Here is a 54674-nt window from a genome sequence, read left to right as displayed (position 1 = left end):
CGCCCTGGCTCCAGATGGGCACCACCTACGCCCAACATGGCGACGAGTCGTTTGCGCGCGTCACTCAAGCCTGCGGCATCTGACTGCGCTGTCCGCCACTGGTCGATTTTTGCCAGCAATTCGTCGGATTCCCTGCCCAGCGAGATTTGCCGCCGTTGCCCGTCGACCTGGGGTGTCTGGTAGTACCAGTAGATCCCTCCGTTGACCGTTTTCTTGGTGAACGCGCCGCCCGGTGGCAGTCGGCCCGAATCTCCGCAGGCCCGGTCCTTGAGGTCGGCATACAAGGTGGCGCAGGTTTCGGAAAGTCGCTTCATGGTGGGATTATATGCACGTTATTTATAAGTGAGTATAAATGCCTGCGCTACCCGATTTCAATTTTGGCCATTTTTTCCGGTTGACCGTGGCAAGCGGGATGCTCCGCTATGGCGGCGGCTGATCCAGCACTTCCCAGATCCGCCAATGCCCGCAGGCCGAGCGTGCGCGGCGTTCGGAGTTGTCCCAGCCGCCGCCCTGGCAGAGGCCTTCCGAGGTTTCGGCTTCGATGATGACGGTTCCCGGCTCTTCGCCGGGTTGGCGCCAACCGCTCCAGTGCTCGCAACTGGCGCAGCGTTTGCGGTCGACGGCGTGGTTCAGCAAGTTTTCGCGGCCTTGCACGAGGCGATGGTTTGGGTTGCCGGGACGACCGGGCCGCCGGCGCCTATCCAGCCTTTGATGCCGGCCTTGACGTTGTAGACCGTGGCGTAGCCGGCTTGTTGCGAGAGGAACTGGCTGACGGCCTTGGTCCGGTTGCCGGTGCGGCAGATGACGATGACCGGCTCGTTTGGCTTGGCGAAGGGTTTGACCTTTTCGAGCCAGCCGGTGGGGTCGGCGCGGCCTTTTTCGTCGAAGAAGGTGAGCAGTTTGCTGCCGCCGACGATGCCGGTTTCTTCCCATTCCGATTGCAGGCGAATGTCGACGACGGGGACGCCGCTTTGGCGCAGCTTGTCGAGTTGGGCGTTGTCGATGTCGATGACTTCGGCGTGGGCGATGCTGGTGGCGGCGATCAGGCAGGCTAGGAACAGGTGGCGCATGGCAATCTCGTGTATTAGAAAACGCTGATTATATGGGGCGCTTTACTGCTTTTGCTGGCGCTTCATCATTTCGCGTACTTGCGGGTCGTTCATCATTTCCTGCATGTTGAATTTCTGCATGCCGGGCATGATGACGTCGCCCGGTTTTTGGCCGGCCTTGCAGGGGCCGAGCCAGCGGGCGTCCTGAACCATTTTCATCTCTTTCATGCCGTGCTGCGGCGGTTCGTAGCGGATCACCATGTCGTTGCGGTAGGCCGAGTCGAAGTCGCCGGTGATGACGGAGTCGCTGGTGGTGGTCACGCCTTCGTGTTTGCAGACGGCGTGGATGGTGATCTTGCCGCTGCCGCGGTTGACGTCCATGACGGGGCAATTGACCTTTTCCTTGGCGCGTTCCTGAATGACGTTATCGCTGGCCTGATCGACGCACATCTGCATCGGGCCTTGTGAGGGCATGCCGGGCATCTGGGTTTTCATTTCCCACAGCCCGGATTTGCGGCGCGGGGCATCGGCGGCGTCGGCCTGAACGGCGAAGAGGCTGGCGAGCAACAGGGGAAGGATGCGCAGTGGGCTCATGGCGGAATCTCCTGATGTGTGGGGTAGTGATAATCGTAGTCTGCTTTGGGCAAGGCGTCATGGGATAATCCGCGCTTTTTACGGGAACCGGCATGGCGCTCAAATCCACCATTTTCAAGGCCGAATTGCAGCTTGCCGACCTCGACCGCTCGCATTTTGGCGATTACGCGCTGACCATCGCCCGACACCCTTCGGAAACGGATGAGCGAATGATGGTTCGCCTGCTGGCCTTTGCGCTGAATGCGTCGGAGACGCTGACTTTCGGGCGCGGCCTGTCGGCGACAGAGGATGAGGCGGACCTGCAGGATCTGGACGCGACCGGGAGCATCGAGCGCTGGATCGACGTCGGTCTGCCCGATGAAAAGCTCATTCGCCGGGCATGCAACCGCTCGCGGCATGTGATGGTGATCAGTTATGGCGGGCGGACCGCCGAAATCTGGTGGCAACAGACCCAGGGCAAGGTGTCGGGGCAGAAGAACCTGCGCGTGCTGTCCTTGAGCGTGGAGGAGGGCAAGGCGCTGGCTTCGCTGGCGGCACGCGGCATGCGCCTGCAATGCACGATTCAGGATGGGGTGATCTGGCTGGGCGGCGATCAGGAACACGTCGAGCTGGCACCGAGAGTTCTCTTCGATAGCGATTCGGCATAGAATCCGAAGACGTTTTTGTGGCTCCGAGCAACTTTCTTGAGAGGTGACTATGGCTGCTAATGATGAAGACGAATCAACCGCGGTAATCGTCGGGGTATTGGCCGGGATCGTGTTGGCCATTGTGGCTGTGGTTTTTGGTGCCAGTGCCGGCAAGAACGTTCAGGCGACAACGAAGCCGGTTGCCGAACAGGGCGAGATCGCCCCGGTTGGCGAGGCGCTGGCCAAGGTTTATTTCGCCCTTGGCGCTGCGGTGCTCGACGAGGCGGACAAGGGCGTCGTCGCCAAGACGCAGGAGGCGCTGGCGGCCAACCCCAACGCCATCGTGCTGCTTTCCGGGTTCCACGATACTTCCGGCGATCCGGCCCAAAATGCCCAGTTGGCCAAGCACCGCGCGCAGTCGGTGCGCGATGCGCTGGTGGCAGGCGGCGTTGCTGCCGAGCGGATCAAGTTCCGCAAGCCGGAATCGACGCTGGGTACGGGTAGCCCGGAAGAGGGCCGGCGGGTCGAAATCCGCGTCCAGTAAGGGTTTTGTGTCTGGCGCAGGGCGAGCCTGAATGGCTCGCCTTTTTCGTTTACAGAATGACGGTGATTTCTTCGCGCCGGACGAGATCCTGTTCCATCTGCAGGCCGTCCAAATCGAGCGCGTCGTGCGCTGCCAGCAAGCCGACCGGGTGGCCGGCCTCATCAATGACGGGAATGTGCCGGAAGCCGCCTTCGTACATGAGGTGCAGAGCATGGCCGAAAGGCTTGTCGAGGCCGACGGTCTGGAGGTTTCGGGTCATGATGGTGCTGACTGCGGTATTGGCCGGGTCACAGTTATTGGCGACCGCACGAAAAACGATGTCGCGTTCGGTGCAGATGCCGGCGAGAACGCCTTTGTCTACGATGAGAATTGCCGATGAATGCCATTCTTTCATGATGATCGCGGCTTCACGCACGGTGGTACCGGTGACTGTGGTGGGGAATGGCCGTCCTTTAATGACTTCACTAACCAGGCGGTTTGGCATGTTGGATCCTTTCGCTTCGGGTTGAGTAAATTTGCAGCATCAACCTAGGACATGGGGTAGCTACCTAAGTTCGCCGGCGGCGATGCTCAATGCGAAATGGATGGGGGCAGTCGGCAGGAGAAGGCCGACAGCCTTCGGCTTAGCGCTTGATCAACGTCCAGACAAATTCGGCGCCGGCGGCCAGGAGGTCGATGGCGTCGATGATTCCAGCGTTTTCCGGTTCCTGTTTCAGGCGTTTCTGGCGCGATTTTTCACGTTCGCGCATGACGATGGCGTCGCCGAGCGCTTCGACGTCGCGTGTCGTGCGGCGTACCTCGGCATGCTGGTAGCGGCTGAGCGCCTGTTCGACGGCGGACGGGTCGAGGATGGTGATCGGCGCCCGGCAGTGACCGCAGGCGTGGTCGCGGCGGATATCGACCGGGGCGCCGCAGCCCATGCAGCGGATGATGCCGACCCTGGCCGACAGTTCATCGATTTCGGCCGGGTTGAGCTGGCGGACGAAGCCCTTTTCGATCATGAACTGGGCGAAGGTGGTGAAACGGCCGTGTTTTTGCAGGCAGCGGTGGTAGTTGAACTTGCCGCCGTGTTTGGCTACGTCGAGGCCATGCAGGAGCTTTTCGCTGCAACGCGGACATTTCAGCGGGTCACGCAGGGGCGTGCGTTGGTCGTCATGGTGTTCATGCAGCAGCTCGAACAGTTTGATGGTGCCGCCCGGGGTGATCTGCACGCTTTCAAACTCGTCGAACCAGATGCCCTGGCAGTTGAAACAGAGGTCAAGGACGACAGTGCCATGCAACAGGCGCTCGAAGGTCTTCTTGACCATCGGCTGTTGGCAGGAGGGGCAGGGCGTGGGTTTCATGGCGATCGGGTACCGGGCAACAGGCGAGACTATAGCCGGGCTTTGGGCGACCTGGCGCGCCTTCCTGCATCAGCATCCGCTAAAATTCGGGCTCGACCCTATTTTCGGATGTGCCATGAAGATCGCTGATCCCGCGCAGACTGCGCTGTGCAATGAAATCAAACTATTGCTCGACACATTGCCGCTGGATGGCGCGCGTGTCCTCGAACTCGGCTGCGGCAAGGCTGAAAAGACGCGGCTTCTGGCGGAGACTGGCCGCCCGCGTGAAATCATCGCCCTCGAAGTCGACACCATCCAGCATGCGCGCAATCTGGACATCACTGATTTGCCGACCGTGCGCTTCAGCCATGGCGGTGCCGAGGCGATCCCGGTCGACGACGCCAGCGTCGACATCGTGCTGATGTTCAAGTCGCTGCACCATGTGCCGGTGGCCGACATGGACCGCGCCCTGGCCGAGATTGCCCGGGTGCTGAAACCGGGCGGCCTGGCGTGGATTTCAGAACCGGTTTTTGCTGGCGATCTGAACGAGGTTTTTCGTTTGTTCCACAACGAGCAACTGGTCCGCGAGGCGGCTTTTGCCGCGATCTGCAAAGCGGTGGATTCACGCAGCCTGAATCTCGAAAAACAGATGTTCTTCAACACCCGCAGCTATTTCGAGAGTTTTGCCCAGTTCGATAGCCGGATGATCCAGGTTACGCACACCAATCACCGGCTGGCCCCGGAACTCTACCGGCAGGTGCAGGAAAAGTTCGAGTCCTTCATGGGGCCGGACGGCGCCACCTTCCTCAATCCGCAGCGCGTCGATCTGCTCCGCAAGCCGGCCTGATCAGGTAGCCGGGCGGATGCTGCCGAGGTTGAGCGTCACGCCCTTTTTCATCTTGCCGACGACGTGCATTTCGCAGGCTTTGCAGTCGAATTTGAGGATCAGTTTTTCGTTGCCGTTGATCAGCGTCATCGGGTCCGGCTTGAGGTGTTTCACTTCCTTCGGGCACAGGTTGAAGCTGTAGCGCAGGCAGTGGCGGGTGATCATGAGCGAGACCATGCCCTTTTCGTTGCCGGCCTCGTAGGCTTCCTCGATCAGCTTGACGCCGTGTTTTTCGTAGAACTGGCGGGCCTTGGCGTTGAAGACGTTGCCGAGATAGGTCAGTTCTTCCTGCGGGTAGGGCACCGGGTTGGCGGCCGGGGCGGCGCGCGGCGGGCGCGGGTGGGTTGTGATGCGGGCGGCTTCGAGCTGTTCGGTGGCCTCGCGGCGCAGGGCGTTGATGGCGCTGACCGGCATGAACCATGGCTGGCTCAGCTTTAATTCAACCGGTTCGGCGACAAACATCGTGTTGCCGAATTTGCCGAGGTTTTCGGTGAGCTTGGCCATCGCCGCTTCGGGGTTTTGGGCCAGTTGCCATTCTGATTTTGGCCCGTTTTCCCGGTTGACCGTGGCAGTCACGCCATCTTCATCGGTCAGGGTCAGCGCGAAGCCGCCTTCGGTTTCCGTTAGCACCGGCTTGACTGAAATGCGACGGTCGGCCGATTCCTTTTCTAGAGAGCGTTCGAATTCCTGGTCACGGTTGCGGAAGAGGGTGGCGCCGGCGGTCAGTTCTTCGGGCATTTCGGCCGGGAACAGGGTTTTGCCATCGGCGCGGTTGATGCGCATGCCGACGACTTCACCGTGGGCGTCGTAGAAACAGACGCCGTCGCCATTGTTGAAGGGCTTTTCGGCATTGACGGTGAAACAGCCGTCGCCGATTTCGACGACTTCGCCGATCAGCTCACCGACAAAAGCCGGTGAATCGAAAGCGCCGATATCGTCCTGCCGGTCGTTGGCGAAATAATCGGTGTAGCCCCGGTTGAACGTCTTGTCCGGCTGCGGCGTGAAGGTGTACGTGCTGCGACCGCTCGAGGCGCGGGCGAATCCGGGGTTGTTGGCGATGATCTCGTCGAGCAGGCCGCGGTAGTGCGCGGTGATGTTCTTGACGTAGCTAAGGTCCTTGAGCCGGCCCTCGATCTTGAAGGAGCAGACGCCGGCGCGGGCCAGATCGAGCATGTTGGCGGTCTGGTTGTTGTCCTTCATCGAGAGCAGATGCTGGTTCTCGGTGATGGTTTTACCCTTGTCGTCGACCAGCGTGTAGGGCAGGCGGCAGGCCTGCGAACACTCGCCGCGATTGGCGCTGCGGCCGGTGTGGGCCTGGCTGATGTAGCACTGGCCACTGAACGCAACGCATAGCGCGCCGTGAACAAAATATTCCAATGAAACATTGGTTTGCGACGCAATCTTGATAATTTCGTTTAAGCTGCATTCGCGCGCCAGAACGACCTGCGAGAAGCCGACATCTTCGAGAAACTTCACCTTGTCGGCGTTGCGATTGTCGGTCTGCGTGCTGGCGTGAAGCTGGATGGGCGGCAGGTCGAGTTCGAGCAGGCCCATGTCCTGGATGATCAGTGCGTCGGCGCCGGCTTCGTAAAGTTGCCAGGCCAGTTGGCGACTGTCTTCAAGCTCGTCGTCGCGCAGGATGGTGTTGAGCGCGACGAAGACCCTGGCCCGGTAGCGGTGGGCGAAATCGCACAGGCGTCGTATTTCCGCGACGTCGTTGCCGGCACCGTAACGGGCGCCAAAAGCCGGGCCGCCGATGTAGACGGCGTCAGCGCCGTGCTTGATGGCTTCGATGCCGAAATCGGCGTTCTTGGCCGGGGCCAGGAGTTCGAGAGGGTGTTGAATTCGGGTCATGGCGACTTAGTACGTGAAACGCGGGGCAAGTTCTTCGATATTGAATTCACGCAGGATGGCTTCGGCGCGCTCGCGGGCGTTTTTGCGTGGATTGCCGCGCTTTGAGGCGATGATCAGCTCGTTCTTCATCGAGTGTTCCCAACCGACCAGCTCGGTGACGGTGACGTCGTAGCCGTGCGATTCGAGCAGCAGGCAGCGCAGGACGTTAGTCAGGTGGCTGCCGAGCTCGCGGGTGTGGATCGGGTGTCGCCAAAGTTCGGATAGCGGTTTTTGCGATAGCGATTCGTTCTTCCGGGCCCGCATGGTGGCGGCTACTTCGGCCTGACAGCAAGGGACGAGGACGATATGGCGGGTGTTCTTGGTCAGGGCAAAACGAATGGCGTCGTCGGTCGCCGTGTTGCAGGCGTGTAGCGCTGTCACGACATCGACGCTGGCTGGCAGCTCGCTCGCAGTCAGCGAATCCTCGACCGTGCAGGCGAGGAAGCGCATGCGCTCAAAGCCAAGCCTGGTGGCCAGTTCGCGCGATTTTTCGACGAGTTCCTGGCGCGTTTCGATGCCGATGATCTCGCCGGTGGCGCGATTCTTGATACAGAGATCGTAGAGGATGAAACCGAGATAGGACTTGCCGGCCCCATGGTCGACCAGCGTCTCGGCGCCATCCAGCAGCGGTTCGATGAACTGGTAGAGGTGATAGACCTGTTTGAGTTTGCGCCGGGTGTCCTGATTGAGCTTGCCGTCACGGGTCAGGATGTGGAGTTCCTTGAGCAGTTCGATGGACTGCCCGGGGCGGATTTCAGGGATATCGGTAGTGGTATTTAGCTTCTTCATGGGGCGACATTATCGCATTCAAATTTCTATCACTTTCGTGTCAACCGAATCAAAGTCGAGTCGTTATACGGCTCATGGTGATCAAACACCGCATAACTACGGAGATATAAATGGGTAGTCTGAGCAACGAATCCTTCGATCAATTCCTGGATTCCCTGAAGAAAGCCGGTATTACCATTTCCAACGAAGCCGAACTGCGCGAGCGGCTGGCTGAAGCACAACGCTGGCGTTTCGCCTTCCAGACCCTGGCCGCTAACGGCAAGGTCATCGGCATTAGCTTCGAGGATCAATCCGAAGGCCGCAACGAAGCCGAAATTGCTCGCGCTTTCAACGAATTCCAGTTTTCCGAAAAGTCCAAGGCGGTTTTCTCCGCCAGTCTCAAGCACTAAGACTTCAAGTTTCGGCCTTCCGCGTCGGCGGGGGGAAGAAGAAAAAACGGGCGCCGGATGGCGCCCGTTTTGCGTTGTGCTTCCGGTGGAGCGGGGTTTCCACGGTCAACCGGGAAAAATGGCCGAAATTGAAATTCCGGCCATTCGTTTTTAGCGGGTGATCGGCTTGTAGCGAATCCGCTTCGGCTTGGCACCTTCTTCGCCGAGGCGGCGTTTCTTGTCTTCCTCGTATTCCTGGAAGTTGCCGGTGAAGAAATTCCACTGTGAATCGCCCTCGGCGGCCAGGATGTGCGTACAAATCCGGTCGAGGAACCAGCGGTCGTGGGAAATGACCATGGCGCAGCCGGGGAACTCAAGCAGCGCATCTTCCAGTGCGCGCAGGGTTTCGACGTCGAGGTCGTTCGACGGTTCGTCGAGCAGCAGGACGTTGCCACCGGTCATCAGGGTCTTGGCCAAATGCAGACGACCGCGTTCGCCGCCGGACAGATTGCCGACCTGCTTGCCCTGGTCGGCGCCCTTGAAGTTGAAGCGGCCGATATAGGCGCGCGACGGCATTTCGAACTTGCCGATCTGCAGGATGTCGCTGCCTTGAGCCAGTTCTTCGAAAACCGTCTTCGAGCCGTCCAGGCAATCGCGTGACTGGTCGACGTAGGCCATCTTGACCGTCGGGCCGACGACGACTTCGCCGGAATCCGGCTGTTGCTGGCCGGTGATCATCTTGAACAGCGTCGATTTACCGGCGCCGTTCGGGCCGATGATGCCGACGATGGCGCCGGGCGGGATATTGAAGCTGACGTTGTCCATGAGCAGCTTGTCGCCAAACGACTTGGTGACGCCGTTGAACTCGATGACCTTGTCGCCCAGGCGCTCGCCGACCGGAATGAAGATTTCCTGGGTTTCGTTGCGCTTCTGGTATTCCTGGCTGGACAGCTCCTCGAAGCGGGCCAGGCGGGACTTGGACTTGGCCTGACGGGCCTTCGGGTTGCTGCGCACCCATTCCAGTTCCTGCTTCATCGCCTTCATGTGGGCGTCGATCTGCTTGTTTTCCGTTTCCAGGCGGGCTTCCTTCTGTTCCAGCCAGGACGAGTAGTTGCCCTTGTACGGAATGCCGTGGCCACGGTCGAGTTCGAGAATCCACTCGGCCGCGTTGTCGAGGAAGTAGCGGTCGTGAGTGACGGCGACGACGGTGCCCGGGAAGCGGACAAGGAACTGCTCGAGCCATTCGACGGATTCAGCATCGAGGTGGTTGGTTGGTTCATCGAGCAGCAGCATGTCTGGCTTGGCGAGCAGCAGCTTGCACAGCGCTACGCGGCGCTTTTCACCGCCGGAGAGATTGCCGATCACGGCCTCCCAGGGCGGCAGGCGCAGGGCGTCGGCGGCCAGTTCCATCTGCGCTTCGGTGTCGGAACCAGCGGTGGAGATGATCGCTTCAAGGCGGGCCTGTTCTTCGGCCAGTTTGTCGAAATCGGCTTCCGGATCGGCGTAGGCGGCATAGACCTCGTCGAGCTTGGCCTGGGCCTGCATGACTTCACCGAGCGCCGACTCGACTTCTTCCTTGACCGTCTTGGCCGGGTCGAGCTGCGGTTCCTGCGGCAGGTAGCCGATCGAGACGCCGGCCAGGTGCTGGACTTCGCCGTCGTATTCCTTGTCCACACCGGCCATGATCTTGAGCACGGTCGATTTGCCCGAGCCGTTCAGGCCGAGCAGGCCGATCTTGGCGCCGGGGAAGAAGGAGAGGGAAATATCCTTGATGATCTGACGCTTGGGCGGGACGATCTTGCTGACGCGCAGCATGGACATTACGTATTGAGCCATTGAGCCTACCTGTAGTCGTAAATATTAATGATGCGCGAGTCTACGGCCCTTCAACGCAAATGGCCAGCCTCCCGAAGCTCGGGGGCTGGCCATTTGGGTTGGGGAAGGCGGAAACTAGATGTGAAGATTGCCGAGCGGACGATGCAGCAGCACGGCCGGCGCATCAACCCGGGGGCAGGTACGTACCGTGCCGATCTGCGAGAACCCGAACTCCCGGCGGTAATACGAAGCATGGCGCGGATTGACTTCGATCACCACGTCGGTCACCCCGAAAATCGCCCGGGCATATTGGTAACTTGACCGGAAAAGCGACTTCAGAATTTCCGGGTCGTGGCAGTCCGTATCGACAGCCAGTCGGGTGACTTCGCTGATGACACGGGAGGGCTTGCGCAGGGCGGCCAACTCTTCGGCGTAGAGATTGTCGGCGAGCAGTCCGGTCGTGGAATCCCGGGAGGCGGTCAGTGTCGCTACCAGTTCGCCATCCATCCAGGCACCCAGCGTGGCGTGATTCGGGTCTTCGATCAGTTGCCGCGGTGGCGAAACCCGGTAGCCGCGCCAGGCGTACATGCGGCGTACCAGAGCGCTGCAGGCACGATGCTGATGGTAAGTGACAGCCGGGGCAACCTTGATCTCCGGCGGTTCAAAAGCCTCGCCAGAGCCCAGCGACGTGCCAAGCTGGTCTGGCAGCATTGACGCTGACATGAAACCGGGAAGGAGCCTCGAGCTCGAAGGTATGACGTTCTGCATAGATGACATTCTATGATCAATAAATAATGGAATCAACCGCCAATGGCGCTAAGCGCTTTGACCGGTTCGTCACGGAGGTGAAACGGTGTCGGCTTTTCGGCCGACAGGGCGTTGATGTCGCCGCACAACTCGCCGCCTTCGTCGATGACCAGCTTGCCGTAGCGGATCTTGCCGGTGACCTTGCCGGTGGCGTGGATGATCAGTTGCGAGCGGGCCGTCAGCTCGCCTTCAAAGCTGCCGTGAATTTCGGCGATATCGATGCTGACCTTGCCGGCGAACGAACCATTTTCGGCAATGCGGATAACCCGGCTATCCATCGTGGCCTCGACGCGCCCTTCGACGACCAGCGTGTCGCAATCGAGAATTTCTGCGCCTTTCAGTTTGACGTCGGGGCCGACGATCAGGCGGGCGCCCATGACGTTTTCAGCCATCGATTCGGTTTTTTCCGGCTGGGCGACCGGCGCGGCAGCGGCTGAAGTTGGCGCTGCGCTGGTTTCCGTTGCCGGAGACTTGAGGGGGGCGCTGGTGCTGCCCAGAATGTTATTGACCTCCTTGCGGGTGATGGCGTCATTTCGGTTGTTGAGGATCGGTTTGTTGAACATGGTGACTCCCGTTCTGAGGTTGCGATGAGTGCTTGACCGGAACTCCATTGCGATAAGCGTGCCATGTAATTAAATGTTAGTTAAATCAGTGTATTGCGAATAATTTTTAAAGTTGGATCGTGATTGGGAATCGCAATCTGTCGTGAAATTGCGACAGGTATTTTTGGTTTTGCCGCGAAAGGCAGTTAATCTAGTTGATATGCGTGTCGTGAAATTGCGACAAATTTATAAGTTATTGATATTAATAAAATAAAATGTGTATTTCGGGTGCTGTGAAGCGCGTTTTTGAGCAGGGTCTTCGTTCTTGCTCGCTGACATGGCGGTTTAAACTTCAGTTTTTAGACATAGGGCGCCGATGAATCGAATTTCCTTTCGCCAGGGGATGTTGCTTGGCTTTGCCCTGATCGTTTTGCTGCTCGGCGGCGCGGCGGTGCAAAGCTGGCTGGTTGTCGAGCGGCTGGTCGATCAGAGCCGGCGGAGCAGCGAGCAAGCCATTCAATTGACGGCGTCGATTCAGGAGCTTGGCGAGCGCACAGTCGATATCGAACGCAGCGCGCGGCAATATCTGGTGCTCGACAATCCGGTTTTTCGCCAGCGCTTTGACGAACACCTCAGCCAGTCGCTGGCCGTTGTCGATCGGCTCGATACGCTGGCCGCCGAACCGCTCCTGCCTCTGCTTGGCGGCTGGCGGATGGTGGCCGAGGCGTTGCGCAGCGGTCTTGATCAGAATATTCCGCAAGCCGAGATCATTCCCCTGCTGGCTCGCATGGCCGAGCTCGACGGGCTGTTGAAGCTGGCCGGGCAACGCTGGGTCGAAGCGCAGAATCGCAAGTCGCTGGAAGATCTTGAGACCAACCGGCTGCGCCTTGGCGGGCGCATCGCCCTGGCCCTCTGTGGCGCACTGCTCGTCGCCCTGGCCATGGGCTGGTGGCTGGTCCGGCCGGTGCGCCATCTGGAGCAGGCGATCATCCGGCTCGGAGCCAGCCGCTTCGACGAAGCCATCACGGTCGGCGGCCCGGCCGACTTGCGCCAGCTTGGCAAGCGCCTGGACTGGTTGCGCCAGCGGCTGGGTGAGCTGGAGGCGGACCGCGAGCGGGCCTTGCGCCATGTTTCGCACGAACTCAAAACCCCGCTGACGGCGCTGAAGGAGGGCGTTTCGCTATTGCGCGAGGAAGTTCCCGGGCCGCTCGCGGCAGGGCAGCGCGAGGTGGTCGATATCCTTCAGCACAACGTGATCAGCCTGCAGCAGCAGATCGAGAGCCTGCTGACGCTCAATGCCGCCGCTTTCGAGGCGCGCCGCCTGCAAATTGCCCCGACCCGGCTGCGTAAACTGCTGAGCAACGTCGCTCAGCGCCGCGAACTGCATAGCCAGTCGCGGCAGTTGAAGATCGTCATCGAGTCCTCCCAGGAAACGGCCATGCTCGATGCCGAGAAAATGACGGTGGTGCTCGACAACCTGTTGTCCAATGCCATCGATTTCAGCCCGGAGAACGGCGAAATCCGCCTCTCGGTCAGCCACGTTGAAGGGCTCTGGCGCTTTGAGTGTATCGATCAGGGGCCGGGCATCGCCGAAGAGGATCGGCAACGCATCTTCGAGCCCTTTGTCCAGGGCCAGCGCTCGCCACCGGCGCCACGCCAGGGCAGCGGTGTCGGTCTCTCCATCGTGCGCGAGCTGGTGCGGGCGATGGGCGGCGCGGTGTATCTCCTCCCGCAAGCTGCGGGCGCCCATTTTTGTGTGGAAATACCTGATGAGCAGTAGATTCCCGACGTTTTCCCGCCGCCTGGCGGTTTTCATTTTTGGCCTTTTTTTCGGGGTGACCGTGGCAGGCTGCGCCTCCGGCCCGTTGGCCAGGAAAATGCACCTTGAGGAGACCACGCCGGAAGCTGCGCTGCTCTATAACCAGAGCCTGTCGCGCATGACGCCGGCCGAGCTTGGACGCGAACGCTCGGTGCTGGCTGCCGTGCCGCAGACGACCTTCACGCAGGTCAGGATGGCTTTGCTGCTCGGCCATCCGCGCGTCCAGCAAGATCTGGGCAAGGGGCTGGCTCTACTCGAAGGCGTGCTCAAGTCGACAGAACCGGCGGCGGTTTCTTTCCACCCTCTGGCCCGGCAGCTCGCCGACAACTATCAGGAACGCATGAAGCTCGAAAGCCAGCTGGAAAAACAGGGCTTGTTATTGAACCAACAACTGAAAGATAGCCAGCGCAAGACCGCCGAGCTGCAGGAAAAACTCGACAGCCTGGCCAATATCGAACAAACGCTGATTCCGCGGCCGCGCGTGATCAGCCCGAATGGAGGCAAACGGTGATGGCCGGCGCACACGTACTGGTGGTCGATGACGACGAAGATATCCTCAAGCTGCTGACCATGCGCCTGCGCGCCAAGGGATTCCGCATTACCGCCGTCGGCTCGGCCGAGCAGGCGCTGGGCCAGATTGCCGTCGATCCGCCACGCGTTGTCGTCAGCGATGTTCGCCTGCCCGGGCTGGACGGCCTGGCCTTGTTCGAAGAAATCCGCCGGACCAGGCCAACGCTGCCGGTCATCCTGCTTACCGCCCACGGCAATATTCCCGATGCCGTCGCCGCCACCTCGCGCGGCGTTTTCGGCTACCTGACCAAGCCGTTCGACAGCCAGATCCTGCTCGAAAAGATCGACCGCGCCCTGCAACTCTCGGCGCCCACCTCGCACCCGGGTGACGAACCGCGCGCCGCGGGGAAGGGCGACGACGCCTGGATGGAGGGCGTGGTTTTTCGCAGCAGCAAGATGGCCGAACTGATGGCCGAAGCGCGCATGGTCGCCGCCTCCGACGCCAGCGTGCTGATCCGTGGCGAAAGCGGCACCGGCAAGGAGGTCCTGGCTCGCGCCATTCACCGCGCCAGTCCGCGCGCCAAGGGGCCGTTCGTCGCCATCAACTGCGGTGCCATACCTGAACAACTGCTTGAATCCGAGCTCTTCGGCCACGCCAAGGGCGCCTTCACCGGTGCCGGCGCCAGTCGCGTCGGCCTGTTCCAGACCGCCAACGGCGGCACGCTGTTCCTCGACGAAATCGGCGACATGCCGCTCGCCCTCCAGGTCAAGCTGCTGCGCGTGCTGCAGGAACGTGTCGTCCGGCCGGTCGGCACGACCAAGGCCGAGGCGGTCGACGTCCGTCTGCTCTCGGCGACCCATCGTGACCTCGATCTTGCCATGGCTCAGGGCCAGTTCCGCGAAGACCTTTATTACCGCCTCGACGTTGTGTCGCTCAACCTGCCGCGTCTCGACGAGCGGCGGGAGGACATTCCGCTGCTCGCCCTGCATTTTGTCCAGCTCCTCGCCGGCAAATACGGCAAGCCGGTCAATGGTTTCGCCCCCGAAGCACTTGAGGCGCTGGCCACGGCTGCCTGGCCGGGCAATGTGCGGCAACTGTTCAACGTCGTCGAACAAAGCTGCGCGCTGACCTCGACGCCGCTTATCCCGCTCACCCTCGTCCAGCGCGCCCTGCGCGTGCCGGTCATGGATGCCCTCAACTACGCCGAAGCCAAGCAGCGTTTCGAGCGCAACTATCTCGTCCAGCTCCTCAAGCTGACCGACGGCAACGTCGCCGACGCAGCCCGCCTGGCCGAACGCAACCGGACCGAGTTCTACCGCCTGTTGCAGAAACACGATCTGACGCCAGCCATGTTCCGCAGCGAAGGGGATGGCCCGCTGTCAGGTGGAGAAAAGGCAGTAGCCCCCTAGAAAATAGCGCTGACATTCCTGGTGATTGCAGCACGAGTCAAAAATACTGTCGTTCCCGCACGACGGAGTGCCAGTCGCCACCAACGCAAATAAATCGTAAGCAATTGATTAAAATAAACAATAATTTATTGGCACGGACTTCGCATTAGGCTAATGGCAATCAACAATAAAAGGGAATAGCCATGTTCAAACGTCACCTTATGGTCGCCTGCCTGACCGCCGCCGCTACCTTTGCCGGCCTTGGCCTTTCTGCCTTTGCCACCGATGATCCGCAAGTGCTGGCCGCCATGCTCGCCAATACCGAAGCACAGGATGCGGCGCTCGTGGACAAGGTCGAAACCCTATTGCGCACTGATATCGGCCTGGCCGGCTCGCAGTTCCGCATCCTCGCCAAATCCGCCGTCGTTACCATCGGCGGCTCCGTGCCCGACGAACATGCGCTGCGCCGGGCCCTGGACCTCGCCAGCGGGGTGCGCGGCGTGCGCGAAGTACGCAACGCCATGGAGGTCGATCTCCCAAAGTAAGGGGAGGGGGCGATTCCAGCTTCCCGAGGGCGCTGCTCAAACTGATTCCAGAGTTACCAGTAGGGCCCCTTCGGCGACTGTATCGCCCTCTATGACGTGAATTTGAACCACCCGGCCGGCGTGCGGGCTGGGTATGTCGAGCGCCACCTTGCCGGTTTCCAGCGTCAGAATATTGTCGTCACGTTCGACCATGTCGCCAATCTTGACCAGCAACTCCAGAATGAAGATGTCACCGCTCGCGCACGAGCCGCAACTCGACCAGCACTCGGGGTATTTCGGCATACGAACGAAGGAAAAAGACATCAGCTTTTTTCGGCGGAAACCTTGCATTCTACGCCAGCCTCCGTATAATGCGCCGCTCTGACAGTGCGCCCGTAGCTCAGCTGGATAGAGTACTTGGCTACGAACCAAGGGGTCGGGCGTTCGAATCGCTCCGGGCGCACCAGCAGAACAACCCGCCGAAGGTTGAAAATTTCGGCAGCAGTAGACGCAAAAGCAGTTTAGGTGTGCGCCCGTAGCTCAGCTGGATAGAGTACTTGGCTACGAACCAAGGGGTCGGGCGTTCGAATCGCTCCGGGCGCACCAAAAAACTCGCAATATCTAGCGTTTAGGCCAATCTTTGATTGGCCTTTTTGCTTTCTGGCGCCACCGTAGCTAATTCGTAGCCACAACCCCCACCGTTTTTGCTGCCTTCAAACTGGATCTTCGGTCCCCGTACCGCGCAAGATCTCCTCCTGAAAGACAAGTATGTGGTGTGGGCCATGGCTGTTTCTGGCGGGCTTGAACCCCTGCAAGCAGTAGCCCCGTCGCTTGACTAGACCCGGGCGCCGCCGCATAGTCGTGACCCCATGAAGAAGTTGGATGCCACCCCTCTGCAGGACGAAGACCTTGATCTGGCTGTGCGCGTCCGGGCGGATCAGTTGCATCTGCTTTATCAGCAATCGTTTCCGGCTATTTTCCTGAGTGTCGTTGTGGCCGTGGTGCTGTGCCAGATGCTTTGGGATGGTGTTCGGCACGAGTTGCTGATTGGCTGGCTGGCAGTAGTCTGCGCTGGTGGGGTTATGCGCTGGACCCTGTTCTGGCTGCATCGTCGCCGTCGGCCGGAAGGGCTGCAGATTCTGGGGTGGGAGCACGGATACGCAGTCACGCTGTTCATCACCACATCGTTGTGGGGGCTTGGTGTCATGTGGATCAGCAGCGAAAGCGCTCTGGTTCATCAGCTCATCGAGTTCATGTTTCTGCTCGGTATGGCGGCGGGGGCTTTCTCGCATTATTCGGCCCGGCGCTACATGGTGGTCGGGGCGATGGCCACGATTTTGCTGCCGACGATAGGCTTGTTCCTGCTCAGCGGGCAGCCGATGAAGCTCAGTCTGGGCTTCGCGGCCTTGCTGTACATGGGCCTGCTGGTGCGGGCAAGTACGGTTTGGTCGCGGGCGCAGGGTGAAAATTTCGCCTTGACCCACCGGTTGTCGGCGGCCAAGCAGAAAGCCGAGTTGATGGCGCATACGGATGATCTGACGGGGCTGGACAACCGCCGTGCTTTCTTTGATCGTGGGCAGACGCTGGCCAACTATTGCGAGCGCAACAAGTTGCCGTTGAGCATTGCGATGATCGACGCCGATTATTTCAAGCAGATCAACGACCAGTATGGCCATGCGGTGGGTGACGCAGTGTTGTGCGCGCTGGCCGATCAGTTGCGGCGCAGCCTGCGCAAGTCGGATGTATGCGGGCGGATGGGCGGCGAGGAATTCGCCATACTCTTGCCGGATACCTCGCTGGCCGAAGCCTCGGAGTTGGCTGAACGCTTGTGCAAGGCCTATGCGGCGACACCGATACGCAGTGGTGGTGTCGAGGTTGGCAACACGGTGAGTATCGGCGTGGCGAGCGATGGCTACGACATCGAACACTTGCTGCAATGCGCTGACGAGGCGCTTTATCTGGCCAAGGCGGCGGGGCGCAACCGGGTGGTTTCCGAGCTAAACGTGGAAGCGGCCCTGAGTTGATGGCGTATGGGCGGGGAGTTGGTTGAACATCAAAATGGCGCTTCTGTTGGAGCGCCATTTTTCATTTCAGCCCGGGATTTCTGATGCAGGGGCCGGCAAAGCCATTTCATTTTTGGGCATTTTTTCTGGTTGACCGTGGAATCGCTTCTGGGCGGACTGGATTCAAGGCGCAGATTGCCTGGAAAACGCCTATCGGTCATTAGCAACTGCTAATATTTTGCGCATGCTGGTCGTCAAGCAGTGGCGCCAGCCTGGCCATGTCGCTTTCGCTGTCCTGAAAGAGGGAATCGAGTTGAAAAAATCTTACTGGGTTATCGTTGTTCTGGTGTTGCTGGCCGGGCTTGACTGGTACATCCAGGCGCCGGATTCACGGTCGCGCGAATTGACCCGCGCCATCGAGGCGCAGGCCAGCCCCAAGCTGAAGAGTTATCCGTACAAGTTCTGGGTCATCAAGGTCAATGGCGCGACGGCGCTGGTCAGCACGCCGCGCAACTTTGACGTTCCGGCCTTCAAGGCGCTGGCCGTTCTCTATCCGGAGATCGACACCAAGAACCCGAACGATCCGGCTTTTATCGCGGCCGAGCAGTTGCTGGGTGAGGTGCAGTCCGAGGCACGGGCGATTGTGCTGGCCCAGCCCGGCATCAAGGATGTGAGCTGGGAACTCGACCGCGACTGGCTGAAAAAGCACTTCATCGAGGTGCCTGAAAAGCGTTGACCGGGAAGCTCCCCGGTTCCCGGTTTCTCTCTTAGCGGCCGCCGGAGCGATTCTGTTTTTGGCCGGTTTTTCCGGTTGACCGTGGAGCGCTGCCTGGACGGGCTGCTGGTCGCGCGCCGGGGCGTTTGGGGGCATCGTCGAAGCCGACCCAGTTGCTCGGCGTGCCTTTGCCGCCCCGGCCTCCCGGCATCTTTGGTTTTTTGATCTTCTTGGCGGCGATTGCGGCGGCGCCAGTCAGCGGAATCCGGTGGTCGGGTTCGAAGCCCGGCTCTTCTTCGCGGCTGAGCGTTTGCTTGAGCAGCGTTTCGATGGCAGCGAGCATCGGCGCTTCGTCGGCGCAGACCAGCGAGATGGCTTCGCCGGTGGCGCCGGCGCGGCCGGTTCGGCCGATGCGGTGGATGTAGTCTTCGGCGACGATCGGCAGGTCGAAATTGACCACGACCGGCAGGTCGTCGATGTCCAGCCCGCGGGCGGCGACGTCGGTGGCGACGAGGATCTGCACTTCGCCGGCCTTGAAGCTTTCCAGCGCACGAAGGCGGGCAGCTTGTGGTTTGTCACCGTGGATGGCGTCTGCCTTGATGCGCTTGGCGTGCAGGATGCCGACCAGTTCGTCGGCGCCGCGCTTGGTCTTGACGAAGACGAGCACCTGTCCCCATTTCCTGTCCTTGCGCATGAACAGGAAAAGCTCGGTCTTGCGCTTCTTGTCGACCGGCACCATCCACTGTTTGACGGCCTTGACGGTACTGTTGGGCGGGCTGATTTCAATGGTCAGCGGATTGCGCAGGCGGGCCTTGGCCAGGCTGCGGATAACTTCGGAGAAGGTGGCCGAGAAGAGCAGCGTTTGGCGCTTCTTGGGCAGGGCGGCGAAGACGGCATCGAGTTCGGTCGAGAAGCCGAGGTCGAGCATGCGGTCGGCTTCGTCGAGGACGAGCACCTGCACCTTGTTGAGCTTGAGGGCGTTCTGGCTGTACAGGTCGAGCAGGCGGCCGGGGGTGGCGACGAGGACATCGACGCCGCGACGCAGGCGCATCATCTGCGGGTTGATGCTGACGCCGCCGTAGGCCGCGTAGGTGCTGACGCCGCTGTGTTCGCCGTACTGGCGGAAACTGGCGTGAACCTGCTCGGCCAGTTCGCGCGTCGGCACGAGGACGAGGGCGCGCACGGAATTGCTGCCGACCTTGACGCCGTCGGTGGCCAGGCTGTGCAGGATGGGCAGCGCGAAGCCGGCAGTCTTGCCTGTGCCGGTCTGGGCTGCGGCCATCACGTCGCGCCCTTCGAGGATGGCGGGAATGGCCTGCTCCTGAATCGGCGTCGGCGTCTTGTAGCCGAGCGTTTCGAGGGATTGGAGCAGCGTGTCGGCAAGGCCGAGGGTAGCGAAGGTCATGGGCGGGGAGGAGGAAAGCAAATGGGCAATGAAGGGGCGAGTTTAACCCGCCCGTGTGGCCAGCGTTTAAACGCCAGCGGCGAGGCCTTTGCGCAGCAGGGTATCGACCACTTCGTTGAGGCCGCCTTCGCTGGTTTCCGCCAGCGTGCGCAGTTGTTCGGCCAATTCGGCATCGAGTTTGACGGCGAAGGGGATGAGGCCCTTGGCCTGGTCCAGCTTGCGCTGTTCCTTGCGGTCGAGGACGGTGCCCTGGCCAAAACGGTCGGGGGTTCCGGCCTGTTTCATGTTGCGGTCAATCTTGCTGGCCAGGCTTTTGTAGAGATCGGTTCTTTTCATGGAGAGGCTCGGGTGCGTGGCGGTGTTGGTCACCGCCACTGGGTAGCAGCCGGCCGGCGGCAGGCTGACAAGCGTGAAGCGTGATTACCGCCGCGTCAGCAGCAGGCCACACTCCAGGTGGTGCGTGTAGGGGAACTGGTCGAAGACGGCGGAAGCGGCGATCTGGTGCGTGTCTTGCAGCGCTGTCACGTTTTCGAGCAGGGTCTGCTGGTTGCAGGATATATACAGGATGCGGTCGAAGCCGCGGGCCAGTTCCAGCGTCACGGCATCCAGCCCGCTGCGCGGCGGGTCGACGAACAGCGTGGCGTGGCGGAAGGGTTCGAGGTCGATGTCCTTGAGGCGTGTGAATTCTTCGCGGCCGGCCAGGGCATCACTGAATTCCTCGCTCGACATACGGGCAATCGCGACATTCTCGACCTTATTGGCGGCCAGATTGTACTGGGCGGCATGGACGGATGACTTGCTGACTTCGGTGGCCAGCACCTGGTCGAAGAGCGGCGCCAGGGCGATGGTGAAATTGCCGTTGCCGCAGTACAACTCGACCAGATTGCCGCCAAATCCGGCCGCCTGCTGGCAGGCCCAGCCGAGCATTTGGCGATTGACGCCGCCGTTGGGCTGGGTGAAGCTGCCTTCGACCTGCTTGTAGCGCAACTGGCGGCCGTTGAGCTCGAACTCTTCGAGCACCCAGTCGCGGTCGAGCACGCGCTTTTGACCACGGCTGCGACCGATGATCCGGATGCCCAGTTCGGCCGCCATCTCTTGGGCGGCGGCTTCCCAGGCTTCATCGAGCGTGCGGTGATAAATCAGTGTGACCAGCATGTCGCCGCTCAAGGTGGCGAGAAAGTCGGCCTGGAACAGGCTGCGGCGCAGCGTCGGGCTGACGGCAAGGCGGTCGCGCAGGCGCGGCATTAGTGCGCAGATCGATTCGGCGGCCGGTGGGAAGGTGTCGAGCGTGATCGGCACCTTTGGGGCTTCCGGGTCGAACATCGCGTAGTCGAGGCGGTCGCCATCGTGCCAGATGCGGAACTCGGCGCGCAGGCGGTAATGCAGCGGCGTCGAGGCATGGGCAACGGTATTGGTCACGCCGAGCGACGCAAAGGTCTGCTCGAAATGGGCGAGTTTGCCGGCGAGTTGGGCCGGATAGGTGGCGGGGTCGTAAATGGGAAGAGGCATGATTTTGCGGGGTATTTTGGCGGTGCCAAGCCGAATATCGGGGTGGCGACCGTGAGCGAAGGGCGAAATATACGCTGGTCTGCCGGTGAGGGGGAGTATTGCGCCTGGCGGGCATTCGAAATGGTGATGGCCTGTCGTAGATCACCGTCATGGTGGCTTTTTTGGTTTTCAGCCGGTATAAAGTCCGGGTCTCCCGATGGGACATCAACCATCTTTAGGATTGTCATGAACGTTGCTCCCCGAATTGTGAATGCCCTTGTCGCGCCGCTGCTATTCGTTTTGGCGTTGCTTATGCCCTTGCCTTCGCTGGCCAGTGATCACGGCGGTGGTGGTGCCGCGCCGGAGCCCATGGTGTTCACGGTCAATCTCGGGACAGAAAATTATCTGCAGTTCGGGCTGATCCTGGAACCCGCCAAGCCCGAAGCCGCTGGTGCCATCGCCGCCTACAAGCCGAAAATCCAGCACGGGATCATCCTCCTGTTGTCGGGCAAGGAAGTGGACAAGCTGCGGACGCTCGAGGGCAAGAAAGAGCTGATCGAAGAAATCGTTGAACTGGCTAACCACGCTATCCATGAAGACGAGGAAACCGGGGTCAAGGAAGCCTTGTTTACCCGATTCCTGATCCAGTAAGCAGAAAGCTCTTTGGTAATGAAGTCGTATTCAGCCCCCGTCGAGGCTGCCCTGGATGCCGTGGCCGAACATCTTCGCCATGCCAGGAGCGCCTTGTTCATAACCGGTGCCGGCATTTCGGCGGATTCCGGTTTGCCGACCTATCGCGGCGTTGGTGGTCTGTACGACAGCGAGGCAACCGAAGAGGGCTTGCGGATTGAGGACGCGCTGTCCGGCGAGGTATTTTCCATGCGCCCGGACATTACATGGAAGTACCTGATCCAGATCGAAGAAAACTGCCGTGGCGCCAAACCAAACGCCGCGCATTTCGCCATTGCCAGCCTGGATGAGCATCTCGACCGGGTCATGGTATTCACGCAGAACGTCGATGGCCTGCACCGTCAGGCCGGTAGCCGCGAAATCGTCGAGATTCACGGCAACCTGCAGGAACTGGAATGTACCGAGTGCAGCCATGAAGAAGCGGCTGCCGACCTGAGCGGCCGGGAAGTGCCGCCCTTGTGCCCGCAGTGCGGCGGTGTCTTGCGGCCCAAGGTGGTGCTTTTCGGCGAAGCCTTGCCGGAGGAACCGCTGGACCGTTTTATCGACGCCTTTCAGCAAGGTTTTGACATCGTTTTTACCATCGGGACGTCGAGTATCTTTCCCTATATTACCCAGCCGGTCGTCCTGGCAGCCGGCAGTGGTATTCCGACCGTGGAAATCAATCCGGCGCGCACCATGCTCACCGATATCGTCGATTTTTACCTGCCGCTCGGCGCCGCCGAAGCGATGACTGCAATCCTTGAAAGAGTCGGCCTGGAGCCGCGCGCCGCCTAAACCGTTGGGAATTTCCAACACATTTTTTCAGGTAATTGGTGCAGTGCACAAAAAGCTGTTGACAAGTGTTTTCCTGTGATTAGAATGGAATCATGCTGCGGCGCAACATAACGGCCAAGGCGAATAATCACCCCAACCTCAGGAGATTCATCATGTTCACCAAACCCGAAGATTTCGCCAAGTCCAGCATCAATTCCGCTCTGTTCTTCGCCAACACCACCTTTGACGGCATCGAGCGTCTGGCCCTGTTGAATCTGGCCGCTGCCCGTTCCGTTTTCGAAGGCGCCATGTCCAACGTCAATGCTCTGCTTGGCGCCAAGGATGTCCAGTCTTTCGTCAGCATCCAGAAGGAACTGGCTTCGCCGTCCATCGACAAGGGCATGGAATACTCGCGTAATGTGATCGCCATCGCTACCGAAACCAAGGACAAGCTGGCCAAGGAAGTTGAAACCAAGGTTGCTGAAAACACCGCCAAGGTTTCCGGCCTGGTTGAAAAGGCTCTGGCTTCCGCTCCGGCTGGTTCCGAAGTGGCCGTCGCTGCCGTCAAGACCGCGATCAAGTCCGCCAACGAAGCCTACGAAGGCCTCAACAAGGCTGCCAAGCAGGCTGCTGAAGTTGCCGAAGCCAGCGTTGCTGCCGCTACCAGCGCCACGATGAAGGCTGCCAACGTCGTTGCCGCTCCGAAGGCTTCCAAGAAGGCTGCCTAAGCACCTTTTGCCTGGACATCAAAAACCGGAGCCAGCCTGCGGTTATTGATAAAAAAGCCCTTGGTCATCAAGGGCTTTTTTCTTTTCGACAATGGAAGGATTTCGCTGTGCCACATACCCACGCCCACACGAAGGCTGAAGCCATCCACGAGGCCCTTGAGGTTTTCGAGGAAGCGCACCACCATCAGCCGGACGCCCATGAAAAGGCTCGCCTTGTTTCGTATACGATCAAGGAATGGGAGCATGAAGAGGTTGAAGCCCTGCATTCGGGCGATACAGCAGCCTGATCGGGCTTGCTGAAAAGACAACCGGGCCGGCTCAATATCGAGTCCGCCCGGTTTTTTCTTATTTGCGCGGGGCTTTCATCGGCTTGCCCTTGCCGCCGCGGTTGCCACGACAGAATTCGAGGCGTTCGCCCTTGAGCTTGCCGGCAACGCCATCGACGACCGGAATGATTTCTTCCAGCGCCGTCTTGCCGGGGTCGGCATCGATCAGTTTGAGGCCACGGCCTTTCGGCAACTGGCGAACTTCGTCGATGTTGAAGACCAGCGCCCGGCCATCTTTGGTCACGCAGGCGATTTCGCCGAGCGGCGCCGGGGCGAAAACGACTGGCATTTCACCTTCGGATAGCGTCATGAAAGCCTTGCCAGCCTTGCCGCGTGACAGGAGATCGGCGCCCTGGCAGCGGAAACCGTAGCCGCCGCTGGCAGCAACCAGATAGAGCACTTCGTTCTTGATCGCCATGGCGAGGCAGGGTTTGCCGCCGTCCTGGAAATCGGCCAGCGAGGTGGCCGGAACGCCGTCGCCCTTGCCGCCGGGGATGTCCGAGGCGGGGATCGAGTAGGCGCGGCCCTTGGTGTCGAGCAGGATCAGGTTATCGACCGTCCGGCAGGGCAGGCAGGCCAGCAGTTCGTCGCCGGAGCGGAAGCTCAGTTGCGTCGGATCGATGTTGTGGCCGGTACGCGAGCGCAGCCAGCCGTGTCTGGAGACGATCAGCGTGGTTGGTTCGTCGACGATGGAGACGGTCTTGGCATCCGACATGGTGACTTTGTCGGCGGCTTCGATGAAGGTGCGGCGATCGTCGCCGTATTTCTTCGCATCTGCTTCGATTTCGGATGCGACGCAGGTGCGCAGGGCTTCTTCGGAATCGAGCAGCTTGTTGAGGCCGGCCGCTTCTTCGCGCAGCTTGGCCAGCTCTTCGCCGATCTTGATACCTTCCAGCCGCGCCAACTGGCGCAGGCGGATTTCGAGGATGTCTTCGGCCTGGATCTCGGACAGCTTGAAGTGCGCCATTAGATCGACCTTGGGGTCGTCCGATTCGCGGATGACCTTGATCACCTTGTCGATGTCGAGGAGTACGGCCAAGCGGCCTTCCAGGATGTGGATGCGCTTTTCGGCGGCGGTCAGGCGATGGCGCGTGCGCCGCTCCACGGTGGCCAGTCGGAAGCGGCACCACTCGGCGATAATGCTGTAGAGCGAAGCCTGACGCGGCGTGCCATTGACGCCGAGGACGGTCAGGTTGATCGAGGCATTGGTTTCGAGGCTGGTGTGGGCGAGCAGCATGCGCACCAAGTCATCCTGGCCTTGACGTGACGAAGCCGGTTCGATGACGAGACGGACGGCGTGTTCCTTGCCCGATTCGTCGCGCACGCCGCTTTCCGAAATCGACGACAGGAAGGCTGCCTTGAGGTTGAGCTGTTCCGGTGTGAACACCTTCTTGCCGGCTTTTTCCTTGGCAACCGGGTTTGAGCAGGCTTCGATTTCCGACAGCACGGTGGCGGTCGAGACGCCCGGCGGCAGTTCGGTGATGACCAGCTTCCACTGGCCGCGAGCCAGGTTTTCGATCTTCCACTTGGCGCGCACGCGCAGGCTGCCGCGGCCGCTGCGGTAGGTGGCGGCGATTTCCTCGGCGGTCGAAATGATCTGTGCACCGCCCGGGTAATCCGGGCCGGGGATCAGCGCCAGCACTTGGTCTTCTGTGAAATTCGGGTCTTTTATGAGGTTGACCGCAGCATTCGCCACTTCGCGCAGATTGTGGGCCGGGATTTCGGTGGCCATGCCGACCGCGATGCCGGAGGCACCGTTGAGCAGGCAGAAGGGCAGGCGGGCCGGGAGCAGGGCCGGTTCGTCGTTGGCGCCGTCATAGTTGGGCTTCCAGTCGACCGTGCCTTCGTCGAGTTCGGCCAGCAATAGCTCGGCAATCGGCGTCAGGCGGGCTTCCGTGTAGCGCATGGCGGCGGCGTTATCGCCATCACGCGAGCCGAAATTGCCCTGACCATCGACGATCGGGTAACGCAGGCTCCAGTCCTGCGCCATGCGGACCATGGCGTCATAGACCGACGAATCGCCGTGCGGGTGGTATTTACCGATCACATCGCCGACGACGCGCGCCGATTTGACGTGGCGCGGGCTCTTGTACAGACCCATCCGGTGCATGGCGTAGAGAATGCGGCGCTGTACCGGCTTCTGGCCGTCGGCCGCCGAGGGCAGGGCGCGGCCGGTGACGACGCTCATGGCGTATTCAAGATAGCGGCGGGCGGCGTAGTCGGCCGGTGATGGAATGTCGCCGGCCGGGCCGGAGGCCGATGGCGGCAAATCCGGCGGGTCGATGTCGCCCGCTTCGCCGGCAGGGGATTCGTTCATGACTGGCGGGTCGGTTTCCGCGGCGTTTTCGGCAGCCTGAAGTGGTGCCGGATTCGCTGCGAGCTCTGTCTCGGCGGGAGGAAGCGGGGCGTTCGGGTCGAAAAGTTTCAACTGGTCGGTCATGGAATTCTGTCTTTACGGCGCGGTCTAAACAAGGTGCGTGCGGATGGTAACCGAAAGAGCGGCAGATGCTGAATTGGTCATGCGGGCTGTTCTCCGCAGATGAGGATCAGCAATCCGGCATGGCCGCCGTATCGCTTGCCCTGTTTGTATCTATTGGGGATAATCGATGTGGATATGACTTTTGTCTAAGTGGCTGAAGATAAAAACAACATATCACGTTTACTATTTGCGGCCCGGGCGGTGCCCTGCCGTTTTTGGAGTTGTCCCATGCGGCTGATTCTCCTGTTTTCCTTCCTTTGTGCGTCCGTATTTGCGCAAGCAGAGCCTGAACGGACCATCCGTATTTGCGACGATACCGGCTGTTCCGATCGTCCGCGCAGTACCACCACTTTCGACCCGAATGCCGGCGGAGATCCCGAGGCCGAGCGTCGGCTGGCTGCGCTGAAGGCGAAAGCCGAAAAGGATCCGCGTGCTGCCTACGACCTCGGCTTGCGTTATTTCCGCGGCGATGGCGTGCGCCAGGACAGCTACCAGGCGCTGCAATGGATGCGCGATGCGGCCGAGCGCGGCGATCGCAAGGCGCAGACGGCGGTCGGCAAGCTATATCTGATGGGGCTGGAGGAAATGGGGTCCGATCCGGCCGAGGCCGAAAAATGGTTGTCCATCGCCGCCGGACGGGGCGACAAGGAGGCCAAAAAGCTGCTTGCCCAGGCCAGCACAGCCAAAAAGAACGAAGTTGCCTATCGCCGCTGGGTGGATACGCAGCGTGTGTATTTGCGTGAGTACTGGCAAAGCCGCTACACCTACCGTTGGTACTGGAGCAACAGCGGCTGGTACTACCGTGACGATTATTGAACCGATTTAATGACCCAACAGAAAGTTGAAAATCATGAACGTCAAGAATTCCCCTCTTTTTGTCAGTGCTGCGGCAGCCTTGATGCTCGCTGGTTGCGGTGGCATGGTTCAGACCGGCAATGCGCCGACCGCGGCCACCGGTGCGGCGGCGGGCGGCACCAGCGTCGGCGCCAATCCCAGCCTGGAACGTTGTCCGGCGCCGCTCGGCACGCTGGCCGTCGATGATGGCCGCAACAAGGACTGGTATGGTGCCTTCGGCCGGGCGACCAAGGTAACCACCATCGAACCGTTGATCCGCCTGGCCGTGCAGCAGTCCAACTGCTTCGTCATTACCTCGATCGGCAATGAACGCCTGGACAACAAGATGTCGGCAATTACTGACAAACAGCGCAACTCCGGTGAATACCGGGCCGGGTCGAAGCAGCAGAAGGGCCAGCGTGTTGCGGCCGACTATTTCATGGAGCCGTCGATTGTTGTCGATCAGTCGCCGACCGGCCGTCTGGCCGGTGCCGTTGGCGGTGCGCTGCTCGGCGGCCGGGGTGGCCAGGTGATCGGCGCCGGCATGGAAAGCAAGGTTTCGGTCGTCACTCTGTCGCTGTTCGATATTCGCTCGTCGGTGCAGATCGCCATTTCCGAAGGCAATTCGACGGCGACCAACTTCGGTGCCGTGCTCGGCGCCTTTGGTGGCGGAGCAGCCGGTGGCCTGGGCGGTTTCTCGCAGACGCCGGAAGGCAAGGCGACCGTTGCGGCATTTGTCGATGCCTACAACAGCATGGTCATCTCGCTGCGCAACTACAAGGCGCAGGACGTCAAGGGCGGCCTGGGTCGGGGCGGTACGCTGAAGGTGAATTGATCGACAAACGCGCACCGCTTGGTGAGCGTGAAGAATGTCTCCACAGCAAGGGCGCCAGTTTCATCGGCGCCTTTTCATTTCATTTTTGCGATTTTTTCCGGTTGACCGTGGGAATCGTCGCAAAACCCGAAATTGGATGGCTCGAATGCCATCCGGGTGCTATGAATAAAGGACTGAAACAACATACTCGGGCTAGGCCATGGAGCATTCCGGCATGCAGATCGCCCGGCAGACGCCGGCCGAGGCATTGGCTGCGCTGGACAGCGCTCCCGATGGTCTGAGCGCCAGGGAAGCAGCGCGCCGGCTGGAGGAGTTCGGCCTGAATCGCGTCGAAGCGGCGGCGCGGACGCCTTGGTGGCTGAACCTGCTCGGTGAATTCACCCACTTTTTCGCCTTGATCCTGTGGTTCGCCGCCATTCTCGCCTTTGTCGCCGCCTATCTGCAGCCGGGCGAGGGCATGTTGGAGCTTGGGCTGGCCATTCTCGGCGTCATTCTGGTCAATGGCGGCTTTTCCTTCTGGCAGACCTATCGCGCCGAGCAGGCGCTGGCGGCGCTCGAAAAGCTCCTGCCGCAGAGCGTCAAGGTGCGTCGCCACGGGCAGGAGATCGATATTCCAGCCGATCAACTGGTGCCCGGCGACATCTTGCTGTTGATCGAAGGGGCCAAGGTGCCGGCCGATTGCCGGCTGGTCGAGAGCTGGGGGCTGCGCGTCAATCTGTCGACGCTGACCGGTGAAACCTACCCGAAGGCGCGCAGCGAAGCAGCCGAGACTGCCGCCGCCTTCGACCCGCTGGCGGCCCATTGCCTGCTGCTGGCCGGCACGCTGGTCGTGTCCGGCGAAGGCCGCGCCGTGGTGTACGCCACCGGGATGCGGACCGAGTTTGGCCACATCGCCCATCTGACCCAGTCGACCGGCGATACCGAGTCGCCGCTGCAAGGCGAAATCCGCCGGGTGTCGCGGCTGGTGGCCATGCTGGCGCTTGGCCTTGGCGTCATTTTCTTCCTGCTCGGCCAGGCGATCGGCCTGCCTTTCTGGGCCAACATGATGTTCGCCATCGGCATCATCGTCGCCAACGTGCCGGAAGGCCTGCTGCCGACCGTGACGCTGTCGCTGGCTCTGGCCACCCAGCGCATGGCTCGGCGCCATGCCCTGGTCCGCCATCTGCCGGCGGTTGAGACCATGGGTTGCGCGACAGTCATCCTGACCGACAAGACCGGCACGCTGACGCAGAACCGGATGGCGGTGCGCGAATGGTTTGCCGGCGGTCGCCACCACCTCGCAGCCGAGCGCTGGCCGGCGGCGCGCGAGCCGCACCTGCGCGCCGTTGCCCGTTATTGCCAGAGCCTGAAATTTACGGATGGCAAGCCGAATGGCGACCCGATGGAGATCGCGCTCTGGCAGTTTGCCGGCGAATTGCCGATGCCCTGGAAATTCGCCGGCGAAATCGCCTTCGATGCCGAGCGGCGGCGCATGTCGGTCTATAGCCGCGCGGTGGATGGTAGCGGCGTGCTGCTCTGCAAGGGCGCACCGGAAAATTTGTTGCCGCTATGCACGACCTGGCTGGCCGGCAATACCATCAAACCGCTCGATGCCGATGCCCGCGAGAACTTTAGGCTGGCCCATGAAGACCTGGCCAGCCGTGGCCTGCGCGTCATTGCCTGTGCCTGGAAGCCGCTGGCCGCCGACGAGGCGCCGAACGAAGAGGGCATGGCCCTGTGCGGCCTGATCGGCCTCGAAGATCCGCCTCGGCCGGATGTTCATGAGGCGGTTGGCCGCTGCCATTCGGCCGGCCTGCGCGTCATCATGTGCACCGGCGATCATCCGCGCACGGCGCTGGCGGTTGGCCGCGAAATCGACATGATCCGCAGCGCATCGCCGCGCGTCATGACCGGCGACGAGGTGCGCCAGATGAGCGCCGCCAGCCTGCAAATCGCCCTCGATGCGCCCGAGGTGATCTTCGCCCGGGTCACCGCCGAGCAGAAAATGATCATCGTCCAGGCCCTGCAGGCCAAGGGCGAGATCGTCGCGGTCACCGGCGACGGCGTGAACGACGCCCCGGCCCTGCGCATGGCCGACATCGGCATCGCCATGGGCCTCTCCGGCACCGACGTAGCGCGCGAGGCGGCCGACATCGTGCTACTCGACGACCACTTCGGCACCATCGTCAATGCCATCGAGGAGGGCCGGGCGGTCTATGAAAACATCCGCAAGTTCATCACCTACATCCTGACCTCGAACATTCCCGAACTGATTCCCTATCTGGCTTTCGTGCTCTTCCGCATTCCGCTGCCGCTGACCGTGATCCAGATTCTCGCCGTCGATCTCGGCACCGACATGCTGCCAGCCCTTGCCCTGGGCGCTGAAAAACCGTCGGCCGACGTCATGCTGCGCCCGCCACGGCGACGTGACGAACGCCTGCTCTCCGGCGGCCTGCTCGCCCGGGCCTACCTCTTCCTCGGCCCGCTCGAAGCGCTCGGCGCCATGGCCACCTTCTTCTTCGTGCTGCACGGATTCGGCTGGCAGTACGGCGAAACGCTGGCGCTCGGCGATCCGCGCTACCTGCAGGCCACCTCGGCCTGCCTGATGGCCATCGTGCTGGCGCAGATGGTCAATCTCTTCGTCTGTCGCCATCCACGTCTGCCGGCCTGGCGTTTCCCGTTGCTCGAAAACCGCTGGCTGCTCGCCGGGCTGGCCAGCGAAGTGGGGCTGATGGCGGCGATTCTCTACACGCCGTGGGGGAACAGCCTGTTCGGCACGGCACCACTGGCGCTTGACGTTTTCCTCTACGCCTTGCCTTTTGCGCTCTTCCTTGGGCTGGCCGAAGAGACGCGCAAGTGGTTCATCCGACGCGGCTAGGCCGGCGTCTCGCGCAGGCGCTCGGCGAGGAAATCGACAAACACGCGAATCTTCGGCGGCAGATGCGTTTGCGGTAGCCAGATTGCCCACGCCGTCTGGCCGAAGGGGCCGACCGGCGTCCATTCGGGGAGCAGCGGAATCAGCCTGCCATCGGCGATTTCGCGGTCCACGGCGTAGTTCCAGACCAGCCCGATGCCCATGTCGGCGAGCAGCAGGTCGCGCACCACCTCGCTGTTATTGACCACGACGTTGCTCGTGACGCGGACCCGTGCCTCTTCGCTACCGCGCTGAAAACGCCATTCGTTGCCGAATTCGCGCAGGCCGTAATGCAGGCAGTTGTGGCCGGCGAGGTCGGCCGGGGTTTCGATTTTTTGGCCTTTTATCCGGTTGACCGTGGAACATAGCCGGTAGCGCACCGGCATCAGCGCCTTGGCCACCACCTGCTCGGGCGGCGTGCGGGTCAGGCGCAGGGCGACGTCGTAGCCTTCATCGACGAGATCGACCATTCGGTCGAGCAGGGTCAGTTGCAGCTCGATTTCCGGATAGCGGGCGAGGAATTCGGGAATCAGCGGCGCCAGGCAGAGCTTGCCGAAAGTCACCGAGGCCGTGACGCGCAAGGTGCCGCGCGGCGCCTCGACCAGACCGGCGGCCAGGCGGGCGCTTTCGTCGAGCAGGGCGACGCCCTGCGCGGCGCGCTCGTAAAGCACGCGGCCGGCTTCGGTCATCGACATGGCGCGCGTCGTGCGCTGCAGCAGACGCAGGCCGAGCTGCTTTTCCAGCCGGTTGATGCGCTTGCTGACGGCCGATTTGGTCAGGCCTATGGTCCGCGCCGCCGCTGAAAAGCCTTGCGTATCGACGACTCGGACGAAAACGGCAAGGTCGGATAAATGATCGAGCTGGTTGATTGTTTCCATGAGGCAACAAACTGTTGTACGGATGGTGGATTGTATCGATAAACAACCGGTGAAATGATGCAGGTATCACTTCAACCGGAGAAAGCCATGCCCCTGATCAACATCACCCTGGCCGGCGCCAGCCTCGCGCCGAGCACCATTCAGCACTTGCAGCAGGAAACGACGCGCCTGATGCAGAGCATCCTGCGCAAGGAGGCTGCGCTCACCGTGGTCAGCGTCACGCAGTTGCCGGCCGGCGCCTTCTCGGCTAACGGCCAGACTGTTGCCGCCGCGGCAAGCATGCAGGCGCTGATTACCGCCGGCACCAACGGCGCAGCCGAAAAGGCCGATTTCATTTTTGCCGCAAAATCCCTGTTGACCGTAGCAATCGGCCTCAGCGCCGCACCCATCTACGTCGCGCTGCACGAACTGCCGGCCGAAAGCTGGGGCTACGACGGGCAAACGCAGGCGGCGCGCAAGGCCGGGAAATTGATTGGAGAATCAGCATGACCGCCCGCACCCTGCGCCAGATCGCCGGCGTCCCGCCCAGCCTGCACGCCGGCGCCACGCTGGATGCCGCCAAGACTGCCGTCGTCCTCATCGACTACCAGAACGAATACCGCAACGGCCCGCTGGCGCTGCCTGACGAGCCAACCGCCAGCAACGCCGCTCGCCGGTTGCGCGCCTGGGCCGACCAGGCCGGCATTGCCGTCATTCACGTTCTGCATCGTGCTCCGGCCACCGCCCCGATCTTCGCCCCGGATTCCGAAGGCGCTGCGCCCATCGCCGGCCTGGCGCCGGGCGAGGGCGAAGTCGTCATCCACAAACATCTGCCCTCGGCCTTCACCGGCACCAATCTGCTCGACGAACTGCAAACGCGCGGCGTCGAAACGCTGATCATCGCCGGCTACATGACCCACAACTGCGTCGATTCAACCGCCCGCGAAACCTTCCATCGCGGCTATCGGGTCGGCATCGTGGCCGACGCCAGCGCCACGCGCCACCTGCCGGGGCCGGATGGCCAGACGATTCCGGCGGCGACGGTACACGCTGGCGTGCTCGCCGGGCTGGGGGACAGGATTGCCGAAATCATCGACGTGGCGACGCTGGCGGCGATGAAAGTGGTCTGACGGCAGGCTGAAACCGGTTGGCCCTGGTTTCCACGGTCAACCGGAAATATCTGCCAAAAATGAAATGTGGCGCAGCCTTGGTGGGGCTCAGCCAATGGTTGGGAATTGTAAAAACCTCTTCATATAAATTCACCAAATCTGTCGTCGAATGCAACTAACATGAACTCATGCTCGGGAGATTCATGACCGGGCATCCATTTGTTCAATCGGTCGCAGAGGAGAAATAACATGGGAATTTTCAGCAACATTCTGGCCAAACTGGGGTTTGGTGAAGACAAGACGGAAGTGGTCGCCGAGGCCGCTCCGGCCGCCGTTGAGGCACCCGTCGTTGCGGCGCCGGTGGCGATCAGCGCCGTCGATGTCGTGGCCAAGCTGGAGGCATTGGCGGCCGCGCATGCCGAAAAACTCAACTGGAAAACGTCGATCGTCGATCTGCTCAAGCTGCTCGGTCTGGACAGCAGCCTGGCCGTGCGCAAGGAGCTGGCTGCCGAACTCGGCTGCCCGGCCGACAAGATGGGCGATTCGGCGCAGATGAACATGTGGCTGCACAAGACCGTGCTGCAGAAACTGGCTGACAACGGCGGCAATATTCCGGCTGAACTGCTGTAAGCAACTGGCCCGGTTTCACCGCGAAGGCCCGCTCTTTTGGCGGGCCTTTTTCTTTGGCTGGTTAGCCGGCGAGGTTCTCGTCGAGCAGCCGTTCGCATTCCACCATCAGCGATTCGGCGATTTCGGAGTGATGGTTGGGGTCGAGCGACTCCATCATTTCGTGGGCCGTGTACATACCGGCTTCGCGCGACAGGCTGCCCTGGATCTGGCGGGCGAGCTGGTCGCTGAGGGCGGAGAGTTGCCGGCGTTCGTTGAGCGGCATCTTGTTTTTCGAGCGCGACAGCCAGTCGGCAGCCAGGCTGGCGCCCTGGGCTTCTGTCAGCCACTGGCCGTATTCGTAGAATGCGGTCAAGCGCTCGGCGGCCAAGGCAAATATCAGCGCGATGCGCATGCCACGTTCGGTCATTGACGGGCTGGCAGGCTTCTCCCAAGTCATTTTTCACCATCTTTTGTTATCCTGCCGCACCTTATCACGGCCGCCCGGCGGAATGCCCTGAATGCCACTGAACACCCTCGAAGACCTGCGTGCCGGCAAGCTGGCCGGGAGCCGTCGCCTCAAACTGGCCGGCTGCCTGAGCGAGTTTCCGCGCGAGATATTTGATCTGGCCGAAACGCTGGAGATTCTCGATTTGTCGGGGAATGCGCTGGCGACACTGCCCGACGATCTGCCACGGCTGCACCGGCTGCGTATCCTGTTTTGTTCGGATAACCAATTCACTGAATTGCCGGCGGTGCTCGGGCAGTGTGCCGATCTGGAGATGGTTGGCTTCAAGGCCAACCGGATTCAGCAGGTGCCGGCTGCGGCGTTGCCGCCCAAACTGCGCTGGCTGATTTTGACCGATAACCGGATTGCCGAACTGCCCCCGGAAATCGGTCGCTGCACGCGTTTGCAGAAGCTCATGCTGGCCGGCAACCGATTGCAGTCGCTGCCGCGCGAGATGGCCAATTGCACCGGGCTGGAGTTGCTGCGCATCGCGGCCAACCAGCTTGCCGCCTTGCCCGACTGGCTGTTGTCGTTGCCGAAACTTTCCTGGCTGGCCTTTGCCGGCAATCCTTTTTGCCAGGAGGTGCCGGTTCAGAAAGGTGTTTCCCCCATTCACTGGGACGATCTGCACGTCAGCCATCAATTGGGTGAGGGCGCTTCCGGCGTCATCCATCATGCCGAATGGCGCTCGGCCGGCGGCGCACAGCCGGTCGCGCTCAAACTGTTCAAGGGCGCGATGACCAGCGATGGTTTGCCGCTCAACGAGATGAACGCCTGCATGACCGCCGGCTCGCACCCGAATCTGATTCCGGTCCTCGGCAAGCTGGCGGCCCATCCGGAGGAAGCGCATGGGCTGGTCATGGCGCTGATCGACAGCGATTTCCGCAACCTGGCCGGGCCGCCCAGTCTGGACTCCTGCACCCGTGACGTTTATCCGGCCGAGGCCAGTTTCGACCTCGACGCTGCCATTCGCATCGCCCTCGGCATCGCCTCGGCGGCCGAACACCTTCACGCCCAGGGCATCACGCATGGCGATCTCTACGCCCACAATATCCTGCATGGCGCCGACGGGCAGGCGCTACTCGGCGATTTCGGCGCGGCCTCGTTCGTGCCGTCCGATGATCGGCTCGTCGCCTTGGCCCTGCAGCGCATCGAGGTGCGGGCGTTTGCGTGTTTGCTCGAAGAATTGCTGGCATTTTCCGCGCTCGACCCCGATTCCACGGTCAACCGGGAAAAAGCCCAAAAATTGAAATCCCTGCAAGCTGATTGCGCGCAGGAAAATGTTTCGGCCAGACCGCTGTTTGCGGAAATCGTTTCGATTCTGGGTGCGTTAAGGCTGCCCTGACAGTGCCTTGGAAATTCGGTGCCGCGCCACGGTCGGGCGCGGTACTTTTTCGTCGAACCAGCTGCGCACATCCTGGTCCAGGCAAATGCCGTGCATGTAGTTGTAGAGCGCCTTGTTCAGCGCCTTGCCGAGGCGGTCGTGATCGACGCCGGTGGGGTCGATGAAATGCACGTCGTTCTTGCCGAATTTGCCGGGCGGCAGCGGTTGCAGCTTGATGCCGTACTCGGCCGGGTTCTGCCCGACGGGAGAATGCACGGTGCAGGTAAAGCGGTGGAAGAAGCCGGACTGGATGCAGCCTTCGGCAAAGAGCTGGCGGACGTATTCGAGCGCATCGACCGTGTCCTGGACGGTTTGCGTCGGAAAGCCGTACATCAGGTAGGCGTGGACGAGTACGCCGGCATCGGTGAAGGCGCGGGTGACGCGGGCGACCTGATCGACCGAGACGCCTTTTTTCATGAGCTCGAGCAGGCGGTCGGAGGCGACTTCGAGGCCGCCGGAAATGGCGATGCAGCCGCTGTCGGCGAGTTGCAGGCAGAGTTCGGGCGTGAAGGATTTTTCGAAGCGGATGTTGCCCCACCACGAAATGGCCAGGTTGCGCCGCTGCAACTCCTCGGCCAGGGCACGCAGGGCTTTGGGCGGGGCGGCTTCGTCGACGAGGTGAAAGCCGGTGTGGCCGGTTTCGGCGATGATCTGTTCGATGCGGTCTACCAGCACCTTGGCGCTGGCGGCGTCGTAGCGGCCGATGTAGTCGAGGCTGACGTCGCAGAAGCTGCATTTTTTCCAGTAGCAGCCGTGGGCGACGGTCAGCTTGTTCCAGTGCCCGTCCGACCACAGTCGGTGCATGGGATTGAGCATGTCGAGCAGCGACAGGTAGCGGTCGAGCGGCAGGCCGTCCCAGGTCGGCGTGCCGACTTCCTCAAAGGGGATGTCGGGCTCGCTGGCGTTGAAGTAGCGCACGGCGCCATCGACCCGCGTGAAGGTGCGGACGAGGTTGAGACGCGGCCGCTCGCCGGCGAGGTGCTCGAAGAGCGCGAGCAGCGGCTTTTCGCCGTCATCGAGGGTGACGTAGTCGAAATAATCGAAGACGCGCGGTTCGGCCAGCTCGCGCAACTCGGTATTGACGTAGCCGCCGCCGAGCACGGTGATGATGTTTGGCCGGTAAGCCTTGATCGTCTGGGCGATGCGGAAGGCGGCATAGACCGAGCCGGGGAAGGGCACGGAAATGAGCACGATGTCCGGATTGCTACGGTCAACCGGAATTTTGGCCAAATTTTGCAGGGTCGTATCGACCAGCGTCGGCGGCGCGGCCAGCGCCGTGGCCAGCGGGTTGAAGCTGGCCTGGCTCTGGGCCAGCGATTCGGCGTAGCGGACGAACTCGAAACGGGTGTCGACGGCCTCGCGCAGCACGTCGGCGAGGTCGTTGAGGTAGAGCGTGGCCAGATGCCGCGCCCGGTCCTGCACGCCGAGCGAGCCGAAGGCCCAGGCCAGCGGGTCGCCACCGTCTTCGTCGAGATAGTTGTCGAGCGAGGCGAAACGCGGTCCCTCGGGCAAAAAGGCGCGGGTGCAGATGCGGTGGGCAATCGAGCCGTCACGGCCCTGGAGCAGTGCGATAGCCGGACCGATGCTGGCCTGGTAACGAGCGAACTCATTGAGGAAGATCTTGATCGTATTCGAGCGCTTCTTGCCGGGGATGGCTTCCGCCGCCGCCTTGATCTTCGGCAGGCCGGCTGGGGAGAGCAGTTCGAGGACCAGGGCCAGCGCCAGGTCGGTTTGCTTGGCATGAAAGCCGCGCGAGCGCAGGAAACCGGTCAGGTAGGCGGTCGCCGGGTAGGGCGTGTTGAGCTGCGTCATCGGCGGGATGATGCTCAGGATGCGGGGGGAGGCGGCAGTCATGGTGGGGCGAATGATAGGGGAAGCGGCGCGCTTGTAAAGGGACTGAAACCTTGGCGTGTTCCAATGCCCGCCCCGTCACGCTCAACACTGTTTCCAGATGCTGCCATTCAAAGTCGCTCGCCACGCTATTCGCGTCGTTTTCCTGATCGTTGCCTGTTCGCTCCTGACATTGTCACATGGTGCATTGGCGGCCGGAAAGGAGGGTGGGGCCGGGCTGGTTGCCAGCGATATCGTCAGCGCCGGTCGCCTGCGCATGCAGTCGCAGCGCCTGGCCAAACTCTACCAGCAGGCCGGCATGGGTTTGAATGCGGCGCAGGCGATGCAGCTGATCAAGGTTTCGGCGAGCGAGATCGATACCGAATTCGGTCGCCTTGGCGTTTCCGTGAAGAAGCCAAATGTTCGGCGGGTGCTGACGCGTTGCGATGCGCTCTGGCAGGAAATGCGCGCAGCCTTGAAGCTGGCGCCCGACCCGGTCAGCACCGAGCGGGTCAATCAACTGGCCGACGAACTGATGATCCATACCGGCAAGCTGAGCATGCTCATCGAAGCCGAAGGGGAAACGCCGGTCGGTCGCCTGATTGACCTCTCCTCGCGCCTCAACATGTTGTCCCAACGCCTGGCCCGGCTCTACCTGCTGGCCCAGGGTGGCAATCTCTCGCAAGGGGTGGTGGTAGACATCGAGCAGGCGCGCAAGGAGTTTTCGACCGGCCTCAGCGAACTCGATACGGCCCGTGAAAACTCGCCAGCCAGCCGCGACGCCATCGGCCTGGCCAAAAATCAATGGATATTTTTCGAGAGCGCCATCAACCGGCTGAGCATTGCCGATCGCGGCGATGGCAAGGCCGTGCAGAACGTCGCGACGAGCAGCGAAAGGATTGCCCAGGTGCTCGATCTGGCCAGTGCCCAGTACGCCCGGGACTACAGCGAGGCTACGCGCCTGCTTCGCTGAAACTGATCAGATCGACCTCGGCTGCTTCCGTGCGCAGCGGAATGAGCGCCTGGTAGGCCGCCGAGTTGAACCAGCCATTGGCTGCTTCGGCATTGGGAAAGCGGATGACGACCGTATCGCTGTGACGATGCTCTCCGCCGAATATGGCCAGCTTCTCGCCGCGAAAAACCAGTTCGGCCTGCCACGGGGCCAATGTCGCCGGCACCTGGCTGCGGTAGCTGGCCCATTTTTCGGCATCCTTGACGGTGATGTGACCGATCACGACGTTCATGACTATTCCCATGTGCTGGTTGAATTGGCCAGGCTGCGCAGCAAATCATCGTCCTTGATGCGCACGGCGATGCCGCTGCCGTGTGGTGCGACCACTGCCGGGAAGGCCAGCGCCTGCCAGACCCGCGCTTCGACGATGGCGTTGGCGCCCATACCCTTTGCCTGTTCGGCCAGAAGTTTTGTTGCCTTGCCTGTGCCGCCGGGCCAGCGCGACTGAACGTAGAGCGCCCCAAGCGGCTCGAACTCACCTTGGGCCGGCAGAGCGCTCGTGGTAACGAGCACCTTGGCATCGAGGGGGCTTGCGCTTGAGCCTTTCGGAAATGGCGTGACCCAGGGATTGCCGTAGGTCGCCCTGGCCGGGTCGAGCAGAATCGATTGCGCCATGACAGGCCAGCCTGAGACCACCAGCGTGATCATCAGGCAAAGGCGAGTCAGGGCGGCCTTGGTCATATGCGCGGTGCTCAGATCAGCCCGAGGCTTTCCTCAACGCCCAAGTGCACGTTCATGGCTTGTACAGCGGCACCCGAGGCGCCCTTGCCGAGGTTGTCGAGGCGGGCGATGAGCAGCATGCGCTCATCGTTGCCGAAGACAGCGATATCGACGCGGTTGGTGTCGTTGTTGGCTTCGACGTTGTAAAAGCCGCCGTCGGTGGTTGCATCGAGATCGACCGGCAGGACGCGGATGAACGGCTCGCCAGCGTAGTAGTCGGCGATGATCTTCTGCACATCAGCCGGCGTCGCCTGGCGTGTGAATTGTTGCGGGTGGATGTAGGCGGTGACGGCCAGTCCCTTGTAGAACGGCCCGACGATGGGCTGGAAGATCGGTGCCACGGTCAACCCGGTATACGCCTGCATTTCCGGCAGGTGCTTGTGGGCCAGGGTAAGGCCGTAGGGGCGGGGAGCATCGATACGTTCGGGGCTCTGGTACTGGGCGATCATCGACTTGCCGCCACCGGAATAACCGGTAATGGAGTTGGCCGCGACCTGCGTGGCGGCCGGCAGCAGGCCGGCGGCGACGAGCGGACGCAGGGCCAGGATGAAGGCGCTGGCATGGCAGCCGGGGTTGGCGATGCGCTTGCTGGCGCGGATTTTCGCGCGTTGCGCCGGCGCCAGTTCAGGCAGTCCGAAGGTCCATGCAGGATTGACGCGATGCGCTGTTGAGGCATCGATGATGCAGGTGTTCGGATTGTCGACCAGCGTTACCGACTCCTTGGCCGCCTCGTCCGGCAGGCAGAGGAAAGTGACATCGGATTCGTTGATCAGCCGCTTGCGCTCGGCCAGATCCTTGCGCTTGTCAGCGTCGATCTTGAGCAGCACGACATCGGTGCGCTTGGCGAGGTATTCATTGATCTGCAGGCCGGTCGTGCCTTCCTGGCCGTCGACAAAAACTTTATAGGTCATGGCGGGATGCTGGGATTGGTTGTTCAAGGTTTGAATTCTGGCAGATATTTGGTGCTTGCGGACAGCCGTTGGGATTGGGATGTCGTTCATGGATATTTGATTTACATAATGTGGCAGCGAAATGGCATAATTCGTTCAATTGCTACCAAAGGAAAATCATGAACAAACTTGCAGTTCTGGCACTTGCATTCTCTGCGGCGTTCAGCGGCCAAGCGATGGCCGTTGTTGCTGCGCCGGTTGTTACCATCGATGCCTTCGAGGCGGATGTATTGTCTCTCGTCAATATTGAACGTGCCAAAGAAGGCTTGTCGGCCCTGGCGTTTGACGCTCGCCTGCAGGCTGCAGCCGAGGCTCATTCGCTCGACATGGCGACCAATTCCTGCTTCCAGCATAATAGTTGCGATGGCACAGACTGGGCGACCCGGATTTTTAGCTATTACCCGTCTGGTGGTATCGGTGAAAACGTTGCAGCCGGCTATTTGACACCGGACGCGGTCGTCAACGCGTGGATGGGTAGTGATGGACACAGGATGAATATTCTCAATGCTTCTTATCAGGGCATCGGCATCGGCTACGTCTATTCACCCGGATCTGTCTATCCTACTTACTGGACTCAGGATTTCGGCACGCTGGCTGCCATGCCGGTTCCCGAGCCGGAAAGCTACGCCATGCTGCTGGCTGGCCTTGGCCTACTCGGTGCCGTGGCTCGGCGACGTCGTGCCTAAACGTTCTTGAAGCAATGTAAAACGGGCGCAACTGGCGCCCGTTTTGATTTGGATGTTCGTTAAGGAATCGGCAGTGGTCGAAAAGCGCAATACGAGCGGTCAGCGCCCGAGTTTCTGCTTGATGGCTGCCAGGGCGCCCTGAGCGGCGCGTTCGCCTTCGATCATGGCGTCGTTACGGGCGGCGAAGTCCCAGGACTTGACGTAAGGCAGCTTTGGCCGGATGACGATATCGGCGCCGCGCAACTCGTTGGTGCCGATGGCGCTGCCCATGATGGTCGTCGTCTGCCAGATGATGGCGGTCATGCTGTCGACCGGCTGGCCTTCGGCTCTGGCCGAGATATCGACGGCGATGACGAAGTCAGCGCCCATTTCGCGCGCTGCCAGCACCGGGATCGGGCTGGTCAGCCCGCCATCAACATAGCTCTTGCCGCGAAACCGGGTCGGTTGAAAGATGCCCGGCACGGCCGCCGAGGCGCGCACAGCCATGCCGGTGTCGCCGGTCCGGAAAACAACACGTTCGCCGCTGTTGAGGTCGGTGGCTACTGTTGCGAAGGGCTTGCCGAGCTTTTCCAGCGGGCGGTTGTGCAGATGCTGGTTGATGAAGTCCTGCAAGGCTTCGCCCTTGAGCAGGCCACGCCCGCCCAGCGTCCAGTCGGCGAAGATTTTTTCGTCGAGCTGCTGGGCGATCTTCTGCATGGCGAAGGCGTCGTAGCCGGCCGCGTAGAGCGAACCGACGACCGCGCCGGCACTGGTGCCGACCACGTAGTCCGGAACGATGCCGTGCGATTCGAGCATCTTGATCACGCCGATATGGGCAAACCCCCGCGCCGCGCCGCCGCCGAGGGCGAGTCCGATTTTCGGGCGGGGAGGGGCCGCCGGCTTGGTAGGCTGGAGGATGGAACAACCACCGAGCAAGAGCAGGCTGGCGCTCAGCAGGCGACGGCGGTTGGTAAAGCAGAGAGGCGTGGTTGGATTGGGCATTTTGTTGGCGGAGCGGGCAGCTTCGCTCTGTTTCCTGGTATTGCGACGACAAAGGCTGGAGTTTACTGGCACATGCGACGGATTTCGTCTTCCTTGATTGCTTCTTCGATTTGCATCAGCACGGCATCGACGTCGGCAAGGCTTTCGTCGAGTTCCACCTGGCCCGTCAAAACCTGATCCGGCTGGAGCAAACCGCCCTCGTAGAGCGCCCAGATTTCCTTGCCGTACTGGCTGTCAGCCAACGAGGGGGCAAAAGCGCTGAAATAGCTGCGCAGATTGTTGACGTCGCGTTCCAGCATTTCGGCCGCCGTGCTGTTGGCGGCTGCGTCGATGGCTTGTGGCAGGTCGATGATGACTGGCCCGTTTTCATCGACGAGAATGTTGTATTCCGAGAGATCGCCGTGAATGATCCCGGCGCACAGCATGCGCACCACCTGATTGACCAGGATGGCGTGAAACTCCAGCGCGACGGCTTCGCTCAGGGCGACATCATTCAAGCGCGGCGCCGCACCGCCCTCGGCATCGACCACCAGATCCATGAGCAGCACGCCATCGAAGCAGATGTAGGGCTGCGGAACGCGTACTCCGGCGGCGGCCAGTCGATACAGCGCGTCGACCTCGGCGTTTTGCCAGACTTCTTCCTGCATCTGGCGGCCGTAGCGGCTGCCTTTCTCCATGGCCCGCGCCTGCCGGCTGTTCTTGACCTTGCGGCCTTCCTGATAGGAGGTCGCCTTGCGGAAGCTGCGCTGCTTGGAGTCCTTGTAAACCTTGGCGCAGCGGATGTGCTCGCCGCAGCGCACGATATAGACGGTGGCTTCCTTGCCGCTCATCAACTGCCCGATCACCTCGTCTACAAGGCCTTCTTCAACGAGCGTGGTGAGTCTTTTCGGGGTTTTCATGAACTGTTTTGATTTTCTGGCGTGGGCCAACTAAGCGGTGGAAAAGACTGGGGTGGCCTCTGCCAGCGTATTGCTACGGGACGAAAACCAACCCGAATACGCCGATTGAAGTGACTTTTTCGTTGACCGTCGTGTAGGACGCGACGCCAAGCGAATGGTAAGTGGAAACGAAAGAGGTTAATTGACCGATACCGAGAATGCGCTCGATCTGGCTCCGCTCGGCGATGGCTGTCTTGATCTTGTCGCGATGCTTTTCTGCCGAGGGGTTGAGGGCAAATGCGAGGGCAATGGCGATGGCGATTGCAATGAGCGTCTTCATTGATTTCAGCATGTGTTGCTCCTGAACAAGGTTTGGTGGCGCTGCCGGAGCCTGGCAATCAATACCACTCCAGCAAGGAAACACCGACGCCGTAATAATTGGCGCGGTGGTTGTAGTCGATCATGCTTTCACCGTAGCCGGTGAACCATTGCAGGTGACCGCGCAGGCTGCCGGAAAGCGGGAAGGCGTAGTCGAGCTGGAGGGCGCCGTGATTGTTGCCGCCGCCTTGCAGGCTGTGGCGCAGGAGCAGCGAAAACTGCTGCTTGCCCCAGATTCTGACAATTTGCAGGTCGGCCCGGCCGAGATAGTTGGAAATGTCCGGATTGTCGTCGCGCTCGCCGGCTTCCGAAATGCGCCACCAGGGACGGAACGTTGCCGTCCAGTCGCCTTTTTCCAGGGCAATACCGGCCATTATCCGGTTCCAGCTGCGCGACAGGGGCAGCGATCGTCCGTTCGACTGATGGTTGAAGCCAAGCGACAGAGTCCGGGCACGCCAGCCGCCGAGCGTGTAATCGGTGCGCCAGACCAGCATGACTTCCGGTTCGTGGTTGGTTTCCCGGAACGGGCGCGAGGTGCCGGCTGAATACAGCTGCCAGCGCGAAGACTGGGTGTAGCCGAACCAGAGGTCGCCATTGTTGCCGAACAAATCTTCGGCCAGTTTCGTCTTCAGGCTGATCTGCAGTTTGGCTTCATCGCTGGCCTGCTCGGTGTCGGTGGTACTGGTGTGTCCGACCGAGGGTGATGCAGGAAAGGGATTGGTGTGGCTGGTATGGAAGCCGGGCAGGATATAGACCGGTTTGTAGGGGCGTATGCGCAGGATGTGGCCGCGCTTGTCGGCGTCGAGTTCCCAGGCCGCTCCGAGCAGGGAGTCGCTGGCAACAGGCTCTTTCAGGTTGGCGGTGGCCGGCGTTTCCGGAGACTTGGCTGTCGGTTTCTCTTGCGGCGCGGCGGTTGGCGGAGTCGCCAGGGCGTCGTAACAGGTCAGACGGTCAGTCGGGTCGGCGATGCGCCGGCAATCGTCGAGCGACTGGCTGTTGGCGACCAGCGGCAGGGATGCGCACAGGAGTAGGGCGGACACCTGCAGCTTCATGGCCAGTATCAGACGTCGGCCTCAACCAGCCCGCCATCCTTCTCCATCCAGGCCCGGCGGCCAGCCGCTTCGCCCTTGCCCATGAGCAGGGTGAAGGTGGCGGTCATTTGCTTGATCGTTTCGCGGCTGGCCTGGAAGGGCACGAGGCGGCGGGTATCCGGGCACAGCGTGGTTTCCCAGAGCTGGTCCGGATTCATTTCGCCGAGGCCCTTGAAGCGGGAGACGGTGATCTTGTTTTCCGAAACGCCTTCGTCGCGCAGCTTGGTCAGCGTCTGTTCCTTCTCGGCTTCGTCGAGGCAATAAACCTTGCGCGTGTGGCCGCGGGCTTCGACATCGACGCGGAAAAGCGGCGGCTGGGCGACGTGGATGTGGCCGCGTTCGACGAGGGCCGGGAAGTGCTTGAGGAACAGCGTGAACAGCAGGACCTGAATGTGCGAACCGTCGACGTCGGCGTCGGACATGACGATGATCCGGCCGTAGCGCAAGCCGGAAACGTCGACGCTGTCTATCTGCTCGATGCCGTGCGGGTCAACGCCAACCGCCACCGAGATGTCGTGCACTTCGTTGTTCTTGAATAGCTGGTCGCGATCGACTTCCCAGGTGTTGAGCACCTTGCCGCGCAAGGGCAGCACGGCCTGGGTTTCCTTGTCGCGGCCCTGCTTGGCCGAACCGCCGGCCGAGTCGCCCTCGACGAGGAAAACTTCGTTGCGGGCGATGTCGTCGGATTCGCAGTCGGTCAGCTTGCCGGGCAGGGTGGCGATGCCCGACGATTTCTTCTTCTCGACCTTCTGCGTCGATTTCATGCGGTTCTGCGCCGCCTTGACGGCCAGCTCGGCGATCTTCTTGCCGAAATCGGCGTGGCTGTTGAGCCACAGCTCAAATGGATCGCGCACCATCTGGGTGACCAGCTTGTAGGCGTCGCGGCTGGTCAGTTTTTCCTTGGTCTGGCCCTGGAACTGCGGGTCGAGCACCTTGGCCGAGAGCAGGTAGGTCATGCGGCTGCAGACGTCTTCCTGCGCCAGTTTGACTTTGGCGGGCAGGATGGCGTGGTGTTCGGCGAAGGTCTTGATCGCCTCGAAGACGCCGGCCTTGAGGCCGGCTTCGTGGGTGCCGCCGTCGAGCGTCGGGATCAGGTTGACGTAGCTTTCCGGCTTGCCGCCACCTTCCTCGAACCAGGCCATGGCAAAGGTGGCGCCTTCGCCGACGGCGAAACCGTTGGCACTTTCAACATGTTTTTCACCGACAAAAATCGGTGCCACCGGGGTGCCGACCATCATTTCGTTGAGGTAGTCGGCCATGCCGTTCTGGTAGCACCAGACTTTCTTGTCCTGGCCTTCGATATCGAGTTCGACCGTGACGTTCGGCATCAGGACGGCTTTCGAGCGGAGCAGATGTTCGAGTTGGGCCAGGTTGATCTTCGGTGAATCGAAATACTTGGGGTCGGGCTGGATGCGCACTGTGGTGCCGGTGTTGCGCTGGCCACAATCGCCGATGCGCGACAGCGGTTCGGTGACGAAACCGGCGCCGAAGGCGAGGTGGTAAACGCCGCCGCCGCGCTTGATCTCGACTTCGAGGCGGATCGACAGGGCATTGGTGACGGAAACACCGACGCCATGCAGGCCGCCGGAGAACCGGTAGGCGTTGCCCGATTCGGTCTTGTTGAACTTGCCGCCGGCGTGCAGTTTGCAGAAGACCAGTTCGACTGCCGGCCGGCCTTCTTCCGGGTGGATTTCGACCGGGATGCCGCGGCCGTTGTCGCTGACTTCGATGACGCCATCGGCGCGGACCACGACGGCGATTTTCTTGGCGTAACCGGCCAGCGCCTCGTCGGCCGCGTTGTCGATGACTTCCTGAATGATGTGGGTCGGGCAGGTCGTCCGGGTGTACATCCCGGGACGTTCCTTGACGGGTTCCAGGTCTTTCAGGACACGGATGGAGGAGGCGGAGTATTCAGACATTCGCTTTGAATTTTGGGCAAAAAAGACGGTCGACCGTGGAAGGCATTGCGGGCAGGATTCTAGCCGTTTTCTGGACAAGCGCACGGCTTATGCGCCATGGCATAATTGCAATTCCCTCTGGATTTGCCGAGGAGACTTTCATGGAAAATAAAATGTCCGAAGCCACTCAGCAGCAGCGTCGCGCTGATCGCCGCATCTGTACGCACATTTCGCCGCCGCCGTATGAGACCCGCGATGGGCGGGTGATGACCGACCGCCGGTCGGCCATTGATCGGCGTGCCTCGTGGATTCGCGAATTCTCGCTGGAGACGTTCCCCGGTCGGGAATCCTGATGGCCGGCGCCAGCCTGCTCGTCCTGATCGACGACATTGCCACCATCCTTGATGACGTAGCGGTGCTGACCAAGGTCGCTGCCAAAAAAACGGCCGGTGTGCTCGGCGACGATCTGGCGCTCAATGCCCAGCAGGTTGCCGGCGTTGCCGCCGAGCGCGAGTTGCCGGTGGTCTGGGCGGTCTGCGTCGGGTCCCTGAAAAACAAGTTGATTCTGGTGCCGGCGGCGCTGGCGATCAGCGCATTCATACCGCGGGCCGTGACGCCATTGCTGATGATCGGCGGCATTTACCTGTGCCTCGAAGGCGTCGAGAAGCTGGCTCACCCGTGGCTGCACAGCAAGGCCGAGGACGAAGCCCATCACGCTGAGGAACTGGCCGCGGTGGCCGATGAAACGGTCGATATGGCGGCATTCGAGGCGGAAAAGATCAAGGGTGCCATCCGCACGGATTTCGTGCTGTCGGCCGAAATCATTGTCATCGCGCTGGGCACTGTCGCCGCCCAGCCATTCACCACGCAATTGACCGTGCTGGCCGGCATCGGTCTGATCATGACCATCGGCGTTTATGGCATCGTCGCCGGCATCGTCAAGATGGACGATGTCGGCGCCTGGCTGCTGCTCAAGGGGCGCGGGGGCATGAAAATCGTTGGCAAGGGCCTGTTGCTGGCCGCGCCGAAACTCATGAAGCTGCTGACCGTCGTTGGCACGGCAGCCATGTTCCTGGTTGGCGGCGGCATCCTGTCGCACGGCATCCCGCCGGTTCATCATGGCATCGAGCACGTGGCCGAAATGAGCGGGATGATGAGCAGCGTCGTTTCGATGTCGCTGGATGCGGTCGTTGGCATCGTTGCCGGTGCCGTAGCCTTGCTCGGCATGCTGGCATTTGCGGCAATTCGCGGGAAACTGAAGGGGGCTCAGGCATGAGCAAGGCGCTGCGTCTGTCGGAAAAGTGGTTTCGTTTCGGGCTGTGGATCGTCGCCTTCGTTTTTGCCAGCTTCCTGATCGGGCTGGGCGGGACGATTGTCCAGAACCTGCCCAAGGTCGAGCACCGCGTCACGCTCGATGATTTCATCGACCAACAGGCCGCCGCACCGCTGCGCGCCGAACTCAAGGCAATGCAGGAGAAACGCCAGATCGCCCAGGATGCCCACGATCAGGCCCAACTCAAGCACAACGGCGCCCGCGCCAACTCGGCAGCAGCACGCGACACCTTCAACAACTGGCTGGCGACCCGTCACGCCACCAAGCGCCCGGAGCAGGATGCCGAGCTGATCGAACGCACGCAGGCCCTCGATGAACTGAAGATTCTCGAGCGCAAGGCGCTGGCCGATGTCGAGCGTCAGCAGCAGAGCCTGCTCGACGCCCGTCAGGCCGAAGAGCGTGCCCAGCGCGACCTGCGCGAACTGGAGCGGACGGCCTCGACCAAACTGGTTACCGAACAGCGCAGTCAGGAATTGCGCGTTTTCGGCTACCGCCTGGCGCTGACTTTGCCGCTGCTCGCCGTCGCCGGCTGGCTGTTCGCCAAAAAGCGCCAGAGCACGTGGTGGCCCTTCGTCTGGGGCTTCATCTATTTCGCGCTATTTGCCTTCTTTGTCGAGCTCGTGCCCTATCTGCCGAGCTACGGCGGCTATGTGCGCTACGCGGTGGGCATCATCATCACCGTGCTGGTCGGGCGCTACGCCATCGTCGCCCTGAATCGCTACCTCGAAAAACAGAAACAGGCCGAGGCCATGCCCGATGTCGAGCGCCGCAAGGAACTGAGCTACGACACGGCGCTGGCCCGCCTGGCCAAGAAAGTCTGTCCCGGCTGCGAGCGGCCGGTCGATCTGACCAACACCGCCATCGATTACTGCCCGCATTGCGGCATCTGCCTGTTCGATCGCTGCGGCCAGTGCAAAGAGCGCAAGAGCTCCTTCGCGCGTTTCTGCCACGCTTGCGGGGCGATGGCTCAGGGTGGCGCCGGCTGATTCTTGCCGCATGGCTGGCTGCCACGGTCAACCGGAAAAAATGCCCAAAATTGAAATGCTGGCTGGAGGTATGAAAACCGGTTATCGCCGGCCCTGCCGAGGGTTCAACCCTGAGCCTGGCCGGCTATTTGCTGCATGCGAATGATCACGAACTCGGCCGGCTTGAGCGGTGCAAAGCCGACCAAAATGTTTACCACGCCGTTGTCGATGTCGTTCTGCGTCGTCGTTTCGCGATCGCACTTGACCAGATAGGCTTCGCGCGGCGTATTGCCCTGAAAGGCGCCCTGACGGAACAGGCCATACATGAATGCATCGATATTGGAGCGGATTTGCGCCCATAGCGCTTCGTCGTTCGGCTCGAACACGGCCCATTGCGTACCGCGGAAAAGTGATTCCTCAATGTAGAGCGCCATGCGGCGCACTGGCACATAATTGTATTCGGAGGCCAGGGCATCGCTGCCACGCAACGTGCGGGCGCCCCAGGCTACCGTGCCATTGACCGGAAAGGTACGCAGGCAATTGACGCCGAGCGGATTCAGGCGACCGTTGTCGGCATCGGTCAGCTTCTGGGTCAGGGATTGCACACCGGCCAGATGAGCCTCGGTGCCGGCCGGCGCCTTCCAGACGCCACGGCTGCTGTCGAAACGGGCGTAGAGACCGGCCACCGAGCCGCTGGGCGGCGTCAGGCGGGGCTGGCCACTGTTTAGCGGATCGGCGATGGTGGTCCACGGGAAGTACAGCGCTGCATGATCGGATTTCGGCAGGCTTGGACCAGCCATGACGGCGACCATGCTGCTGACGTTGCTTGCCGAAAGCGGCGCATCGACAATCAGGAAGGCGCGCCGCTCGGTGCAGTAAGCGGCAGCATCGGCCAGTACGCCGGCGTCGGTGATGCCGGGCATGACCAGAAGGTTGAAGAGCCCGGTATCGTCGAGCGCATACAAGCCTTGGCGACTGGCGCGGTTGCCGGTGAAAGCCGGATAGACATCGGCCGGCCCGCAAGGGGTTTCGCTGCCGCCGACGAGGAAGGCGGCGGCTGGATTGGCCAGGTCCGGGAGTGGCACTGGGCGAATGCCGGCGACAGCATCGATCTCGATGCCGCCATTGGCTGTGCCGAGTTTCAGCACACTGGCCGCGTTGTTCTGGCGCCCGGGCAGGACGCGAACGGAGGAGAACTCGCCACCGACTCCGGATTTCATGAGCAGCGTTTGGCCGCTGCGCGTGCATGAAAAACCGGACAGCGCAGGGTTGCCGGCTGCCTGGCCCCGCACCTTGAGCTTGATCGTCCTGGCTAGCGACGTGAGCCGCTGGGTTGGCGTCCGCCCGGCGATGTCGGCCGGCAGCGCGAGGCTGACTGTGACGGGCGGCAGGCCGTTCACTGCCACCTCAAAATCAGTGTGCGTAGCGTCGAGCAGAGTCTGAACATCAGCCAGCGTACCGCTCCGCGATGACCCTGCGGCCAGCGCGTTGAGCCTGGACCGGGAGACGTCCCGGATAAGTGAGACCAGTTGCGAGATGCCATTGACCAGATTGGGCAGGTAGCGGGCGTCGGCCGAGTTCATCGAGGCATCGAGATAATGTTCGGCGTAACCATCGCTGCTGCGTGTAAAACTGATGTTGAAGCGGCTGTCCGGGGTTGGCGTCGCGTAATCGACGCCAACCTGAATGTCGTTGCCCGAGGTGCCGGCGTCGAGTGCCGTTACGGTCAATACAGTGGCCGCTTTCGAGTTCACCAGCGGCAGGCGGGCGAGCGTCGCGCTCTTTACGATGCGGACGATCCAGGCGTCACGGCCGCCGTTCAGAAAGAACTGGCGTACTCCGTAGCTCATTTCCGAGTCAGTCGAGAGACCGCCAAAAATGCGCTCGAAATCGGCAAAGCTGGAAATCCGGGTCGCCTTGCTGACCGGCCCTCGGGCGGCGGCGCCGAGAAAGGCGGTGACCGAGGTGGCAACACCAGCGATGGTGCGCTCAGCGGTGGAGATTTCCTCGATATAGACGCCGGGGTAAGCGAGCTGTTCGGGCATGACGGGCTCCTTTTTGCAGGACGGCCAGCGGCCGCCAATCATGAGCACATCATACTTCCGGCGGCGCTGTTTATGCCTGCCGGAAGCCTGTTATTGCCGCGATGCGAGTGATAACCCGGAAAGTTGGATGAGGCCGAATCAGATTCAATCGGTCGCCATACGGCCGGATGCGTTGCCCTGATTGGACCAGAATTGAGCCACTTCGCGAGTCGTGATGCGCCCCGTTCTTACGCCCTGCGCAAGGACTTTCTCGGCGTCGGCTTTTCGGCCATAGATGAGATAGACCTCGGCTTCGACCAGCGGACAGATTTCTTCTTCCATGGCGAGCAACTCGGACTGGTCCGGCCGTGAAAAGACGGACGAGTCAAACTGCGGAAAGGATGCCGGCTGGCTATCGGGTTTCTTGATGAACGGCAGCAGGATGGAAAGGCTGAATTGGCGCATGAAGCCGGTGACGGGCGGGAGGTTCGGTATCTTCTGTGTCATGTTTGCTTTGCCTTGCTCGGTGCATGTTTTCAGGTGCATGGATGGTCGAGCGCGAAACGTCCTCAACCCTTCTCGCCACGGCCGCCTTGATGCCGAAACCCGATCCTTGCGGCCGTCAGTGGTTTCATGGCTGGTCGTGATCGCCTTGGCAAGCGACGGGCGCTTGCCAGCGACTTTGTGCGTTAGTTATTGCAACTTGCGGGCCAATTTTTACCCCATTGATTTTTAACGGGTTTATTGTTTTCGCGGACCTGAAGATGTCGCTGGCAGGCGACACCGTTGCACTTGAATTTGAACATTTTCCCGTATTTTCAGGGAGTTGCCGTGTCTCTGAATTGCGACAGGTGTTCGGAATCTTTACACTCGGCCAAACATCCGGGAGACATCAGCCGATCAGCGTGACGACGATTTCCCGACTATGACCCTGCGTCCGGTGCTCGAACAAATAGATGCCCTGCCAGGTGCCGAGGAGCAGACGACCGTTGGCGAACGGAACAGTCAACGAAACGCCGGTGAGCAACGAGCGGGCATGGGCGGCCATGTCGTCGTCGCCTTCGAGGTCGTGGCGATAGGCCGGGTCGCCATCCGGCGCCCAGCGTTGCATGAGGGTTTCGAGATCGCGGCGGACGCTGGCGTCAGCGTTTTCGGTAATGGCCAGGCCACAACTGGTATGGCGGACGAAAATATGGGCAATTCCGGCGTTGACCGTGGCATTCCTGACCACGGCAGCGATTTCGTCGGTTATTTCAAGCGAACCGCGCCCGCGGGTGGTGATGGCGAGGCGATGTTGCTCGGCCATGCCGCTGCTCATTCTTTCTTGAGCAGGCCTTGCAGCGCGGCGAACGGGTTGTGCGTGGCGCCGCCACCGCGCTTGGTGCTGGTGTCCGTATAGCCACGGTCGGCCTCGATCTGCTTCTGGTGCTCGTTGTCGTGGCAGTAGATGCAGAGCAGTTCCCAGTTGCTGCCATCGTTCGGGTTGTTGTCGTGATTGTGGTCGCGATGGTGCACGGTCAGTTCGCGCAGATTGGTCGTGGTGAATTCGCGGGCGCAGCGGCCGCAGATCCACGGATAGATTTTGAGGGCGCGTTCGCGGTAACCATCGGCGCGGGTGTCGGCGGCTTTGCGGGCATCGGCGACGATCTTGTCGAGGCGTTTGTGGTCGATTGAGCTCATGGCTGGGGTCCGTTGATGTTGGGATGAATTTTAACCGGCGATGTCAGATTCCCAGGCGCTTGAAAAAATCCCTGACCATGCTTGGCAGCGATTCGACGTCGAGTTCCTTGACCCCGCTGTCGCTGTTGAATTCGTCGTACATCCAGTCACCGTCGACGAAGGAGACACCAGTCGGTGGGGAACGTTCGGCGACCGGCTTGCCGGCCAGCGCCTGGCGCATGTAGTCGATCCAGATCGGCAGGGCCAGCGTCGCGCCGAACTCGCGGGCACCCAGCGATTTCGGCTGGTCGAAGCCCATCCAGGCGACGGCGACGACATCGCTGGCGTAGCCGGCAAACCAGCCGTCGAAGGCATCGCTCGTTGTTCCAGTCTTGCCCGCTATGTCGGCGCGTCCGAGGCGTTGTCCGGCCAGTGCGCCGGTGCCGGTGTGGGCAACTTCGCGCAGCATGCTGTCCATGATGAAGGCGTTGCGGCTGTCGATGACCCGTTGTTCGTCCTGGCGGACGGGCGGCTGCGGCGTTTCCTGCAGCACATTGCCGCGGCTGTCGGTGATCTTCTCGATGAGGTGTGGCGTGACTTTGTAGCCGCCATTGGCGAAGACGGCGTAGGCGGCGGCCATCTGCTGGGGCGTCACCGAGCCGCTGCCCAGGGTCATGGTCAGATCGGCCGGATGCTTGGTGGCGTCGAAGCCGAAGCGCGTCAGATAGTCGCGACCGTATTGCGGCGTGATCGCGCGCAAGAGCCGCACGGCGACGACGTTTTTCGAGCGGGCGAGGGCGCGGCGCAGGCTGATCGGGCCATCGTAGCCGTCATCGTTCTGCGGCTCCCAGGTTTTGCCGTTGTCGCCGGCCGGCAGCGAGAGCGGCGCATCCTCGACCTGCGTGGCCGGTGAATAACCTTTTTCGAGTGCCGCCGAATAGATGAAGGGCTTGATGCTCGATCCCGGTTGGCGCCAGGCGCTGGTCACATGGTTGAACTGCTTGCGCGAAAAATCGAAGCCGCCGACCAGGGCGCGATAGGAGCCGTCTTCGGCATTGAGGGCGACAAAGGCCGCTTCGACCTCGGGCATCTGGCTGATCGACCACCGCCCCTTGCCGTCGCGGCTGGCGCGGATGACCGAACCGACGCGAATCCGGGTGCCATCCCTGGCGCTGGCCTGCAGCGCGCGGGCGACGAAGCGCAGGCCCTCACCGCTGATCTCGATGGTGTCGCCGGAGGCGGGTTCGGTACGGACTTTCTTGCTGGAAACTTCGGTGACCACCGCGGCGATCAGGTTGTCGCTGTTCGGGTGCTTGGCCAGGATGCGGTCGATGGCGTCGTCACGCTCGTCGGCGTCTTCAGGCAGATCGACGAAATCTTCCGGCCCGCGGTAGCCGTGGCGCTGGTCGTAGGCCAGCACGTTGCTGCGTAGCGAGTTGTAAGCGGCGTTCTGCTCGGCGCCGTTGAGCGTGGTGTACACGTTGAAACCGCGCGTGTAGGTCTCGTCCTGGTATTGGGCGAAGAGCTCCTGGCGCACCATTTCGGCGACGTGGTCGGCATGCACGGATAGCAACTGGCGGTCGCTGATCTTGAGGGTCTGGGCCACCGCCTCGGTGTATTGCGCTTCGGTGATTTTGCCCAGTACGCGCAGGCGCTTGAGGACCAGCCCCTGGCGGGCCTTGGCGCGAACGGGATTGACGGCAGGGTTGTGCTTCGCCGGGTTTTGCGGGATGCCGGCGAGCATGGCCGCTTCGGCCAGCGTCAGCTCGGGCAAGGATTTGTTGAAATAAGTGCGGGCGGCACTGGCGAAGCCGTGGGTCCGCTGGCCGAGGTAAATCTGGTTCATGTACAGCTCAAGGATCTGGTCCTTGGTCAGCGCCGACTCGATGCGATAGGCGAGCAGCGCTTCGGTCAGCTTGCGCTTGACGGTCTTTTCCCGCGTCAGGAAGAAATTGCGCGCCACCTGCATGGTGATCGTCGATGCGCCCTGGTGAAAGCCGCCGGTCAGATCGGCGACCAGCGCCCGCGTGACGCCCCGGTAATCGACGCCGCCATGCTCGTAGAAGCGCGAATCCTCGATGGCCAGCAGGGCATCCTTCATGACCTGCGGGATTTCCTGAATGGGCACGAAATCGCGGCGCTCCTCGCCGAATTCGCCGAGCAGCGCGCCGTCAGCCGTGTAGATGCGGAGCGGAATTTTCGGCCGGTAGTCGGTCACGATATCCAGCGGCGGCAGGCTGGGCAGTACTGTCACCAGCATGTACGCAAGCATCGCGACGAGCAGCAAGGCCGCATCGACGCCGATGGCGACAAGCGTGCGCGGCAGTTGCTGACGGTAGTTGGCCGTGGCCAACGGGAGCGTCAGGAATTTGACGACGGTTGAAAGAAAACTCAATTGAAATCCTGCCAGGCGTGCCCGGCGAACAAGTGTCTGGCGGGCGGTTTATGGCGCTGGCTGGCCAGCTGCCGAGATAGCTAGTTTAGCCGCAATGCGAAGCGTGGACCGCTGGCCGTGCCCTGATCCTGTCCGTAGAATCCGGATTCACCCATTTACCAGGCGTCACCACCATGCCCCGCATCAAGATCGAGCTACCCGAGCACTTCAGCTTCTCGACCGACATTCCCATTTACATCGGCCACATCAACTACGGTCACCACCTCGACAACGCCCAGCTCATCTCGCTGGTTTCCGAAGCGCGCGTGCGCTTCTTCAAGTCGCTGGGCTACACCGAACTCGATGTCGAAGGCGTTGGCATCGTCGTTGCCGATGTCGCGGCGCAATACCGCTCGGAAGCTTTCCACGGCGAAACGCTGGTCGTCGAAATGGGCGCCAACGATTTCAACAAATACGGCTGCGACCTCGTCTGGCGTCTGTCGGACAAAGCCAGCGGCCGCGAAGTGGCGCGCGGCAAGCACGGCATCATGTTCTTCGACTACGCCGCCCGCAAGGCCGTCCCGGTACCGCCCGGCTTCCTCGCCAAGGTCGGCGCCTGATGATTCCCATCCGTTACGTCGAGCCGGTGTTCCGTCCGCCGAGCGAAGCGGAATCGCTGATCCTGCCAGTGACGGATGGCTGCTCGTGGAATAAATGCACGTTCTGCGATTATATGGCATGTAAAAACTATCATAATTTGGCGGAATTGGAACAGTTTCCATAGCGTTATTTGCATTTTTTCGTC

59 protein-coding genes and 2 tRNA genes (1 of these 61 running past the window's edge) are annotated in these 54674 nt (G+C 61.4%); 29 read left to right on the top strand and 32 right to left on the bottom strand.

What is annotated here, in order from left to right:
* The 4 genes from AC07TV_RS17770 to AC07TV_RS17755 all read right to left on the bottom strand — a co-directional run.
* On the bottom strand, positions 1–314 hold the 5' end (the start) of the coding sequence (locus AC07TV_RS17770; RefSeq protein ID WP_494649701.1) for a GSU2403 family nucleotidyltransferase fold protein. Its footprint begins 745 nt before the window's first position; the window shows 314 of its 1059 coding nt (coding positions 1–314); the start codon lies at positions 312–314; the stop codon falls past the left edge of the window.
* Between the two features lie 106 nt (positions 315–420).
* A complete protein-coding gene (locus tag AC07TV_RS17765) occupies positions 421–654 on the bottom strand; it encodes a hypothetical protein (protein WP_494649700.1) in 234 nt (77 codons plus the stop codon).
* Positions 630–1070, bottom strand: coding sequence for a rhodanese-like domain-containing protein (locus AC07TV_RS17760; RefSeq protein ID WP_494649699.1), 441 nt, complete (start codon positions 1068–1070; stop codon positions 630–632). Before AC07TV_RS17760 ends, AC07TV_RS17765 begins: the two co-directional genes overlap by 25 nt.
* A gap of 42 nt (positions 1071–1112) precedes the next feature.
* Positions 1113–1643: a DUF3617 domain-containing protein gene (locus AC07TV_RS17755; RefSeq protein WP_494649698.1), complete on the bottom strand. Its 531-nt coding sequence runs from the start codon at positions 1641–1643 to the stop codon at positions 1113–1115.
* A gap of 92 nt (positions 1644–1735) precedes the next feature.
* On the opposite strand from AC07TV_RS17755, the gene AC07TV_RS17750 reads away from it, so the two are divergent.
* Complete coding sequence (locus AC07TV_RS17750; RefSeq protein ID WP_494649697.1) at positions 1736–2290, top strand: YaeQ family protein; 555 nt, start codon at positions 1736–1738, stop codon at positions 2288–2290.
* A gap of 49 nt (positions 2291–2339) precedes the next feature.
* A complete protein-coding gene (locus AC07TV_RS17745) occupies positions 2340–2813 on the top strand; it encodes an OmpA family protein (protein ID WP_494649696.1) in 474 nt (157 codons plus the stop codon).
* A gap of 49 nt (positions 2814–2862) precedes the next feature.
* Here the strand turns inward: AC07TV_RS17745 and AC07TV_RS17740 are convergent, their stop codons facing one another.
* Both AC07TV_RS17740 and AC07TV_RS17735 read right to left on the bottom strand, forming a co-directional pair.
* Entirely contained in the window at positions 2863–3297 is a 435-nt protein-coding gene (locus AC07TV_RS17740; protein WP_494649695.1) for a CBS domain-containing protein, read from the bottom strand.
* A gap of 139 nt (positions 3298–3436) precedes the next feature.
* Positions 3437–4156 carry a zf-TFIIB domain-containing protein gene (locus AC07TV_RS17735; protein WP_494649694.1) on the bottom strand — a complete coding sequence of 240 codons (720 nt, stop codon included), beginning with the start codon at positions 4154–4156 and terminating at the stop codon, positions 3437–3439.
* A gap of 115 nt (positions 4157–4271) precedes the next feature.
* On the opposite strand from AC07TV_RS17735, the gene AC07TV_RS17730 reads away from it, so the two are divergent.
* Positions 4272–4982: a class I SAM-dependent methyltransferase gene (locus AC07TV_RS17730; protein WP_494649693.1), complete on the top strand. Its 711-nt coding sequence runs from the start codon at positions 4272–4274 to the stop codon at positions 4980–4982.
* Here the strand turns inward: AC07TV_RS17730 and AC07TV_RS17725 are convergent, their stop codons facing one another.
* Positions 4983–6875: a peptidase U32 family protein gene (locus AC07TV_RS17725; protein ID WP_494649692.1), complete on the bottom strand. Its 1893-nt coding sequence runs from the start codon at positions 6873–6875 to the stop codon at positions 4983–4985.
* Positions 6876–6881: 6 nt separating this feature from the next.
* The gene (locus AC07TV_RS17720; protein ID WP_494649691.1) at positions 6882–7703 is read right to left on the bottom strand and encodes a class I SAM-dependent methyltransferase; all 822 of its coding nucleotides are present in this window, start codon (positions 7701–7703) and stop codon (positions 6882–6884) included.
* 110 nt (positions 7704–7813) lie between these two features.
* Between AC07TV_RS17720 and AC07TV_RS17715 the strand changes: the two genes are divergently transcribed.
* Entirely contained in the window at positions 7814–8092 is a 279-nt protein-coding gene (locus AC07TV_RS17715) for a hypothetical protein (RefSeq protein ID WP_494649690.1), read from the top strand.
* Positions 8093–8242: 150 nt separating this feature from the next.
* On the opposite strand, the gene ettA is transcribed toward AC07TV_RS17715, so the two are convergent.
* The 3 genes from ettA to AC07TV_RS17700 form a co-directional block, all read right to left on the bottom strand.
* A complete protein-coding gene (gene ettA, locus AC07TV_RS17710; protein WP_494649689.1) occupies positions 8243–9907 on the bottom strand; it encodes an energy-dependent translational throttle protein EttA in 1665 nt (554 codons plus the stop codon).
* Between the two features lie 114 nt (positions 9908–10021).
* A complete protein-coding gene (locus tag AC07TV_RS17705; RefSeq protein ID WP_494649688.1) occupies positions 10022–10597 on the bottom strand; it encodes an N-acyl amino acid synthase FeeM domain-containing protein in 576 nt (191 codons plus the stop codon).
* A gap of 89 nt (positions 10598–10686) precedes the next feature.
* Positions 10687–11256: a bactofilin family protein gene (locus AC07TV_RS17700; protein ID WP_494649687.1), complete on the bottom strand. Its 570-nt coding sequence runs from the start codon at positions 11254–11256 to the stop codon at positions 10687–10689.
* 355 nt (positions 11257–11611) lie between these two features.
* Here AC07TV_RS17700 and AC07TV_RS17695 point away from each other — a divergent pair, with 355 nt between their 5' ends.
* The 4 genes from AC07TV_RS17695 (at position 11612) to AC07TV_RS17680 (ending at position 15498) form a co-directional block, all read left to right on the top strand.
* Positions 11612–13015 carry a sensor histidine kinase gene (locus AC07TV_RS17695; protein WP_494649686.1) on the top strand — a complete coding sequence of 468 codons (1404 nt, stop codon included), beginning with the start codon at positions 11612–11614 and terminating at the stop codon, positions 13013–13015.
* Positions 13005–13565, top strand: coding sequence for a permease (locus tag AC07TV_RS17690; RefSeq protein ID WP_494649685.1), 561 nt, complete (start codon positions 13005–13007; stop codon positions 13563–13565). The genes AC07TV_RS17695 and AC07TV_RS17690 overlap by 11 nt, the downstream gene beginning before the upstream one ends.
* Entirely contained in the window at positions 13565–14974 is a 1410-nt protein-coding gene (locus tag AC07TV_RS17685; protein WP_494649684.1) for a sigma 54-interacting transcriptional regulator, read from the top strand. Before AC07TV_RS17690 ends, AC07TV_RS17685 begins: the two co-directional genes overlap by 1 nt.
* Positions 14975–15156: 182 nt before the next feature.
* On the top strand, positions 15157–15498 hold the full coding sequence (locus tag AC07TV_RS17680; protein ID WP_494649683.1) for a BON domain-containing protein: 342 nt from the start codon (positions 15157–15159) through the stop codon (positions 15496–15498).
* A 36-nt stretch (positions 15499–15534) separates the two neighbouring features.
* On the opposite strand, the gene AC07TV_RS17675 is transcribed toward AC07TV_RS17680, so the two are convergent.
* The gene (locus tag AC07TV_RS17675) at positions 15535–15801 is read right to left on the bottom strand and encodes a biotin/lipoyl-containing protein (RefSeq protein ID WP_494649682.1); all 267 of its coding nucleotides are present in this window, start codon (positions 15799–15801) and stop codon (positions 15535–15537) included.
* Between the two features lie 65 nt (positions 15802–15866).
* Here AC07TV_RS17675 and AC07TV_RS17670 point away from each other — a divergent pair.
* The 4 genes from AC07TV_RS17670 to AC07TV_RS17655 all read left to right on the top strand — a co-directional run bounded on the left by AC07TV_RS17670 (position 15867) and on the right by AC07TV_RS17655 (position 18216).
* Positions 15867–15943 (top strand) — tRNA-Arg (locus tag AC07TV_RS17670).
* A gap of 63 nt (positions 15944–16006) precedes the next feature.
* Positions 16007–16083, top strand: a tRNA-Arg gene (locus AC07TV_RS17665).
* A 263-nt stretch (positions 16084–16346) separates the two neighbouring features.
* Positions 16347–17501, top strand: coding sequence for a GGDEF domain-containing protein (locus AC07TV_RS17660; RefSeq protein ID WP_494649681.1), 1155 nt, complete (start codon positions 16347–16349; stop codon positions 17499–17501).
* A gap of 223 nt (positions 17502–17724) precedes the next feature.
* Positions 17725–18216: a hypothetical protein gene (locus tag AC07TV_RS17655; RefSeq protein ID WP_494649680.1), complete on the top strand. Its 492-nt coding sequence runs from the start codon at positions 17725–17727 to the stop codon at positions 18214–18216.
* Positions 18217–18247: 31 nt separating this feature from the next.
* Here the strand turns inward: AC07TV_RS17655 and AC07TV_RS17650 are convergent, their stop codons facing one another.
* The 3 genes from AC07TV_RS17650 to trmA all read right to left on the bottom strand — a co-directional run bounded on the left by AC07TV_RS17650 (position 18248) and on the right by trmA (position 21109).
* Positions 18248–19600, bottom strand: a complete 1353-nt coding sequence (locus AC07TV_RS17650; RefSeq protein WP_494649679.1) for a DEAD/DEAH box helicase — start codon at positions 19598–19600, stop codon at positions 18248–18250.
* Positions 19601–19666: 66 nt separating this feature from the next.
* Positions 19667–19936, bottom strand: a complete 270-nt coding sequence (locus tag AC07TV_RS17645; protein ID WP_494649678.1) for a hypothetical protein — start codon at positions 19934–19936, stop codon at positions 19667–19669.
* Between the two features lie 84 nt (positions 19937–20020).
* Positions 20021–21109 carry a tRNA (uridine(54)-C5)-methyltransferase TrmA gene (trmA, locus tag AC07TV_RS17640; protein WP_494649676.1) on the bottom strand — a complete coding sequence of 363 codons (1089 nt, stop codon included), beginning with the start codon at positions 21107–21109 and terminating at the stop codon, positions 20021–20023.
* Between the two features lie 225 nt (positions 21110–21334).
* Here trmA and AC07TV_RS17635 point away from each other — a divergent pair, with 225 nt between their 5' ends.
* The 4 genes from AC07TV_RS17635 (at position 21335) to AC07TV_RS17620 (ending at position 23546) form a co-directional block, all read left to right on the top strand.
* Complete coding sequence (locus AC07TV_RS17635) at positions 21335–21739, top strand: flagellar basal body-associated FliL family protein (RefSeq protein WP_494649674.1); 405 nt, start codon at positions 21335–21337, stop codon at positions 21737–21739.
* An 18-nt stretch (positions 21740–21757) separates the two neighbouring features.
* Positions 21758–22552 (top strand): NAD-dependent deacylase, encoded by a 795-nt coding sequence (locus AC07TV_RS17630; protein ID WP_494649673.1) that lies wholly within the window; start codon positions 21758–21760, stop codon positions 22550–22552.
* Positions 22553–22704: 152 nt separating this feature from the next.
* Entirely contained in the window at positions 22705–23259 is a 555-nt protein-coding gene (locus AC07TV_RS17625) for a phasin family protein (RefSeq protein ID WP_494649672.1), read from the top strand.
* Between the two features lie 107 nt (positions 23260–23366).
* On the top strand, positions 23367–23546 hold the full coding sequence (locus tag AC07TV_RS17620) for a hypothetical protein (protein ID WP_494649671.1): 180 nt from the start codon (positions 23367–23369) through the stop codon (positions 23544–23546).
* 58 nt (positions 23547–23604) lie between these two features.
* On the opposite strand, the gene parC is transcribed toward AC07TV_RS17620, so the two are convergent.
* Positions 23605–26025 (bottom strand): DNA topoisomerase IV subunit A, encoded by a 2421-nt coding sequence (gene parC, locus AC07TV_RS17615; protein ID WP_494649670.1) that lies wholly within the window; start codon positions 26023–26025, stop codon positions 23605–23607.
* 267 nt (positions 26026–26292) lie between these two features.
* On the opposite strand from parC, the gene AC07TV_RS17610 reads away from it, so the two are divergent.
* The 3 genes from AC07TV_RS17610 (at position 26293) to AC07TV_RS17600 (ending at position 30590) form a co-directional block, all read left to right on the top strand.
* Complete coding sequence (locus AC07TV_RS17610) at positions 26293–26880, top strand: tetratricopeptide repeat protein (protein WP_494649669.1); 588 nt, start codon at positions 26293–26295, stop codon at positions 26878–26880.
* Between the two features lie 34 nt (positions 26881–26914).
* The gene (locus tag AC07TV_RS17605; RefSeq protein ID WP_494649668.1) at positions 26915–27733 is read left to right on the top strand and encodes a hypothetical protein; all 819 of its coding nucleotides are present in this window, start codon (positions 26915–26917) and stop codon (positions 27731–27733) included.
* Positions 27734–27947: 214 nt separating this feature from the next.
* Positions 27948–30590, top strand: a complete 2643-nt coding sequence (locus AC07TV_RS17600) for a cation-translocating P-type ATPase (protein WP_494649667.1) — start codon at positions 27948–27950, stop codon at positions 30588–30590.
* Here the strand turns inward: AC07TV_RS17600 and AC07TV_RS17595 are convergent.
* Complete coding sequence (locus AC07TV_RS17595) at positions 30587–31504, bottom strand: LysR family transcriptional regulator (RefSeq protein ID WP_494649666.1); 918 nt, start codon at positions 31502–31504, stop codon at positions 30587–30589. The genes AC07TV_RS17600 and AC07TV_RS17595 overlap by 4 nt on opposite strands.
* An 87-nt stretch (positions 31505–31591) precedes the next feature.
* Here AC07TV_RS17595 and AC07TV_RS17590 point away from each other — a divergent pair, with 87 nt between their 5' ends.
* From AC07TV_RS17590 to AC07TV_RS17580, 3 genes are all read left to right on the top strand, one after another.
* Entirely contained in the window at positions 31592–31993 is a 402-nt protein-coding gene (locus AC07TV_RS17590; protein WP_494649665.1) for a hypothetical protein, read from the top strand.
* Entirely contained in the window at positions 31990–32613 is a 624-nt protein-coding gene (locus AC07TV_RS17585; RefSeq protein WP_494649664.1) for a cysteine hydrolase family protein, read from the top strand. Before AC07TV_RS17590 ends, AC07TV_RS17585 begins: the two co-directional genes overlap by 4 nt.
* 228 nt (positions 32614–32841) lie before the next feature.
* Positions 32842–33222 carry a DUF3597 domain-containing protein gene (locus AC07TV_RS17580; RefSeq protein ID WP_494649663.1) on the top strand — a complete coding sequence of 127 codons (381 nt, stop codon included), beginning with the start codon at positions 32842–32844 and terminating at the stop codon, positions 33220–33222.
* Between the two features lie 61 nt (positions 33223–33283).
* On the opposite strand, the gene AC07TV_RS17575 is transcribed toward AC07TV_RS17580, so the two are convergent.
* Positions 33284–33628 carry a hypothetical protein gene (locus AC07TV_RS17575; RefSeq protein ID WP_494649662.1) on the bottom strand — a complete coding sequence of 115 codons (345 nt, stop codon included), beginning with the start codon at positions 33626–33628 and terminating at the stop codon, positions 33284–33286.
* A 91-nt stretch (positions 33629–33719) separates the two neighbouring features.
* On the opposite strand from AC07TV_RS17575, the gene AC07TV_RS17570 reads away from it, so the two are divergent.
* Positions 33720–35051 (top strand): leucine-rich repeat-containing protein kinase family protein, encoded by a 1332-nt coding sequence (locus AC07TV_RS17570; RefSeq protein ID WP_494649661.1) that lies wholly within the window; start codon positions 33720–33722, stop codon positions 35049–35051.
* On the opposite strand, the gene AC07TV_RS17565 is transcribed toward AC07TV_RS17570, so the two are convergent.
* Complete coding sequence (locus AC07TV_RS17565; RefSeq protein WP_494649660.1) at positions 35037–36944, bottom strand: B12-binding domain-containing radical SAM protein; 1908 nt, start codon at positions 36942–36944, stop codon at positions 35037–35039. The two genes, AC07TV_RS17570 and AC07TV_RS17565, sit on opposite strands and share 15 nt — an antisense overlap.
* 97 nt (positions 36945–37041) lie before the next feature.
* On the opposite strand from AC07TV_RS17565, the gene AC07TV_RS17560 reads away from it, so the two are divergent.
* Positions 37042–37893, top strand: a complete 852-nt coding sequence (locus tag AC07TV_RS17560; protein WP_494649659.1) for a type IV pili methyl-accepting chemotaxis transducer N-terminal domain-containing protein — start codon at positions 37042–37044, stop codon at positions 37891–37893.
* Here the strand turns inward: AC07TV_RS17560 and AC07TV_RS17555 are convergent.
* From AC07TV_RS17555 to argC, 3 genes are read right to left on the bottom strand one after another with little or no spacing between them, the layout of a single operon-like run.
* On the bottom strand, positions 37874–38164 hold the full coding sequence (locus tag AC07TV_RS17555) for a DUF1330 domain-containing protein (protein ID WP_494649658.1): 291 nt from the start codon (positions 38162–38164) through the stop codon (positions 37874–37876). The genes AC07TV_RS17560 and AC07TV_RS17555 overlap by 20 nt on opposite strands.
* A 2-nt stretch (positions 38165–38166) precedes the next feature.
* Positions 38167–38613 carry a hypothetical protein gene (locus AC07TV_RS17550; protein WP_494649657.1) on the bottom strand — a complete coding sequence of 149 codons (447 nt, stop codon included), beginning with the start codon at positions 38611–38613 and terminating at the stop codon, positions 38167–38169.
* A gap of 11 nt (positions 38614–38624) precedes the next feature.
* A complete protein-coding gene (gene argC / locus AC07TV_RS17545; protein ID WP_494649656.1) occupies positions 38625–39563 on the bottom strand; it encodes an N-acetyl-gamma-glutamyl-phosphate reductase in 939 nt (312 codons plus the stop codon).
* A gap of 158 nt (positions 39564–39721) precedes the next feature.
* Here argC and AC07TV_RS17540 point away from each other — a divergent pair, with 158 nt between their 5' ends.
* Positions 39722–40288 (top strand): CAP domain-containing protein, encoded by a 567-nt coding sequence (locus AC07TV_RS17540; RefSeq protein ID WP_494649655.1) that lies wholly within the window; start codon positions 39722–39724, stop codon positions 40286–40288.
* Positions 40289–40387: 99 nt separating this feature from the next.
* Here the strand turns inward: AC07TV_RS17540 and AC07TV_RS17535 are convergent, their stop codons facing one another.
* From AC07TV_RS17535 to parE, 5 genes are all read right to left on the bottom strand, one after another.
* The gene (locus tag AC07TV_RS17535) at positions 40388–41269 is read right to left on the bottom strand and encodes a patatin-like phospholipase family protein (RefSeq protein WP_494649654.1); all 882 of its coding nucleotides are present in this window, start codon (positions 41267–41269) and stop codon (positions 40388–40390) included.
* A gap of 62 nt (positions 41270–41331) precedes the next feature.
* Entirely contained in the window at positions 41332–42168 is an 837-nt protein-coding gene (locus AC07TV_RS17530; protein ID WP_494649653.1) for a PA4780 family RIO1-like protein kinase, read from the bottom strand.
* Between the two features lie 73 nt (positions 42169–42241).
* A complete protein-coding gene (locus tag AC07TV_RS17525) occupies positions 42242–42499 on the bottom strand; it encodes a hypothetical protein (protein ID WP_494649652.1) in 258 nt (85 codons plus the stop codon).
* Between the two features lie 46 nt (positions 42500–42545).
* Positions 42546–43565: a phospholipase A gene (locus AC07TV_RS17520; RefSeq protein ID WP_494649651.1), complete on the bottom strand. Its 1020-nt coding sequence runs from the start codon at positions 43563–43565 to the stop codon at positions 42546–42548.
* A gap of 20 nt (positions 43566–43585) precedes the next feature.
* On the bottom strand, positions 43586–45535 hold the full coding sequence (gene parE, locus AC07TV_RS17515; protein WP_494649650.1) for a DNA topoisomerase IV subunit B: 1950 nt from the start codon (positions 45533–45535) through the stop codon (positions 43586–43588).
* 152 nt (positions 45536–45687) lie between these two features.
* Here parE and AC07TV_RS17510 point away from each other — a divergent pair, with 152 nt between their 5' ends.
* From AC07TV_RS17510 to AC07TV_RS17500, 3 genes are read left to right on the top strand one after another with little or no spacing between them, the layout of a single operon-like run.
* Positions 45688–45867 (top strand): hypothetical protein, encoded by a 180-nt coding sequence (locus AC07TV_RS17510; RefSeq protein ID WP_494649649.1) that lies wholly within the window; start codon positions 45688–45690, stop codon positions 45865–45867.
* Complete coding sequence (locus tag AC07TV_RS17505; protein ID WP_494649648.1) at positions 45867–46790, top strand: DUF808 domain-containing protein; 924 nt, start codon at positions 45867–45869, stop codon at positions 46788–46790. The genes AC07TV_RS17510 and AC07TV_RS17505 overlap by 1 nt, the downstream gene beginning before the upstream one ends.
* Positions 46787–47833 carry a serine endopeptidase gene (locus tag AC07TV_RS17500; RefSeq protein ID WP_494649647.1) on the top strand — a complete coding sequence of 349 codons (1047 nt, stop codon included), beginning with the start codon at positions 46787–46789 and terminating at the stop codon, positions 47831–47833. The genes AC07TV_RS17505 and AC07TV_RS17500 overlap by 4 nt, the downstream gene beginning before the upstream one ends.
* Before the next feature lie 104 nt (positions 47834–47937).
* Here AC07TV_RS17500 and AC07TV_RS17495 read toward each other — a convergent pair whose 3' ends face one another.
* The 5 genes from AC07TV_RS17495 to AC07TV_RS17475 form a co-directional block, all read right to left on the bottom strand.
* Positions 47938–49857: a phage tail sheath C-terminal domain-containing protein gene (locus tag AC07TV_RS17495; RefSeq protein WP_494649646.1), complete on the bottom strand. Its 1920-nt coding sequence runs from the start codon at positions 49855–49857 to the stop codon at positions 47938–47940.
* Positions 49858–50001: 144 nt separating this feature from the next.
* A complete protein-coding gene (locus AC07TV_RS17490) occupies positions 50002–50343 on the bottom strand; it encodes a hypothetical protein (RefSeq protein ID WP_494649645.1) in 342 nt (113 codons plus the stop codon).
* Positions 50344–50728: 385 nt separating this feature from the next.
* Complete coding sequence (locus tag AC07TV_RS17485) at positions 50729–51154, bottom strand: secondary thiamine-phosphate synthase enzyme YjbQ (RefSeq protein WP_494649644.1); 426 nt, start codon at positions 51152–51154, stop codon at positions 50729–50731.
* On the bottom strand, positions 51151–51516 hold the full coding sequence (locus tag AC07TV_RS17480; RefSeq protein WP_494649643.1) for a YajD family HNH nuclease: 366 nt from the start codon (positions 51514–51516) through the stop codon (positions 51151–51153). Before AC07TV_RS17480 ends, AC07TV_RS17485 begins: the two co-directional genes overlap by 4 nt.
* A gap of 43 nt (positions 51517–51559) precedes the next feature.
* Positions 51560–53890 (bottom strand): penicillin-binding protein 1A, encoded by a 2331-nt coding sequence (locus AC07TV_RS17475; protein WP_494649642.1) that lies wholly within the window; start codon positions 53888–53890, stop codon positions 51560–51562.
* 173 nt (positions 53891–54063) lie between these two features.
* Between AC07TV_RS17475 and AC07TV_RS17470 the strand changes: the two genes are divergently transcribed.
* Positions 54064–54489, top strand: coding sequence for an acyl-CoA thioesterase (locus AC07TV_RS17470; RefSeq protein WP_494649641.1), 426 nt, complete (start codon positions 54064–54066; stop codon positions 54487–54489).
* The last annotated feature ends 185 nt before the right edge of the window (positions 54490–54674 follow it).

This window comes from Azonexus sp. GW821-FHT04F04, assembly GCF_059420025.1.
The sequence above is the reverse complement of the archived record's forward strand: the minus strand, read 5'-3'. Positions and strand labels throughout refer to the sequence as shown.

Coding starts and splice junctions, on each gene's coding strand:
- AC07TV_RS17735 (WP_494649694.1), bottom strand. CDS start 4,156: ATGAAACCCACGCCCTGCCCCTCCTGCCAACAGCCGATGGTCAAGAAG.
- AC07TV_RS17685 (WP_494649684.1), top strand. CDS start 13,565: ATGGCCGGCGCACACGTACTGGTGGTCGATGACGACGAAGATATCCTC.
- AC07TV_RS17700 (WP_494649687.1), bottom strand. CDS start 11,256: ATGTTCAACAAACCGATCCTCAACAACCGAAATGACGCCATCACCCGC.
- AC07TV_RS17505 (WP_494649648.1), top strand. CDS start 45,867: ATGGCCGGCGCCAGCCTGCTCGTCCTGATCGACGACATTGCCACCATC.
- AC07TV_RS17600 (WP_494649667.1), top strand. CDS start 27,948: ATGCAGATCGCCCGGCAGACGCCGGCCGAGGCATTGGCTGCGCTGGAC.
- AC07TV_RS17590 (WP_494649665.1), top strand. CDS start 31,592: ATGCCCCTGATCAACATCACCCTGGCCGGCGCCAGCCTCGCGCCGAGC.
- AC07TV_RS17495 (WP_494649646.1), bottom strand. CDS start 49,857: ATGCCCGAACAGCTCGCTTACCCCGGCGTCTATATCGAGGAAATCTCC.
- AC07TV_RS17530 (WP_494649653.1), bottom strand. CDS start 42,168: ATGAAAACCCCGAAAAGACTCACCACGCTCGTTGAAGAAGGCCTTGTA.
- AC07TV_RS17485 (WP_494649644.1), bottom strand. CDS start 51,154: ATGAGCAGCGGCATGGCCGAGCAACATCGCCTCGCCATCACCACCCGC.
- AC07TV_RS17510 (WP_494649649.1), top strand. CDS start 45,688: ATGTCCGAAGCCACTCAGCAGCAGCGTCGCGCTGATCGCCGCATCTGT.
- AC07TV_RS17660 (WP_494649681.1), top strand. CDS start 16,347: ATGAAGAAGTTGGATGCCACCCCTCTGCAGGACGAAGACCTTGATCTG.
- AC07TV_RS17585 (WP_494649664.1), top strand. CDS start 31,990: ATGACCGCCCGCACCCTGCGCCAGATCGCCGGCGTCCCGCCCAGCCTG.
- AC07TV_RS17740 (WP_494649695.1), bottom strand. CDS start 3,297: ATGCCAAACCGCCTGGTTAGTGAAGTCATTAAAGGACGGCCATTCCCC.
- AC07TV_RS17715 (WP_494649690.1), top strand. CDS start 7,814: ATGGGTAGTCTGAGCAACGAATCCTTCGATCAATTCCTGGATTCCCTG.
- AC07TV_RS17745 (WP_494649696.1), top strand. CDS start 2,340: ATGGCTGCTAATGATGAAGACGAATCAACCGCGGTAATCGTCGGGGTA.
- AC07TV_RS17675 (WP_494649682.1), bottom strand. CDS start 15,801: ATGTCTTTTTCCTTCGTTCGTATGCCGAAATACCCCGAGTGCTGGTCG.
- AC07TV_RS17580 (WP_494649663.1), top strand. CDS start 32,842: ATGGGAATTTTCAGCAACATTCTGGCCAAACTGGGGTTTGGTGAAGAC.
- AC07TV_RS17525 (WP_494649652.1), bottom strand. CDS start 42,499: ATGCTGAAATCAATGAAGACGCTCATTGCAATCGCCATCGCCATTGCC.
- parC (WP_494649670.1), bottom strand. CDS start 26,025: ATGACCGACCAGTTGAAACTTTTCGACCCGAACGCCCCGCTTCCTCCC.
- AC07TV_RS17730 (WP_494649693.1), top strand. CDS start 4,272: ATGAAGATCGCTGATCCCGCGCAGACTGCGCTGTGCAATGAAATCAAA.
- AC07TV_RS17720 (WP_494649691.1), bottom strand. CDS start 7,703: ATGAAGAAGCTAAATACCACTACCGATATCCCTGAAATCCGCCCCGGG.
- AC07TV_RS17565 (WP_494649660.1), bottom strand. CDS start 36,944: ATGACTGCCGCCTCCCCCCGCATCCTGAGCATCATCCCGCCGATGACG.
- argC (WP_494649656.1), bottom strand. CDS start 39,563: ATGACCTATAAAGTTTTTGTCGACGGCCAGGAAGGCACGACCGGCCTG.
- AC07TV_RS17535 (WP_494649654.1), bottom strand. CDS start 41,269: ATGCCCAATCCAACCACGCCTCTCTGCTTTACCAACCGCCGTCGCCTG.
- AC07TV_RS17480 (WP_494649643.1), bottom strand. CDS start 51,516: ATGAGCTCAATCGACCACAAACGCCTCGACAAGATCGTCGCCGATGCC.
- AC07TV_RS17725 (WP_494649692.1), bottom strand. CDS start 6,875: ATGACCCGAATTCAACACCCTCTCGAACTCCTGGCCCCGGCCAAGAAC.
- trmA (WP_494649676.1), bottom strand. CDS start 21,109: ATGCCTCTTCCCATTTACGACCCCGCCACCTATCCGGCCCAACTCGCC.
- AC07TV_RS17690 (WP_494649685.1), top strand. CDS start 13,005: ATGAGCAGTAGATTCCCGACGTTTTCCCGCCGCCTGGCGGTTTTCATT.
- AC07TV_RS17695 (WP_494649686.1), top strand. CDS start 11,612: ATGAATCGAATTTCCTTTCGCCAGGGGATGTTGCTTGGCTTTGCCCTG.
- AC07TV_RS17680 (WP_494649683.1), top strand. CDS start 15,157: ATGTTCAAACGTCACCTTATGGTCGCCTGCCTGACCGCCGCCGCTACC.
- AC07TV_RS17490 (WP_494649645.1), bottom strand. CDS start 50,343: ATGACACAGAAGATACCGAACCTCCCGCCCGTCACCGGCTTCATGCGC.
- AC07TV_RS17550 (WP_494649657.1), bottom strand. CDS start 38,613: ATGACCAAGGCCGCCCTGACTCGCCTTTGCCTGATGATCACGCTGGTG.
- AC07TV_RS17570 (WP_494649661.1), top strand. CDS start 33,720: ATGCCACTGAACACCCTCGAAGACCTGCGTGCCGGCAAGCTGGCCGGG.
- AC07TV_RS17750 (WP_494649697.1), top strand. CDS start 1,736: ATGGCGCTCAAATCCACCATTTTCAAGGCCGAATTGCAGCTTGCCGAC.
- AC07TV_RS17645 (WP_494649678.1), bottom strand. CDS start 19,936: ATGAAAAGAACCGATCTCTACAAAAGCCTGGCCAGCAAGATTGACCGC.
- AC07TV_RS17635 (WP_494649674.1), top strand. CDS start 21,335: ATGAACGTTGCTCCCCGAATTGTGAATGCCCTTGTCGCGCCGCTGCTA.
- AC07TV_RS17605 (WP_494649668.1), top strand. CDS start 26,915: ATGAACGTCAAGAATTCCCCTCTTTTTGTCAGTGCTGCGGCAGCCTTG.
- AC07TV_RS17655 (WP_494649680.1), top strand. CDS start 17,725: ATGCTGGTCGTCAAGCAGTGGCGCCAGCCTGGCCATGTCGCTTTCGCT.
- AC07TV_RS17575 (WP_494649662.1), bottom strand. CDS start 33,628: ATGACCGAACGTGGCATGCGCATCGCGCTGATATTTGCCTTGGCCGCC.
- AC07TV_RS17755 (WP_494649698.1), bottom strand. CDS start 1,643: ATGAGCCCACTGCGCATCCTTCCCCTGTTGCTCGCCAGCCTCTTCGCC.
- AC07TV_RS17760 (WP_494649699.1), bottom strand. CDS start 1,070: ATGCGCCACCTGTTCCTAGCCTGCCTGATCGCCGCCACCAGCATCGCC.
- AC07TV_RS17555 (WP_494649658.1), bottom strand. CDS start 38,164: ATGAACGTCGTGATCGGTCACATCACCGTCAAGGATGCCGAAAAATGG.
- AC07TV_RS17595 (WP_494649666.1), bottom strand. CDS start 31,504: ATGGAAACAATCAACCAGCTCGATCATTTATCCGACCTTGCCGTTTTC.
- parE (WP_494649650.1), bottom strand. CDS start 45,535: ATGTCTGAATACTCCGCCTCCTCCATCCGTGTCCTGAAAGACCTGGAA.
- AC07TV_RS17540 (WP_494649655.1), top strand. CDS start 39,722: ATGAACAAACTTGCAGTTCTGGCACTTGCATTCTCTGCGGCGTTCAGC.
- AC07TV_RS17650 (WP_494649679.1), bottom strand. CDS start 19,600: ATGACCTTCGCTACCCTCGGCCTTGCCGACACGCTGCTCCAATCCCTC.
- AC07TV_RS17630 (WP_494649673.1), top strand. CDS start 21,758: ATGAAGTCGTATTCAGCCCCCGTCGAGGCTGCCCTGGATGCCGTGGCC.
- AC07TV_RS17560 (WP_494649659.1), top strand. CDS start 37,042: ATGCTGCCATTCAAAGTCGCTCGCCACGCTATTCGCGTCGTTTTCCTG.
- AC07TV_RS17470 (WP_494649641.1), top strand. CDS start 54,064: ATGCCCCGCATCAAGATCGAGCTACCCGAGCACTTCAGCTTCTCGACC.
- ettA (WP_494649689.1), bottom strand. CDS start 9,907: ATGGCTCAATACGTAATGTCCATGCTGCGCGTCAGCAAGATCGTCCCG.
- AC07TV_RS17705 (WP_494649688.1), bottom strand. CDS start 10,597: ATGCTGCCAGACCAGCTTGGCACGTCGCTGGGCTCTGGCGAGGCTTTT.
- AC07TV_RS17610 (WP_494649669.1), top strand. CDS start 26,293: ATGCGGCTGATTCTCCTGTTTTCCTTCCTTTGTGCGTCCGTATTTGCG.
- AC07TV_RS17500 (WP_494649647.1), top strand. CDS start 46,787: ATGAGCAAGGCGCTGCGTCTGTCGGAAAAGTGGTTTCGTTTCGGGCTG.
- AC07TV_RS17625 (WP_494649672.1), top strand. CDS start 22,705: ATGTTCACCAAACCCGAAGATTTCGCCAAGTCCAGCATCAATTCCGCT.